Origin of the sequence: Ammoniphilus sp. YIM 78166 (genome assembly GCF_004522215.1) — a bacterium.
Classification (GTDB): domain Bacteria; phylum Bacillota; class Bacilli; order Aneurinibacillales; family RAOX-1; genus YIM-78166.
Map to the genome: position 1 here is coordinate 1 of NZ_SDLR01000016.1, position 56,126 is coordinate 56,126.

A 56,126-nucleotide genomic window follows, 5' to 3' on the forward strand; every position below is an offset into this window, starting at 1 on the left:
TGCTTTTACCCTACTCCTTAGCTTGATGGGCATGGGGTAAGTCCGAGATAAGTCCAAAAACGTCATGATAAATGTAAATAAATGTAAAGTGACTGTGTTCAGAAAGATACAGCTTACTGAACATCTTAAACCGGCAAGGGAGATTAATGAAATCTCTCTTTTTTAATGTTCAAAAACAGTGTAAAGTTATCTATGTACAGATTGATAGTTTGTATTAAGTTATCTTACATAATGGAGAAAGGCTGATAGAGTATGAAAGTAGGTTATGCCCGTGTTTCCACGGTTGACCAAAATCTGGATCTCCAACTCGATGCGCTGAGAGCATATGGGTGTGAACAGATTTTCCAGGATAAAGTCAGTGGAGTCACAGACAAACGGAAAGGATTGGATGAAGCTATCCAATATGTCCGTTCCGGCGACACTTTGGTCGTGTGGCGTTTGGATCGACTAGGGCGCACCATGCACCATCTTATTAAATTTGTTAATGACTTGAATTCCCGTGGTGTGAGCTTTCATAGTCTCCAAGAAAATATTACGATGGATCTTTCTAATGCGACAGGACAATTAATGTTTCACCTGTTTGCGTCCTTTGCAGAATTTGAGAGAAACCTAATCCGTGAACGTACTGAAGCGGGGCGGGCAGCAGCTCGGGCTAGAGGGCGGTTAGGTGGTCGGCCTGAAAAGTTTAGCAAAAAAGAAGAAGAGATGATTAAAACACTTGCTTCCAACGGCACTCCTATTAAGGACATTGCTCAGATGATGGAGATTTCTCGTACTACGGTTTACCGCTATTTACATAAGTAAACGTTCCTATAAAAATCAAAGGGAGTTCGTTATGGCATCCATTGAGAGAACAGCATATCCCCGATTTAAGCGCAATCTGACGAAAAAAGAACTACATCGTATTTATACTCCAACATTAGAAGAAACCCAGTTTGTTCATTCTTTTGCTCGAGGGCCGGAATTTTTATTGAAAGCTGTGGTGTTATTTAAAACATTTCAGAAATTAGGTTACTTCCCAAAGGGAGGCTCCATTCCCAAAGAGGTCATTGAACATATTAGGGATTGCCTAAACTTATCTCCAGATACCCCACTGGATATCCAGCCATCCCGGGTTACCCGTAAATATCAGCAAAAGATCCGGGAGTATTTTCATGTCATACCAAACGGAAACGAAACACGCCCTATCATGATCAGCATTCTAACCGAAGCGGCAAAGGTTAAAGATCATCCCCCTGATCTGATTAATATAGCTATCGAAGAGCTTATTAAGAACCGTTGTGAGCTACCCAGTTTTCGTGTCCTGGATGAGCTGGCGGGACAAATCCGTAGGTCTGTCAATCAGGAACTGTTCCAACAGGTATTCAGCAGGCTGTCCGAGGAACAAATACATATTTTCAATGAACTGCTTATAAGAAGCGCGAACCGACATTACAGCGACTACAACCGATTTAAAACACTTCCCAAAAAACCAACCTTGAAAAATCTAAAGGAGCATATCGATTATTTTATTTGGCTTCAGTCTTACGGTGATATGACACCTTTTTTGGAGGGAATTGCACCAGCTAAGATCAAATACTATGCGGCCGAAGCCAAAACGCTGGATGCCGCTGAATTAAAAGATTACTCCGAGCCGAAGCGGATCACACTTCTTATTTGCTTTATTCATCAGGCTCAGGTAAAGACCAAGGACCACCTGGCCGAAATGTTTCAAAAACGGGTTGGAAACATACACAATTCCAGCAAAGAAGATCACAAGAACATGAAGGAACAGAAGCAGAACGAGTTGGAGGATTTAATTTCCATCTTTAATGACGTTTTGCTTGTCATGGCCAGTGAGAACGGTGACGTAGACAGTCATAAAAAAGTGAAAGAAACGATTGACTCACATGGGAGTGTCCAGACATTACTGGAAAAATGTGAGGCGGTAGCTTCAATGAAAGGAAATAACTATTACCCTTTCATCCAGAAACATTATCAAAAAAGTCGGTCTACTCTTTTCAGGCTTGCTGACTTGCTGGATTTTACATCCACCTCTCAAGATCAATCCTTGATCCATACACTTGAATTTGTGCTTGAAAACAGGAACAAGCGCGTGGATTGGCTGCCAGATGAAGTGGATCTCTCTTTTGCCTCTGAACAATGGCGTAGGATGATTCGCGTAAAACAAAGGGTCGGTGGTTGGCTCATTCATCGCCGGCACTTGGAAGTTTGTGTCTTCTCCTGTATTGCCACAGAACTAAAATCCGGTGATATATGTGTTCCAGGGTCCGAATCGTATGCTGACTATCGGGAACAATTGCTTCCTTGGGAAGAATGCGAGCCTTTGATACCCGAATACTGTCGGGAGTTGGGCTTCCCTGAGAATGAGGTGGACTTTGTAAAAGGACTAAAATCATGGATGATCGATACCTCAAAACAAATTGACAAGGACTTCCCTAAAAATGAGCATGTAAGCATCAACGAAGAAGGTGAACCCGTGTTGAGAAAGGTGCAGAAACGCGAATATAAAAAGTCATTGAAAGAATTAGAGGAGCGTATTAAAGAACGTCTCCCGGAAAGAAATTTGATTGATATCCTGTGCAATATAGAACACTGGATTAACTGGACACGCCATTTCGGGCCATCTTCGGGATCCGATCCAAAGCTAAAAAATCCACGTGAGCGGTACATCTTAACTACTTTTGCTTACGGATGTAATTTAGGACCGGTTCAGGCAGCCAGGCATATGCGGGCGGATGTGACCGGGAGTGCCTTGTCTTATACCAATCAAAGACATATCACAGCGAGAAAGATTGACCAAGCTTTGAAAGATATCATTAACCATTACCATCATGAGTTTGATTTACCTAAGCTATGGGGCAAAGGAGAATCTGCCGCGGCCGATGGAACCAAATACGATATTTATGAAGAAAACCTCCTGGCCGAATATCATATTCGCTATGGGGGCTATGGAGGGATTGCTTACCATCACATAGCAGACAACTACATTGCCCTTTTCAGCCACTTTATCCCCTGCGGGGTATGGGAAGCCGTTTATATCCTTGATGGATTACTAAAAAATGAGTCGGATGTGCAACCAGACACCATTCATGCCGATACACAAGGGCAGTCTACTCCTGTATTTGGTCTGTCTCATCTGCTGGGTATTAAACTGATGCCAAGGATTCGCAATTTCAAGAAGCTCACCTTCTTCCGTCCTGATCCTGACATAAAATATAAGCACATGGATTCTCTTTTTAGCGATTCGATCGACTGGGATTTAATTGAATTGCATTGGAAGGACCTTCTACGTGTGGTCTTGTCCATTAAGTATGGAAAAATTTCTTCCGCTATGTTGTTGAGAAAGCTGGGGAATTACAGTCAGAAAAACAAGCTCTATCAGGCATTCAGAGAACTGGGACGTGTCGTCCGCACGGTTTTCTTACTTCAATACATGGCCGATATCGAGCTCCGTAGAAAAATTACAGCCACCACTAACAAAGTAGAGGCTTACAACGGATTTTCCAAATGGCTGTTCTTTGGTGGAGATGGCATTATTACTGACAACGATCCTGAACAACAGGAAAAGTCCATTAAATATGGAGACTTGGTTGCAAACGCGGTTATTTTTCAAAACGTCGTGGATTTGACTGCCGTGATACGCCAGTTAAGGCGGGAGGGGTATTACGTAGACCCGGAAGATCTGAGTGTACTCAGTCCTTATCTTATGGAACATATCAAACGATTTGGCGATTACGTCATTAATTTAGAAGAACCACCACAACCTTTAAATGGAAAGCTGGAATTAGAGTTGAAAATTGCTTGAAAACAGGGCCTTTGAGCCCTTTTACATTTTTTTCTATCTATCGTGCCACTTTTGGACTTATCTCGGATTTACCCCAATAGCGTCCCACATTTTAGATTGAACGCTCCTCTGTGCTTCTTCAGTAACCGTAATACTACTAGCAACTGCTTTTCCACCGTCGTACAAGTTATATCCTGCAATACCTAATCCTACAACCGCTGCCAATCCCGCAACTACTGTGAACTTTTTTAAGTTTTTTACTTTAACCAATGTACTCACTCCTTTGTGTTTTTAATTTACCAAGATAAGTAAATAGCGTCTGCGCCTGTATTCGTGTTAGTTAAGCCTGAATTGTCTTTCGAACTAACTTTCACTTCAAACCCAGTACTGCTAGAAGGCAAGTCTTTATAACCAATAGCGTTCCATCCACCCGGTGCGTTATACTGATCTTCCCAAGCAGTAAAAACGCCGTTCATATAGTAATAAGCCATACGGTTTGTAAAGTTAAAATTATTTAAATATGCTTCTAGGACATATCGTGCGCTTGTCCATGAACCACTCCACTTCCAATGATAATAATAATTCGAAGTAGGTTTAGAAGCTATACGGGGTAGTACCAGAAAAACGCGGATTTACAACGTTAAGCAATTTTTCTAGCTGAACTACCCCGGAGTTTACAACGTTAACGAAAAATAACTTATTTATTTAAAGGACGAAAAGCAGTAGTGATGTCTTGTTTTGAATCGAAGTGATACTCCCCAAGAAAATTAATATGCTCCCAGCCTAAGGGTGATATATGACCAAGCAACTCCTCTCTCATAAGACCTTTTCCTTTCATATAGTCCGTAGCTTTTGATAGATATAGAGTATTCCATACGCTTATGGCATTGATAATGATATTTAGAGCGCTGGCACGCTGGAGTTGATCTTGAAGTGCACGCTCACGTAATTCCCCATGCTTTCCAAAGAATATTGCTCTAGCTAGCGCATTCATGGCTTCACCTTTATTCAGCCCTCTATGAATTTTTCGTCGTAGAGCTTCACTTGAAATGTAATCTAAGATAAAAATCGTTTTTTCAATCCGCCCCATTTCCCGAAGCGCTGTAGCCAAACTGTTTTGCCTCGCATAAGAACCTAACTTTCCCATAATTAATGAAGCAGATACCGTTCCTTCACGGATGGAGTGGGCAAGTCGTAACACATCGTCATAATTTTCTTGGATAATTTTTGTATTGATACGGCCGCGTAACAATTTCTCCAATTCAGGGAAATCACTGGCTTTACCGATCGTATATAGTTTTGAATCTGCAATATCGCGCAGCCGTGGTGCAAATCGAAAGCCTAGTAAGTGTGTTAATCCAAAAACCTGATCGGTATAACCGGCCGTGTCAGTATAATGTTCTTCAATGTTTAAATCTGTTTCATGATGAAGGAGTCCATCGATGACATGAACGGCATCCCTAGCGTTCGTGTTAATTACTTTCGTATAAAAGCTAGAAAACTGATCACTTACAAATCGATAAATGGTTGCTCCTTTCCCGGTTCCATAATGAGGATTTGCATCAGCATGTAACGCCGAAACACCTATTTGAACGCGCATACCGTCAGATGAAGAAGTACTCCCATTTCCCCAGTAGGATGATAGAGCCAATTGATGCTGATAATTAACAAGAACAGCCTGTGCTTTATTCATAGCATCTTCATACATTCGCCATTGTGCTACATTGGCCATTTGATGATAGGAAATTCCCGGAGTAGCTTCGGCCATTTTGGTTAGCCCAACATTGGTGCCCATAGCCATCAAGGTAGCAAGGAGGATTATTTTTTCTTGTTTGTCCGGTTTTTTACCGGTAGAAGCATGAACAAATTGTTCATGAAAGCCCGTGATATTCGCTACATCCATCAGTATATCGGTTAATTTCACTCGAGGGAGTAATTCGTATAAAGAAATACTAAAATCCCTAGCCTCCTCAGGAGTATCCTTTTCTAATCGATTCAGGTGTATTTTTCCTTTTTCTAAGTTGATACCTTCAAGCTCCTGAATGTTGTCTGATATCCATTTCAAGCGTCTGAACAGGGATTCTGTTCTTTCCTGAATGTAATTTTCTGCTGACAAACTGACTGCGAGTCTGGTCTTATTTGATTTTTCTTGATTCCATTCTTCTTGGGACACCAGATACTCTTCAAAATCTTTATGCTGACGGCTACCAATGATCGATACGTCACCTGATCGCACATGATTTCTTAATTCCGTTAGAACGGCCATTTCATAATAATGTCGGTCGATATTGCCATCATCGTCATACACATGTTTTTGCCATCGATTTGAAATAAAATCCAATGGAGCTCCTTCAGGTACTTTTCGCTTTCCTGTTTCATTCATATCTCGAATAATATCAATGGCTTTCATTAACGGTTCTGCTGACTTTGTGGATCGGAATTGTAGGGATCGTAGCAATGTTGGCGTATATTTTCTCAGGTAGAAGAATCTTTTTTCCAACAAATCCAGATAGTCATAATCGACTGGTCGGGCTAACATTTTCGCCTCTTCTACGGATGTGACGAGCTGATCCCAAGACATCACGGCTTCTAAAGCGGCGAAAGGATCGATCCCCTCGCTCCGAGCCCGAATCAGTGCTGCTCCTAAATCTGCGAAATGAACGACTTTTTCATTGATGGATTTTCCATTTTGTTTTTGTTGCTCCTCTTGTGCTTTTCTTCCCTTAGACAGCAAGGTCATTATCTGTCGGTCATGGATTTCAAATGCCTGATCAATTAAATCCTGACTTAGATTTAAAAGGAAAACAGAGAGGATGGCATACCTTTTGCTTTCTTTAAAATTTCGAAAGGCATAGGGTTCGTAACGTGCCCCCAACCGAGCCAATTGAAGAAGGCGATTGGGGTGAATATCTTTTATATCTACAACCAAGTTTAATTGTCGAATGAATCCCAATCGTTCAATAACTTTCAGGAAAGAATCAGGGGAAGGATGCCCCGGTGTATCTTTTAACCATCCTAGCTTTGTCTTTTTTTGTTCCACTGGCGATTCTATCATTTCTTCTAGCCTGATTTTTTGTTCGGCTGAAATCGAATGGTTAAGGATACTAAATATTTTCTCTTCTGCTTTTTGTCTGGATTCCCATACTACTCTTTCAATCGTTGTCATAGCAGGAAAGATAATTTTCCTTTTACGAAGCTCATCGACAGCTGCTCGTATCAAATGAATCAAGTCTCCATTTTCTAAAGCAGTATTTAATAAACTTTTAAACAAAGTTCTGTACTCCGTAAGGGTAAATGCCTGAAATCCATATTCCTGCCGGATCTCTTTAAGGTGATCCCACAGGGTGTTCTCTCTTTGTGGGTACAACTCCAACGTATCCGGGTCAACGTTAATTTGTTTTGCAATATACTGAAGTGCAGTTTGATCAACTTTTTTTATATCTGTCCAAGACCAGCCCGGATATCGTAGCATACATAGTTGAACAGCAAATCCCAAACGATTCTCATCTCTCCGGTGACGGTTAATAATCTTCAAGTCATGTTGGGAAAAGGTATAATATGTAGCCAATTCCCATTCTTCAGATGCCATTTTCATGAATTCTAATCTCTGCTCTACAGTTAATAATTCTCTCCCTCTTAATGACATTTTCACCTATCCCTTTATCTGCTTCAGCTTTTCTTTAATCTGTTCTCTACTGGCTTGAGTATATCTTATAGTAGTCTGAATAGCGGGCATCCCCTTTTTAGTAACATGACCCAAATAATAGGCTATTTCCTCAAGAGTCCATCCGGCTTCCCGAGCACGATGTGCAAAATCATGCCGCAGGTCATGAAAAGTGATGTCAAGAATCAATTCCCACTCGTCCTTTGTAGCCATACTTTTAAGAGTTCTGAACCAATGATGAATGCCTGCCTCCGTTAGACGGTCTGCGCGCTGAGAAGTAAAAACATACGGACTATCCGGATCACGTCCGCCGTGTTGTATGTATTTATACAGAGGGCTACGGGCCTGATTTAGCAAATCGATGTCTCTCATCTTATTTCCTTTGTATCCTACACTTAGCCAACCGACCTTCGGACCGATGTTGGTATTCTTGATCTGTAGCCAAGAAACGTCGCTTACACGGCAACCAGCCCAATACCCTAACGCAAATAAGGCTTCACTGCGTGGGTTTCCGTCTCGTTCTACCAAACTACGCAAGATATATCGCTGATCGGGGGACAATTGACGTGGAGCTAAAAGTGGCTGTGCCGGGATCTCTACTCCTCGAATAGGATTCCGACGAAGGATTTCTTTTTCTTCCATGAGCCAACGTGCAAAGCTACCAACGGCCGACTTAACCCGAGCTAGATGACTTACACTGTACCCTTCAGACTGTAGTAGGGCTAAATACATTTCTATTGCTGTTTTAGTCAGTTGCTCAGGACGAAACAGTCCGCCATTCCCAGGTCGATCCGCTATCCAAGTAGTAAACTGTCGTAATGCACGCATATAGGCATCCACGGTTTTTTCGGATTTACCGGCAAGAGATTTTTCGTATTCTTCTAAAATTCCTTTCGGTCGTTGATATGGAACAACATTCAAAAGCTTATTCCCCCAATCCAAAATTTCTGTTACGAGTTTTATGGTATCATTTGATTGCTTTTTTAATCATTTTACACCAAATAACACTAAAATTCGTAACAGAAAGTATATTCTGTTACAAGTTTTCTGTAACAAGAAAATAATAAGTCAGTTTAACTATGAAAAAAATTAAATTCTAGTAATTTATTAATATATGAAATTTCAAGAATATGTAAAAACAAATGAGAAATGGAGGTAATGGGATTTATATCCTTATGTAACCGTTCAACCATAGTTTTACATAATTGGGCAATGGTGCTATTATAAATCCTGTTGTTATAATAACCCCGATAAGTGTTCTAAATCGAAAAAGGCAAACCTGTCGAAAGGCAGGGACGCAAAGCCGTTGCGCCTAAGACATTCTGAATGTTATGGTTGGCAGGTTGCCGAGTAAAGGAATAGCCTCCCTTTTATTCGGGAGGCTATTTTTAATTTAGATATTAAAAGTGAGGGAGAGGAAGAAATGAAAAAGTGGAAGAAAGCAATTGCATCAACTATTCTTGGCTGCCTTGCATTGGCGGGCGTTGCTCAAGCGGCGACATTAGGAACCTTAAGTTATTGGTATGACTCCACGTCAAATAATATTTATAGGTGGACATATCAACCCGCATTTTGGTCAACAGAAGCAGATACTTGGTTTAAAGATAATGGTTACAACTTTACTTCTTGGGTCACCAACTCCATGACTCAATGGGGGAGTGTAAGAACGTCCTACGGTGTTGATAATTCCTCTGATGCACAAATCTTAGTTTATGGAGGCACATATAATACACTAAAAAATTATTTTTCGCCACTCAGTTCAAGTGCAGACGGGGCAACCGTATGGAGTCCAAGTCCTGTTTATGAAGGTGAGTGGAATTATAACGGTTCATTAAAGGGCGGTTCGTATCTAAGAGGAGCTAAAGTTTATATTGTAGGAGACAAGTGGTTTAAAACTAATAGTAAATATCATAATACAGTACTTCATGAGTTCGGACATGCAATTGGTTGGGTAGGTCACAGTTCAAGTTCAAGTGACGTTATGTACGATACAAACACCTCAATTACAACTTTAACAACTAGAGACAAAAACCATCTGGTCGGAGTTTATAAATAAGGAGGTTTCATAATTATGAAAAAGAGTAAAAAAATTATCGGGTTTACTGCACTATCTCTTGCTCTATTATCAGGCGCTTTTTATGCAAACAATTTCATAGGTTCTGCTAATACGCAAAGCACGCAAGGGTATGAAAAGGTAGTAGCCGAACAACAAAATAGCCTAAAAACGTTCGATGACATTTTAGGGTTAGCTGATAATATCTTAATCGGTACAGTAGTTAGTCAAGAAGATAATGAAGATGGAGCGTTCAAAAGTACGTTTGCTGTAGAAGGTCAGTTAAAGGGAAGTGCAGAAAATTTAATCGATGTATACGAAGTTCCTGGGCATCTTGAAGTAGGAAAGAAATATATATTGTTCCTTGAATATTGGGAAGGTGAATTTTACCCGAACCCAGTTTTCACTTCAGTTAATAAAGATGCTATAATCGAGATTCAAAATAATAATGAGTTAAAAGGCGCTGAAAAATTCATTAAAGCCAAAAACAAGGATGAACTGGTTAAATATATAAAAAACTCGGATAGTGCAAAATTATTAACCAAAAAACAGTTTAATGTTGTAAATAAATATGCAAGTGATGACCAACTAATTAGTTCGTCTACAACTATCCTTAGTATTATCCCAAAGGAAATTATAGAAGAAAACAAGCATATAAAGGTTGCCAAAATTGAAATTACTGAAAGCTTTAAAGGATCTTTAAAATCAGATACTCTTATGCTTCCTCCTAGTATTGAGGTAGGAAAAGAATACCTAGTCTTCTTAAAAGAAAAGAACGGGACATTAACTATTTCCTCTAGAGAAGGTAGTGTAATTAGTAAGAACAATTCTCAATGGGGTGAGTTAATAAGAAAAATTCAACAATAGTAAAAAGGGTTGGTGATCTATAATCGCCAACCCTCTATTTATAGTGGTGAGTTTTAATTAACGTTGTAAATCCGCGTTTTTCTGGTACTACCCCTATACGGTCGTCGCTGGAATAACTAGATGAGTTTGATTCTTTAATAAATACTTCCGCACCATTTGCGTCTTTATCCGTCCAAGTGGTTCCACTAAAAGCCGGATCATTGTCCATTGTAGATGACCCTGCGGCACTAGCAGCCGATGCAATTCCCATCGTTAAGGATAATGCCAATAATGATTTAACGTCTTACATTATAAATAAAAGTATTAATGAGATTATCATGCATTCGTTGATAACGATGGTAGATAAAACATAATAAATAAACGTAAACGATCCATTCATTCAGTCGTTTAAGCTTGTAGACAGAGTAATAGCCTACTAATGAGGCATAGTATTTGATGCTTTCTTTAGAAATCCCTAACGCCGGTAACAACTTTTGAGCTAGCCTATATAATGATTGTATTTGTTTACCTCGATCCATCTCACGCTTTATTTCACCAGCGCTAAAATCTTTGGGTTCGTGTTTAAGTTGAGTAATTTCATACAGACCTGAAGAATCACTTAGCAGTTGTTTCAAAGCTTCAATATCAGACTGGGTAAGATGATGATGCATCATGGCGATTAATCGATTTTGCTCATGGGTTATTGCCTTTCCTATCATATCTTGCATAAAACTATAGCTAGGAGCAACAATACGGTGTTCATACAAATAATTTATGATTTCTCGGAAGATATAAATGGGCTTACCGCAAAACGTTGCAGCCTTTTGAGCTTTTTCCTCCATCTTACGACGTTCTTCAGCATCACAACTGCGGTAATTGAATAGTTCAAGAATAAGATGCTGCTGTTTTAGCCTAGTAAACTTACCAATTGAACTCAGGTCGGTGATCTCACTACCGTTGCTGTTGAAATATTTTTTCTGAACATACTGAAGATCCTCTTCCACTTCATGAAGGTCAAACGTAAAAAATAAGTGTTTGGCTTTAAAATAGCCGAGTTGCAGGATAAAGTAAGCCTTAGACTTAACAGAACGTAATGTATCTAGCAATTCTTTCTCTGGTTGAGAGAGAGAAAAATACTGACAACGATCTTCATATGTGAAGATTGGTCTGTCATAAATAATCTTTATTTCATCCTCACTAAGAATTTTCAACCGATTTTGGTTCGTTTTGTTTTTTTCAATATACATGTTTTCCCTTTCTTATGATAGAGATCAATAGGTGTATATTCATCATTTGATTCCCTAAAATCCAGAATAAAGGGAACCTTTCAAGTATCCCGATTTTCTTACTCTAGATCGTTCCCTATTTATTCTCCCTAAATCTAAGTCTATAATCAAGATGAAATACACAGAAAAGGGGAAGCCAGATGGGGAAGCTTTACGGATATGCTCGCGTGTCAGCTGCGCATCAAGATTTAGAAATACAGATCGAAGAATTGCAACGATATGGTGTTGATGAGTTATTTTATGAAAAGATGTCAGGCAAGAATATGAATGACCGTACAGAATTTAAGCGGATCCTTGAAGTGGTGCAACCCGGTGATACAGTGGTCGGTTACAAATTGGATCGAATGGGACGATCCATCTCTGACGTGTTGAAAACCTACGAATCATTTACTGAGAGGGGCATTCATCTAGTATGCTTGGCTGATGGGATCGACACACGTCGGAGCAACGATATCATGACCAAAGCAATGGTCACACTTTTAGGATTGTTTGCGGAAATGGAACGTAATTTCATTAGTGAACGAACGATGTCGGGGAAAATCAGAGCGAGGGAAAACGGGATCAAGTTTGGTCGTAAAGGGAAAAACAAGGATCTAGTCGATCATGCCATTGATCTTTGGAAAACGGGTGAGTATACAATCAAGCAGATTGAGAAAAAGACAACTGTAACAAAATCAACGTTATATCGTGAAATTGAGAAGCGTGGGCTAATTAGAGAAGCTTGACTTGGTAGTCTTTTGTTTTAAGGGTGCTTTTTTCTTACTCAATCTTTTCTGTAAGGGGATGATAGGAAAAACACCCTTAATGAACTTTTTCGGGGGATGGGCAAAAACACCCAAGATGGAAGGCAGTATGAGCCGTAAGGGTAACTGCTACGACAACGCTTGTATTGAATCTTTTCATAGCATCATCAAAAAAGAACTTATCTATCTTGAAAAATTTAAAACTCGCGAGGAGGCAAAGAAGCGAATCTATGAGTATATAGAATTTTTTTACAATCGAAAAAGAATTCACTCCTCTATAGGGTACTTCTCGCCTGTTCAATACGAACGTATGTACTACAAATATACTAAAACTGTAGCCTAAAATCTCTATTTTCTGTGTCTACTCTATTGACCTAATACCAGTTTGCTCATCATTGGGGAGACGGAACGACTTCTTCTTCAGATGGGATGAGGGTAGAAATTGGAGTTTCAGCACTCAATGCGGATGCAAATCCACATTATGGACATGGCAAAGGAGCCACACTTTACCGTTTTGTTAGCGATCAAAACACTGCCTTTTACAACACTGTGATTAATACGAATTCAAGAGATGCTTTGCATGTCATTGATGGAATCTATCATCATATCACCGATTTAAGTATTGAGGAACATTATACAGATACAGCAGGCTATACGGATCATGTCTTCGGTTTGAGCCACATATTTGGTTTTCGTTTTGCTCCACGTTTACGTGATTTGGATAGCGCTCGCCTTTTCACGATTGAAAAAGCAGATCAATTTCCTGAATTACAAGCACATCTTCGTCAAAGGATTTCCACAAAAACAATATTAAACAGCTATGACGATGTTTTACGAATTGCCCATTCGATACGTGAGGGAATGGTGTCTGCTTCTTTGATTATGGGAAAAATTAATTCATACAACCGGAAAAATGAAATTTCTAAAGCTCTAGGTGAAATGGGGAAGATTGAAAAAACAATTTTTTTGTTAGACTATGTTTCTGACAAATCCTTTCGCCATCGTATCCAGAGAGGCCTGAATAAAGGTGAATCCACGAATGCTCTTGCAAGGGCGATTTTTTTCGGTAAAAGAGGGATTCTTCGTGAACGAGCATTAAATGATCAACTACAACGGGCCAGTGCGTTAAGTATTATAGTCAACGCTATTTCGATTTGGAATACAGTCTATTTATCTAAAGCATCGGAAGCACTCATGAAGACGAAACCTTTTCCTGAACATCTGTTAAGACATGTTTCCTCATTGGGCTGGAATCATATTAATTTATTAGGTGAATATAAGTTAAACTTCGATGACATCCCAAGTATAAACGAGCTGAGACCTCTTAGATTAAATGCCGAATAGACAAATTAATTTGGCCCCATGACATCAATGGGGCTTAGCGTATTTAAAATAAGCCTTTTTCCGAAGACCAGACTCTTAGCGTAGGATTTTTACAAAAAGCTGTCGGTACCCCCCATAATCATATCAATAGAGTATAATCTTGTGGTAAGATAAAGACAAATATTTTACTACACTAATGCACTAAAGGTGAATAAATGAAGATAAATTTGTATTCCAAAAACATTTTAATTTTAGCCATGCCAGCAATTATCGAAAGTCTTCTTCAAAGTATGGTTGGATTTGTAGATACTTTGTTCATCGCCAAGTTAGGATTGAAAGAAGTGGCAGCAGTAGGTATTTCAAATGCCATTTTACAACTTTATTTTGCTGTATTTCTAGCTATTGGAACGGCTTCGACTGTATTTGTGTCCCGTTCATTTGGCGCAAAAGATAAAGAGGTTGTTAAAAGTATCTCTTCACAATCTATAATCCTCACCATTATAGTTGGTTCAATTTTCGGATTCATTTCTTTTTTCCTAGCAGAGTCATTTTTGAAAGTAATGGGTGCTGAACAAGATGTATTGGAGATAGGTTCTTTGTATTTTAAGATTGTTGCAACACCTTCTATCCTCATGTCCATGATGTTTACCATTGGAGCCATTCTGAGGGGTTCTGGTGATACAAGAACGCCCATGCAAGTGGGGATCTGGATGAATATTGTTCATATCTTACTGGATTATATCTTGATTTTCGGCATATTTTTTGAGGGATTCGGCATTCAAGGAGCTGCAGTGGCAAGTGTCATCGCACGATTATTTGGCGTAATTTTGTTACTTCGTCATTTATTTATTAAAGGGTTCATTTCTCATCATCTAGATGCTTGGAAATTAAAGGTGGAGATGATGATAGACCTAGTGAAATTAGGGCTTCCTGCCTCTTTGGAGCGTCTCTTTATGCGTTTTGGACAAATCATTTATTTTGGCATGATTATCCGAATGGGAACAGAAGTATATGCAGCCCATACCTTGGCAGGTAACTTTACTATTTTTGCATCGGTCATTGGAACAGGGTTTGCCGTAGCCACAACAACGCTCGTCGGAAAAAGCATCGGGGCTGGAAATTTCGAAGATGTAAAGAAGTACAGTTTGGCGTCCATGTTGTTAATGTCTCTCATGATGACCGTGACGCTACTCATTACATATCTGTTTTCCTCCCAAATCAGTCCATTATTTACAACGAATACAGTTGTTATAGCTTTAATTACAACGGTTCTCGTTATTGATGTTATCACTCAACCAGCAACCGCCATTGTTGCTTCTTTAACAGCTACTCTGCAAGCTGGTGGGGACACGAAGTTCCCGATGTATATGACAGCCATAGGAATATGGGGGATTCGGACAGTGGGGGTTTACTTACTTGGGATTTATTTTGGATTAGGACTTGTTGGCGTTTGGATTTCCATTGCGCTAGACAATTATATACGAGCCATTTTTTTAGTGATGCGCTATCGTTCCTTCAGATGGGTTAAAAATTTAAGTTGAGATAAGCAGTTACTTGAATTCCTTAATGGGGATGGTTGCTCAATAAAAAGCACACCAACCCCAAATCAGCTAGTGTGTCTTTCTTTATACTCTCTTTTCCTTAAAAGTAATAACAGTTGGGCAACCATAGCTAATATAGGAAGTTCGAGTAAAGGTCCGATGACTAAGGTTAAGGCAATTAAAGGTTGGTCAGGAAAGGCGGTCATCGCAATCGCTAAGGCTATCGGGGAGTTCCTTGCTAACGTGGTTAAGTTAAAACTCACCTTATCTTCGAAAGAAAATTGACACCGACTACCCACTTTCTGACCAATGATGAAATTGACAACAAAAAACAAAACAATAGGAATCAATATTTTCCATAATAAATCTAAATTACTTAGCAACAATTTCCCTTGCGATGCAAACATAGCTACAATAGCGAGACTTAAAAAGATAATGGGAAAAATGCTGATATTAGATAGCAATTTATCTTCTATCTGTTTACGTTTACTTAATATGGCTTTTGTAATAAAAGCTAGTAGTAACGGAATAATCAACACAATCAAAACACTTTCCACTAGGAAAGAAAACTCAATGGTGCCTTTAGTTCCACCAAATAACAGTAAATATATAGGTAATAGAAGAACTTGGAGAATGAGGTTTAGTGGCAAAATGGTCGTTGATAATGCGACATTACCCTTTGCGATACCCGTAAATATTAAGTACCAATCAGTACACGGGGTTACCATTAACATAATAAATCCAATCCACAGAGCTGGATATTCGGCAAGAAACAGATAGGCTAAGAGCCAAGCAAACAGAGGTGTCCAAACAAAATTCATGATAACAGTAGCATAAGTAAATTTTATATTTTTAAAGGAATCCTTAATATCTTCTATTGGTATTTGTAAAAAGGTTATGTAAAGCATCCCGATTAATAAGGGAACTATAAATAACTCTGCATAATTTGTAGCTATCATAAAGTTACCCAGACCAAGACCTAACACAACAGATAATAGAATGATAAATGAATATAACTTTTCAACCAAATTCACTTGCATCCCTCACTTAATAACTATTAATACAAATCTATCATATCATAAGAACGTTATTGAACCGAGGGAATTAGAAAGTGATATGATTAATTGGAGGCGGGGTAAAATGGTTATCACGAAAGATATGCCTGTATCAGGTATCGCAAACAGTTGGGATAAGACAAAAGAAGTATTCAAAAAATACGATGTTCCTGTTAATTCTAACATGGCATTAAAGGAAATTCTTCAAGGGGAACTATTGGATTTATTGATTTCTGACTTAAATAAAGTCATTGGAAGTTCTAGAACTACTTGTATTGAAGGTGGCTGACGAGTACAGTAAAGGCACTGGATGTGCCTTTTGTTTATTGAGCTAAACGGAGATCTATAGTTCAATAAGGGTGTTTTTGCACATCCCCTCGAAAAGGTGGAATAACGAAATCAGCAACCTTTGTTCTAATCTAACTTAACGAAGGTTGCTGATTTATACTTAATTCATGTTCCTTTACCCTCCTGTAAAAAGTGTTACTCTTCATACCAACTATTTTCATGGCTTCCACAGCCGTTATCTTATTTTGTTTCCAGTCATAATAGGCAGATTTAAATTTTTCGTCAATCTCAAACTTCTTTCTGCCAAATTTGACCCCGTTCCGAATAGCTACTCGAATCCCTTCCTCTTGCCTTTCCCTTATTCTTTTCCTTTCATCTTCTGCCATGTAACTCAATAATTGCAGTATTAAATCGGCGATTAAGGATTCAATACCGTTTATATCTTTGTACGTCATAGTATTAAGGAGCGGCATATCTAAAACCACAATATCAATTTTTTTAACTTTTATTAATTCCTGCCATTCGTCTAAGATCATTTGCTTGTTTCGTCCCAGCCTATCCAGTGACTTAATATATAGAACGTCCCCATTCCTAAACATCCGTTTCATCAATTGATATTCCGGCCGTTTAAAATCTTTACCGCTTGCTTTTTCTATAAATATATACTCTTCATCAATTCCGATTTCTTTAGCGGTAGAAATTTGTCTCTCTAAAGACTGGTCTTTGCTGCTTACTCTTGCATAGAAAAATTTTCTCATGGGCGTCTCCTGTGATTTCTTATTTTCAATAATTAACAATAACGACATGACAAAATTCATGTTGTTATCTGAAATACATGTATATCCATTATAAATTCATTTCAAAATTTATACAACGATAGTGACATGTTTCAAAATTAAATATGTTATAATTATGACATATAAAAATCACGGTTAAATCTATCTTTCAAAAAGTACACGTTTTGAAAGAAGTGATAGATTGCAGAGTGCTATTCTTTCCACGAGAAAGGGAACATATGGATATCAGGCAAAACAAATCTGAACCAAAACGATTGAAAATCCTAAATGAGAATGAATTAGAGAATATTTATGGAAGACCGCGTTTTACCTATGAAGATCGTTGTCATTATTTTTCCCTTTCTCAACCTGAGAAAGAATTGTTGCATTTATTGCGTTCTGTCAAGTCTAAGGCTTATTTTGTCTTACAACTAGGCTACTTTAAAGCCAAGCATCTGTTTTTCACATTTGACCTCTATGAAGTTGAGGAAGACCTACAATACGTTCTGAAGCAACATTTCAACAATAGTGAAATTGCTGACCTGAGTGCGGTTGATAAGTCTACCAGATTAAAACAACAGCAATTGATTCTCGAACTATTTAGCTATCGCAGTTGTGCTTCCGAAGAACGGCGACAGATAGAGAAAAAAGCCCGTAAGGCGGTAACGGTTTATGGTAAACCGATCTTCATCTTCCGTGAAATCATGAATTATTTGTCTGAGCAACGCATTGTTGTTCCGGGTTACAGCTTTATGCAAGAAACGGTCGGAAAGGCCATAACCTACGAACAAAATCGATTAATCGCAATAATGCATAATCATCTTACCCAGTCTGATATCGAAGCTTTGAAACAACTGCTAAGCGATTCTTCAGGGCTGTATGAAATTACTCACCTTAAACACGAACCAAAAGATTTTAGCGCGGGTGAAATAAAGCGTGAAATGGTTCGAGGTAAGCAAATACAATCTTTATATCGGCTTGCCCAAAAGTTGTTACCGGAGTTAGGGATTTCTAATGAAAGCATTAAATACTATGCCTCATTGGTAGGTTATTACTCTGTCTTCAGGCTCAAACGACTGAATTAATGGATCGTTTACGTTTATTTATTATGTTTTGTCTACCATCGTTATCAACGAATGCACGATAATCTCATTAATACCTTCATTTACAACGTGAGACGCTATATAGATGAAGCTAAACTCACGGCTAAAGAGAAAGTATATGAGCGTTATACCGAAAACAGCCAAACCATGAAAAAAGCTGGGCAAGTGTTAAAAATATTAACCGATGACAATATTGCAGCGAACACACCGTTTCGGGATATTCAGGCGAGAGTATTTGCCATTTTGGAACGCCAAAAGCTTGAAGTTATAGCTGATCAGATCGCCACAAATACGAAATCGATGAAACAGCACTCCAATGGGAACACGTGGATAAATTGGCACGCCAGTTTAAACGACATTTGCGGCCCATATTTCTCATGATTGATTTTGTGGCTCCATTGATTCATGATCCGCTGATTGAGGCCATTAATTTTATAAAGTTAGCTTTTGTAAAGAATAGATCACTTGGACAATATCCCTCTGATGATTTCCCAAATCAATTCATATCAGAGAGTGTAAAGCGTTACATGTATAAACAAGATGGCCCTGTTCAAAAAACTCTATGGGTGGATCGTTATGAGTTTTTAGTCTATCGTCTCTTACGCAACCGTTTGGAAGCCGGAGATATTTTTTGTCGCGATAGTATCCGATTTCGAAGTTTTGAAGATGATCTAATCGATGACCTTCAATGGCAACAGAAAGAAAAGTTGATAGCTGATGCTGGTCTAACCATCTTCAGTCAACCTATCCCCAATCATTTCGCAGAGCTTGAACAAAGACTTGAAGCTCGCATTGCAGAGGTCAACCAACGCATTGCGTCAGGAGAGAATGAACATCTCCAAATCAAAAAACGTGGTTTAAACAGCCGTTGGACACTTCCGTATCTTCGTGACACCGAGTCCACAAACCACTCCTTTTTTGATGCATTGAAGCCGATTGATATTGGGAGCGTTTTGTATTATGCTAATCAGCATTGCCAGTTCATAGAAGCGTTTGAACACATCTTGGGACGTTATGCCAAACAGGAGGTTCAGGAAAACCGAACTCTTGTCGCCTGCTTGATTGCTTGGGGAACGAATATGGGACTTGGTAGAATGGGAGAAATCTCTGACATCGGATACTCTTCGCTCGCTTCCACGTCAGATAACTATATTCGATTGGAAACTCTAAAAGAAGCGAATGACCGTATCAGTAATGCTTTAACCAAACTGCCCATCTTTCAGCATTACGATATTGACGAAGTCATACATTCCAGTAGCGATGGTCAAAAATTTGAAACCAGAATTAATACCATCAATTCCCGCCATTCACCCAAATATTTCGGACTAAAAAAAGGAATTGTTTCTTATACAATGGTAGCCAACCATATTCCTGTTAATGCCCGAATTATCGGTGCTAACGAGCACGAAAGCCACTATGTGTTCGATATTCTATACAACAACACAACCGACATTCAGCCTGAGATGCATTCCACCGATACACATGGAACCAATGAAGTTAATTTCGCCATTCTCCATTTTTTCGGTTATCAGTTTGCGCCACGCTATCAAGATATCTACGATAAAGTCAGTAAATCTTTGTACGGATTCAAGCACCCAAGCCAATACGGTGATGTATTGATCAAGCCCGTCCGGAAAATCAACACCGATCTTATTGTAGAAGAGTGGGAGAATATTCAGCGTATCCTATTATCACTTTCTCTTAAAACGACAACGCAGAGTATTATAATCGGAAAACTTAGCGCTTATGCACGTAAGAACAAAACCAAACGTGCTCTGTGGGAGTATGATAATATCATTAAAAGTTTATACTTTCTTGATTATATTGACTCACTATCATTGCGCCGGAATGTGCAGCGAGCACTGAATCGAGGCGAGAGTTATCATAAATTACGCAGAGCGGTATCCTATGCAAACTTTGGTAAACTACGTTTCAAAACAGAACAGGATCAGCAGTTATGGAGTGAGTGTAGCCGTCTGATCGCGAATTGCATCATTTATTACAATGCCAGTATCTTATCTAGGATGCTGACCTACAGGGAAAGCAATGGTCAAGATTCAGATGCGTTGAAACAGATCTCCCCAGTCGCGTGGCAGCATATTAATCTTTATGGTCGCTACGAATTTAATAGAGATCAGGATTTGATTAACATGGATGCAATCATTCAGGAATTAGCTCAATTAAAGGTTATTCCGGAGCTAGTAACCAATGTCTAATTTGAGTAAAAGGGGGATTAATCACCCCCCTCTGAAATTTAAGTCATTTAAAGGAAGGATAGAATATATGAAGAGCAAATCAGAACCAAATTGGCAACCCATCCGAAACCTGCCGCTCATTGCAAAACTAATAGACGGCCAACTAACAGAGGCAAAAAGGCAGTATACAACCCTATTGGAAGCTCGACCAAAACCTTATGTGTTGGATGATTACATGGTACAGCGCGTCATCCGTGCTTACACAGAACAACTGGAATTTCTTTGGGTTTACGAGAAGCAACTCACAAAATGGAAAAAAGAAGAACGTTTAACCTCTAGCCAGCAAAGTGAAATTAGCCGACTTCAAAAACAATTGGAACACTCTCGCAAAATTCTTACCGATATTTTGACTCTGGCAGAAGAATTTAAAAAGGGAACGATTGAAAAAGTCATGGCAAAGAGTGATTTGAAACTTGGAATCGAATTTTTAAGAAGCATCAAAAAACCTGATTGATAGAAATACCTTTGGTTACACCCTTATTCCACCTTTTCGAGGGGATGTGCAAAAATACCCATCATCTAGCTCTCTCAATCGATCCATCAATTTGTAATATTCTTGTTGTAAATCTCTTCTTTCTTCTCTAATCTCTCGCATTCTTTGCTCAATGGCACATCTTTCTGTAAACACAAATATCCCCCCTTCCTCTTCCATCAAGTATTGGCATACTTTAGTTTCAATTGATTCACTTGGGATTCAGTCCATACAGGAGATTTCCCAATATAAGTAGCTGGTTCAATTAAAATACCGCGTCCTAAATAAATATGAACTTTTCTTCGATCCCAACCTAATTCTTCAGCTAATTGTGTTGCACCGTATAGTTTAGGTAATACCTCTTTTTCATCGGCACCCATTTAAAGTTTCACCACACAATTTTTAAACTTTTGGGCAATATAATCATTTTTTCAAGATAACACCTGCTGTTGACAATTGTCAACAATTAATGAGCGTATGGAGATTATATGTTTTTGAACAAAAAGTATATGTGATCAATATCCATAATAAGCTAGAAATAACAACACCCCACAAACACCCTTTTGAAAAGCGAGGAGATTTTCATTGTTGTTCATTATGACTTCTTCTCCCTATTTTCACAAGTTAAATTAATTATAACCTAGCCTATCTGAACAACAAATGAGAAAAAACAAATTTTTATTTTATGCATGTTTAAATGGAATTATTCCTGTCAAAAATACAAATATGGTAGAATCCATCTATTTTTGAAAGGAAGTTTTGAATATGACTTGTTGGGATTGTAAAAAGAAAAAAGCACAAACCAGCAATGGTTTATGCCGCAGCTGCTACCAATTTTATAAATTGCTTAAACCAAGTGTAATGAAAATTGCCAAAGGAAAATAATTAACCTTCCCGGTCAGTTAAATAAAACCCATTTTCACCATTCACAGTTGTAAAAACAATATCTTTGCGTCGGTCCTGATATCGCTTGTACCAATTTTCTAGGAATTTTCTGTCTTTCATCCAATACTCTATAATATCGGCCATCAAATGCGTCTTGGGTATACCACACGCAAAAGCATACTCCTCAAGTGCAACTATAATTTGTTTATCCAATGGAGTATTAATACGACCTTTTTTATCTGAACGTTCTTTACGTAAAGGTTTATTTCCCGAACCCTCTTGTCCTATGATTTTACTACCGATTGTCCCCTTCACCATTTTCAATCCCTCCGACCACAAATTTTATAATTTAAGTCCGGAACTCAGGAAGCAAGGAAGTCAGGAATTCCGGAACCTAGGAACTCAGAAATATTACTATATATGTTCCAAGGGACAAGAATATTCCTGGAATCAGCAAAAAATATATTTCCCAAAAAAGAAGCAGGATTTAAAGTTTGCTAAAAACAGATCTTAAAAAAAGTCAAAAATAGTCAATATTCCTTATTTATAATAAAGCGTTTACATTTTATAATAATATTAAAAGGTTAAGGGGCTGATATCATGCGAAGCAATGCAGACCTACCTACTGGCTTGTTTTGGGGTATCTCCTTAAGCATTCCCTTATGGATTTCTATCATCGGTTGGTTTCAACTCATTAGTCGTCTGATCCCATTGATTAAAGGAATTCGTTTTTAAGAATAAAGTATGAATACTAGAACAGCAACCCATCTAAGGCCGACCCCTTCTTAAAGAAAAGGTATTTTCTTTAAGAAGGGGTCTTTGAATTTTTAAAATGTGTTTAAATAATCCGATCTACTGAAAACTCTTCATCCATAATTGAATGATCTTCAACCTTTGGCGGCCAATATTTTGCTGAAAATAGGGAGTATCCAAAATGATAGACTGACTTTCCAAAAATGCCCGCATTTCTTCCGCTTTTTCCCTGTATTCCTCGGTTTGTGCCGAATTCCAAGGAACAAAATTTTCGTACAGATAATCGAATAACTCTTTAATATATGCTGTCTGTTCGGATACGCTCAAAGCTCTTTCCTCCCTTACCTTATACCCATCATCCGGTTCAACATGAATTTGCAATTTTTCTTTTGTTATTTCAAAAATACTCTCAAACTCCGTGGCTAATTGTTGGTCATGAAAAAATTTCGGATCATTTAACCATTGCCGATACTGCTCCGATAAAATCATCTTTTGATCCTCCTTTAAATCAGTAAGAATTTTTCTTAACATTCCATCGATCTTTATTATATTATAATGTAATTATAATTATATTATAATATAATAAAGAATATTAATATAATATTTTCATTAAATTTTTAATGAGGGCTTGTCATGGCTTGTCACACAGGAATAGGACATAATAGGCAAATCATAAAATCAAGCATGGATATGCTTCGATTCTTATCCATGCTTGATAATTTCAGTATGACACTGGAATGAAAATTCCCTCGGGGGAGGGTCAACGACCCCGAGGGGCGAATCAGGGATTATATCATCCCTGATTCTTTCAATGACTTAAACGTTTCTTCACCAATAATAAGATGATCTAATACCTCAATGTCTAAAAGTTTTCCCGCCTCTACTAATCTTTTCGTTACCTGTAAATCTTCACGACTGGGAGTGTCGTCCCCGGATGGGTGATTATGACCTACGATAATCGATGCTGCATTATGTAGGATAGCTGCCTTGAACACCTCACGCGGGCTTACGATCGCGGAATTTAAAGAACCGACTGATACTTTTTCCGCTCCCGTAATTTTATTTTTGGTATTAAGGAAAATGGCTACAAATACCTCTCTGTCAGATAAGCCAATCAATTCTCTTATGACTTTTTCCGCATCTTGCGGGCATTTAATCGTTTTTTCACCATATACCGTGATATTTCGTTCCTTCACCAACTGTACCGAGTAAAGTGTAATGCGACTTCTTTTTTGTTCCATCTTCGTCCTCTCCTTCATTTCATTTGTCCGAGCGTCCCTTGGGGGGCCGCCTGGCTCAGATTCAACACGGAGACGCGGGGACCCGTTATAGTAGGATCGTGGAATACCGGACCGACGTAAGGAGGGAGGATATGCCGCGAAAGCCTACTGTCACGGGGGCGGCCCGTGTTAAGCTGGGACAAGGCGGCCGAGCCACTTCAGCGAGGACATCAAAAAGAACCGGTGGATCCGGTTCTAACCTTTTCTGGTTTTCGTATTTTTTAGCATCCGTGACTAGGCAGGATAAAAAAGCCTCCTATTCCTCGCCAAATATATTCGCCCTTGAAAACTTTGCAAACTTTGTTTTTGTTGAGTTATAATGTGAACATGGAGGTGAATGACATGATGGAATCCACCGCAAAAGAAATGATTGATGTCAACGAACTGGTCAAAGGACTTGAAAAAGTCTTAGAGAAAGCAAATTCTGATGATGTAGCCGTGATTAAAAAAGCGATTAAAGCAATTGACGTTCTTAACAAAGGAACGAAGGTTCAGGTTGGAGAAAATGAATTAATTATTCTATCCGGAGACCTCTTTCAAGTAAAGAAAAGTAATACGGCTGTATTTCCGTCAGCAACACTAATGAAAGAAAATGAAGAGGATGAAGACCAGGATCATGAGAAATACGTTTCAACCAAAGAGGTGGCCGATTATTATGGAGTAACCACAGAAACAGTCCGTGACTGGATTCAAAATAGAATTCTTCCCGCACACCGCGTTGGTAAACGTGGACGATATAAAATCCCCCGTGAAGCCTTTGAATTTATGAAACAAAAGCGTGATGATGCGCTGGAAGACATGGATGAAATCATGAAGGAAGCTTTGGGAGACGATTATAGCGAAGATTGGGAATTTAACTTTGATGACGAGGGAGAAGTCATGTAATGATCATCTTTTCATTAGATACGAACTTCGTCATCCCTCGCATCATGCACGAAGGGAAAAGAAATACTCAATTCAACCAATTAGATTACATGCTTCTTCTTGAGAAAAAAGGGCTCATTAAAATCTGCCTTCCAGATTCTACACAAGCTGAAATCTATGCTGTTCTAAGAGCAGGCCGCTATCCTATTAAATCGAACGGGAAAAAGATATTCTATCCATTTCCACATGAACAAATTATGCGAAGGGTTCGCCGTTACTCAGAAATTTTCGATATGAAGTTCTTAGAATCATTTAAAGAGATTGATTTTAAGGAAGGCGTTGGATACAAAGAAGTCCTGTTCCGAAATATGAAATACATCCTCGGCATGGATATTCACCAGTCAATAGAATGGATTGAAAATCGGGGTATCGACGTTGAAAATTATAAAGATGATTATGATTTTCACATCATGGTTGCTACACTCCAATGTAACGCCGATTATCTTGTTACGAATAATATCGATGACTTTCCTAATCCACTTGGAAAATGTGAAGTGATTACTTCTAAAGAACTTCCTAAAAAGCTACCTATCTACCCCTAATCCCGTAAGGGATTTTTATTTTTCTATGGAGTGTAAGCCTCATAAGTTGATTAACTGCTGCCTCCCGTAGGAGTCTGGTCCGTGTCTCAGTCCCAGTGTGGCCGGTCACCCTCTCCTCAGGTTGACTCTAACACTTTATTTTTTAAACCACCCCCATTCTAGTCCCCTGAGGGGACGTCGACCAAAGGGGCTTCCCCTTTGGAATCCCACGCTCGGCGCTTGCCAGCCCAGAACCTCAACGGTTCAGGGGATTTTTTAGCGTATCCTATTCTTCTCGTCAAGGTCCGCTCCTTATCCTCCTTCCGTCCCGTAAAAAGCACGGGCCGTCAGTCCGGTACCGCTTTCCCCCTTGACGATGAACAGGGTTCGTCTCGGTTTGAAACGTGAGAATATCATTGATCATACACTCTAACTTGTTTCTTTTAGTTCGTTCATTAATCCCATTTCAATCCACACATTCGTAATTACTTTTAAGGTGGCAAAACAATCCTCTAAAGCTCGATGACTAGTCCACCTATCGGCTGCATCGCTTAGTTTCAACCATCTGTCTGAACCGATATAGTTGGCATATGTACGCATAACACATTCCGTATTCAAATGGATCGGTTGAATTTGATAGTGATGACAGCTATTGGAGATCATCTGGACATCTAATTCATCGTTGTAAATAAGGATCTTTCTATCCTGAAGAATAGATTGGATATCCTCCCAAATACGGTCCCCTGTTGGAGCAATCGCAACCCTATCATTGGTTATCCCGTGAATCTCCATAACTTCGTCAGGAATGGGATAGTTAGGTTTAACCAATGAATCAAACAGGACATGACCCATTCTATCAATGATTGCGATTTCAACGATTTCTGCGCCGTCTAAACCGGTCGTTTCCGTATCTAGAATCACAAAATCTTCATCAAACCACCGCCGAAATACCTCTTCACCTCTTTTTTTCTTTACCTTCATTTGTTCAACATGATGGCACCATTCACAAGCTAGGATACCACCGCTGTTCAAAATAAGGTTCTTTCGTCCAACATCCTCCTTACAGATGGGACAAATATCAAGTTCTTTCTGTTTTTGTCTTGCCTTTTCTAAGGCTGCCAATTGTTTTTCGGTGGGTTTTCTTTTCGGAACAGCTTCATGGATATCGTACAATTCGACCCATATATACGAGTTCCAAACTTTTGCTTTTACGAAGACACCTGGCTTTAACCCCATTGTTTTTAAATCTGTCTTACATTTCAAGTGTTCAGGCACATTAACCTAACCACCTCGAATGAGTTCTATTTCATCGGACATTATAGGACACATCCTTTATTTACTTTTTCTTTTTCAATTCCTCGATCTGATGTTCATATTCCTTCCGGATCTGTTCCATTCGTTCATAAAAGGATTGGATCTTGCTTGTCGATTCTTCGTTTACCTTTTGCAGTTTTTCTTGATACTCGGTCCGAACCTGTAAAAGTTCGCGCTCTTTCTCCATATCCTTTCGTTCAGCAAGCCGATCTAATTCATCGGCATGCTTGGCTTGTAATTGCTTAACCTTTTCTTCTACAGCCGCGATATCTTGATCACGCTGAACAAGCTGAGTAGATTTTTCTTGGACTTGTTGTTGAAAGTTATGGATTGCTTCTTTTAACTGCTGATTCTCTTCTCTATAAGTCTTGTATTCGGCTATAAGTCCGGTCAACGTATCAATTTTCTCTTTATATTAGGTAATAAGATCCCGATTGTTTTGAGCTGCCTCTTCCAATTGTTGAACATGCTTTTCCGCTTCTTCTTTAGCTCGATCGGCATCTTGTGCCTGAAGAGAAAAGACTTCAATTTGTTTTTTCACTTCGGATAGTTCCTGCTGGTAACCGGTAATGATTTCATCTCGGGAGGTTTTGACCGTTTCCATCTGCTGCAAGACAGCTTCCTTCTCATGTGTCGCCCTGGTGACCATGTTACCGACCAGCTGCACAATTCGGTTTGTGTGGATCTCCAATTCACTTAAATCCTTAGCGAAATCCTTAGTTCCTTCCTTCAATTGTTGCATTTCATAAAGAGAAAGGAGCGTTTCAAACCATTCTTTCCCTTTAAGGCCACTCGATTCGATCATGGCAGATACTCTTTCCTTCGTCTCTGGCGAAACTTTGACTCCAAATGTAACGTCCGACATTCTTACCTCCAATTAGTTAACATATTTTTATAGTTAATATTATGTAGTTAACTAGGTTTACTTAAGTTAACCAAATTGTAATGCTAAATGGTTAAAAAAGCAAAAGAAAAAGACAGAATTACTCCTGCCTTCATTAACTCCCACAGTTAATATATAGGTTGTCTACATTATTGTGATTGTGCTTTCGGATAGACACGTCGCTTACACTTTACACAAACATAGGCCCTTTCCAGCGTTTCGGGGTCTACGATCAACCAGCGTCCTTTCATTTCTGTTTTACATTGACATAAGTCAACGGCCGCCAGCTGCTTTGTAATCTTATTGACTTCCCACCACTTTTCCATAAAACCACTCCTAGATATATAAGAGAATGTTTGTTCTCATATTTTAACATAAAAAATTACCCCCAGTAGACTACAAAAGGAAAGAGAGTAGTCTTTAATATTTTGGGGGATTGAAGTCCCCCATACGGTGAGTGATATCTTACCGAACGAAGTAAGGAACAAATGGTTTGTACCAAAACGATTTCAAAAATATTTGTTCTATTTCTTTCGCTTGAATCATATATTAATAGATTTAAGGACTTATCTAAAAAAGTGGTTCTGTCCTCCGCTTTTGACACATATTGATATATCAATTGGTGATGTGCGATAGGTCACCGCGAAAAATACCTAGGGAGGGGTTCATTTGAGTTTGATCAGAGGAGAAGGAATGAAGGTTGGAAAGAAACAACATCAGGATAAGAAAACAAGAGTTTGTCCATATCTTGATTCGCAACTTTATGAATCAATCAGATTGTTAGCTTTTTCCTGTCGTGAATCCGAAGCTAAAATGGCATTAGAAATGATTAAGAGTTGTTTGGCAAGTGAACATTGGGTTGCTATGATTCAAGATAAATATGGTGTAAAAAAAGATTCTCCGGATCGAGTGATTAACACTAGAGTAGATGGAAGACCAGCATTAATTAGAATGAACCCTTAATCTTGGGGAACTAATGATGCCAATATCTTTTCGCAGCGTGTACATAAAGATTTGTTCTTGTCCTTCATTTTCTTTCCGCAATGATCACATTTCATATCTAGCACCTCACTATCCTATTTATTCTCATTATGGACAATAATCAGTAGAGTAAACCCCTTTGACCAATTGAACGCTTGAGAAAATTATTCCCGGTGGGGCATCCTGCCCCACCGGCGATTTTTGCCTTTATTCCAAGTCCGAAAAATCAATACCAAGAATATAGTCAGCAGCCTTCTGAGCTTGAGCAGCCGCTTGCACGATCAGCTTTTTATCATCTTTCAATTTTCGAAGCCAAGAACCAATATAGGCGGCGCTATTTTCAATGGTGCTGTTATCAATCCCGGCCACACTGCACAACATAGCAGCCCCGATTTCCGCTACTAATTCTTCTTTCGAATACGTCTCATTACCAAAAGCGACGGCCTTTTCGATCCCCGGACGGTTTAACCGGCTATAATGCCCCGTACTATGTACCATTTCGTGAAACATTGTGCTGTAATATTCAGCCGGGTTTTTATAATCTTCTAAAGGTGGAATCTGGATCCTATCCAAGCTTGGAACATAGTAGGCTTGTCCTGGTTTAAAAAACATTTTAGGACTGTCCCTATATCCTTCCTTAATTTTTTCTGCTTCGGCAATCGGATCATGCTCAAAGAGTTCAACCTTCCGTTTACTTTTCAGGCCTTCACATTGAGTATTAATTTCAAAAACGTTATAGTAGCGTAAAAAAGGAACCTTTTCTTTTTCTTCTGTCTCTTCATTTTGAACTTCAATCCACTTCCAAAAAACAACCAGATGACTTTTAGCTCCCTTTTTCACCGTCCCACCAGCTTCTTTAATTTGATTAAAAGTTGCGTATTCCCCTGGCTCTAAAAGCATCGTACTAATCCCCCGGTATGGCTTTTGCGTTACCCAATTCACCGCGGCTCCCCTTGTCGTCCATGGCCTTCTCCAAGGAATGACCCCGCGCTCTAAGATCTGAATGATTTTCGTGGTTACCATCTCATATACTTTCGCCATCTTGCTTCCCCTCCAGATTCATTCGTAAGGCCCCGGTGGCCTCCGCCGTGGCTCAAGCGCACCACAGCCTTAAGCGCTAGGAGGCTCCGGCCAACATGATCGTGGAATACCGGACCGACAGGAGGAGGGAGGATATGCCGCGAAAGCGTGTTGGGTGGAGGCGCGGCTGTGGTAAGCTAGAAGACCGGCGGAGAGCCAAAAAAGGGGCCGAGCTTCCGACATCAGAGGAAGCTTTCCTTTTCCATCTTCTTCGATATTCTTTCATCAAGATTTTTAACCACGGCTGCCGGGTACCCAGGGTGGCGATCTTCGCCAATCGGGAACAGGAACCTAGCGTCCGTTAGTGAGGATACGAACTTTACGGACGTTGGTTATCGGTCCCGATACTGGGTGGCAGGGTTTCGTGCCAAAAAAAAATCCCTTCCCTGACATTGGGAAGAGACATCTTAAGAAGAAATGAAAAATATGAAACGGTATAAAAATAACAATGTTTGGAAATGAATGATAATGCAAGAACAAATCGGAAGAATAAGCGCTGTTTGCGCAGCTGGTTAAGTCTTTGGCCAAGATGTATTCAGCTGCATACGTGGAGTTCCGCAACACGAATAATCAGGCATACATAACATCATGAGCGAAAAGCCTGAGAAAATAATCACCATAAGGGTATATACTGTGGTAAACGGGACCCCACCCGTGAAGTATATAGGGTGATAATGCCTGGTCTCTTTGTCGGCCGACAAAGTGGGACTGGGCTATTCGTGCTATGTTAAAACCACTTTACCTAACCTATTGGATTACTTCATATGCTCATTGTGTTGTGATAGCATAAAAAAGGAGCGTCCACTGAGTGGATGCTTCCCTTTTTTATCATTACTTGTATAATCCACTGTTTCCATTGAATTAGTTTTTTATATCATCATTGTGTTTGCATCTGTCGCATCTGCTTCATTTGACTATAAAAATAATCCTGAGGCTTTTTTCGCTGATTATGCCAATCATTTGACAGGTGAACCAAGCGCTGATATTCGTTTTGCATACCAGAAGCAACAGGAAACCCCGGTTGATAAATGGAGCTTAAATCCTGACCCAAATGGCATTGCCGATATCGTTTGGAGCTCCCACATCGACACATCCCATTGGGATTTAATATTGCTGGAAACTGATGGGGTCTTAATGGCTCCCCTTCAGGACCGATCCACATTCCTTTAGATAAGTATTTTCTCGTTTCCAACCATACCATATGTCGCAAAAGCCATATCGAAATAACAGCAAAGGCTTGAATTAATCGATCTTTTGGGTCTTTCACAAGAGTTGCAATATCCTTCATGTAACAGAAGGAATCCGGAATAAAAGCCCTCTGTCTGTTTAAAACAACATAATTTCCAATATTGAGATGGGGATGGTCAGGGTATTTTTCATAGTTGATCACTGGGTCAAGAGCGATTGCCAGGGGTTGATCGGAATAATACTCTCCCATTCCCGGATGTACAGCTACGGTAAAAGTTTGTTCCTTCACAGATCGTACAGCTCTTTGAACTTCTGGAGACAAGGGATGATCGGTGTATGGACAAGTACAATAATGCCGTACTTGTCCCTGAATGACCTCCAATTCCCGATCCTGCTCAATATCAGATACAACTAAAGGGAGTTCCTCCTTAGGAGGAAGAGGATTGATTTCTAAAAGAAACCAACCCTCACTCGGAATATTTCCCATGTTCCCTTCAATCCATTTGGCTGGGCCGAATCGAGTGATAATTTCATCAATATCTTGTTGTCTCATCGGTCTTGTGCATGGGAGGTTCCTGGTCTCGTTACAATCCCCCCAGGATTGCCATTATCCTTATGTCCTTTTTCATCCTTGCCATGATTCGGTTGTGGGTCAACACCATGATGCCCCTGATTTTGCTTATTTTTTTCCATTGTTGCTCTCTCCTTTTTTATCATTGATTAGAATTTCGAGAAAGCGATCCGTTAATTCCAAGAGCCTCCTATCTGGGTCCTTCCACAGCCGAACAGAAACGAACAAATTGTTAATTTATATAAAAACGCTTGCTTTTCGTTTTGTTTTCTTATATCATGGTAACCAGTTGCGCTGAGTACGAAATAATACAAGATAACTCATTCGACGGTGGAAGCTATATTATCTATTCTCTTAATCTTCCACTCTTTATTTTACCAAATTGGTCAAATTAAGTCAAATGTACTATAGATAATTGTTATAAATAAACCTTATTCCCATAGGAATAAGGTTTATTTATATTCAGATAGAGTTTTAGAGAACTCCCCATTTTTACGAACAATATTATTCGTTATCTCCGTCTTCAAGGGTTGGATTAAATTTCTGTATATATTTCATGGGATCGACCGGAACATCATGAGCCCATACTTCAAAATGAAGGTGAGCACCACGTGAATCACCCGTATTTCCAATATATCCAATCGGGGTACCCGCCTGTACTTCACTTCCTTGTTCAATTCCCTTGTCCATCATGTGAGCATAGAGCGTTTTTAATCCGTTGCCATGGTCAATAATGACCGTATTCCCATAACTGCCACGAAATCCACTGTATTCTACGACCCCAGGAGCGAATGCCACAATGATTTTTCCTGTGGAGTCACCGGGAGCTGCAATGTCAATTCCGTTATGGTGCTTTCCCCAGCGTTCTCCAAATCCGGAAGTGATAATCATCGCTACCGGCACCGGCCAGGCAGCTCCTTCTATAATCTTGGCATCCACAGCTACACGAACGACATAACGATCGGCTAATCCTAATACCTGATCCACATAATCTTGGCTATGATTATAAGCAAAGATGGCTTCTCTGTACTTGCCTTCAGCCGCCCCATTCGCCCGTAAGTAGTTCGCCGTACTATAAATAGCATCTTTCAAATTATATGGATCGGCCTTGCCGTCTCCATCTGCATCGACCCCATATCCCCCATATTGTTCAATCATGGCAGGATCGGTGAGTACCGAATCCGGAATGTTGATATCCCCTAATTCCGTACCCCCCGGGTAACTCCATCCAATCCACGTTTTTTTCATAAAGTAGAGTAAGTACCCAGCGCCTTGCCATATTTCTATGGTAGATTTCTAAGCACTCCTCCCCGAACCGTACGTACCCCTCTCGAAGTATACGGCTCTCCGTCTATCAATCTAGCTTTCCTCTGTGTAAGTTGATATGACAAGGTTCACATAGGGCAAGTGTTTTTCGTTTCCTTGCAATCATGTGTTTTTCCCATCGTTTCTTACCTTGGAGGTCCTTCAGCTTTCTAACATGATGAATGTGCATCGGAACATTTTCAGTCCCGCACCATTCACACTTTTCAGCTAGAAGTCTTTCAATCAAACTTGTGCGTTGCATATTCAAGATATTTAACTCTACGTCAATACCGGGGTTGATTTTGTAGGGGTTAAATTCTTGACGCTTAAAACCCTGATTATAAAAGAATCGAATCTTTTGACCTTCTTTTGTTCGGTATCGAACTCCGAATTCGCCATTGATGCTGTATTTTCTTAACATTTTCCTAACCGTTGATTTATATTTATTAGCAAATGTTTTGTACATGCTATACTCCATGATATATTTAAACATATCTAAAGCATGGACATTTACGGCTAGTTTGTAGTAGTTATACAGCCCTCTAATTTCGGAATTATAGGTTTCCAATATTTCAAGGTCATCATTATGAATTAAGAAAGCTCGATGGATTGGTTTCCATTTTCCTGTTTTATCATTCAGTTTCATAACTTTCTTATCCCATAATTTTTTCTCCCATGCATCATGTGGCATGTAGAGCTCACATTTTAAGTTATGCAACCTTTGTACCGTTCCGTCTTTTTTCCAACGGTAACTATTCCCACGGCTAACGGCTATGTCATATCCCAAGAATCGCGCTTTATCCCGACTATTCGTAATCAGTGTTTTTTCTTGAGATAACTCCAACTTTAGAGTATCTCTCAAAAACGCTGAGATATCTCCTTTAACCTGCATAGCATCCTTTTTACTTCCAATAATTCCGATGAGGAAGTCGTCAGCGTATCGAACGTATTGGATTCGCTTATAGTTCGAGTCAATGGATTTATTGTAAGGCGTTGAGAGTAGCTGTTTTTCTAGTTCCTTGATTTCTTTGACCGCTTGTTCTTGCTCATGTTCCGATAGTTGCCATTTCGTTTCTTTGTACCGTTTCCTAGCTTTATATAGTTTATGTTCAATGCTTCGGTACTCTTTATTACGGGTATGTTTCTTGCCTACATCAAATTGTTCTTTGTAGGTATGCATGAATTGATCGAATTCGTTGAGGTAAATATTTGCTAGGATTGGACTGATAATACCACCTTGTGGAGTTCCACTATACGTCTTGTGATATGTCCAGTCCTCTAAAAATCCCGCTTTTAGGAATTTCCATATCAAGTCAATGAAATTTTCATCTTGAATCCTTTTCCGAAGGATATTCACCAATGTATGGTGGTCGATATGATCGAAAAAGCCGGAAATATCACCCTCAACAAACCATTTCACACCCGTAAATCGCCTTTTAATTTGATGTAACGCAGAATGACAACTATGATTCGGTCTGAAACCATGTGAGGAATCTGAGAAACTGGAATCATAAATACTCTCTAAAATCATCCGTACAACTTCTTGGACTAACTTATCGTTGAAAGATGGGATACCTAGCGGTCTTTGTTGGCCGTTTTTCTTGAGAATATAGACTCTTCTCGCTGCTTTAGGTTGATAACTTTGATCCTTTAACGATTCAATGAGAGATTCGATTCTTTTCAGGGACATATCATCAATGGTTTGTCCGTCGGTTCCTTTCGTCATATTTCCTTCTTTGGCGTAAATATTATCATACGCTTGAAGAAAAAAATCAGGGTTGTACAGGTTCCGATATAACCTTTGAAATTTATACTCTGCACAAGTTGATTTAGAAGCTAGAGTGTTTAATACTACTATCGGACTTCTCATAGTGCCTCACGCACCCTTCCAAATTGGTATTAAACGTGATAAACTGTTCCCCTTCGCCATGTAAACGGCTTTCCCGTTCTCGGACTACTATGGGAACTCCGTTGCCATATCGGATATTCAGACACTAAATGTCATAGCCATTGGCGTTCCGACTTAGGCAATCCCCATTTAGACAATCAAGAACATGGCTTGTCATAATATCGGATGCGACTTTCGTCTTTTATCTCTTGCTGAGATTGGGCAGTCACGGGTCGCTATAGTAATGCTATCCAATTACGCATTACTACCTACCGTGGAAACACACAATTCATTTCCTCCGTCTATGACTGTACAGCGTCAACTAACTACCTTTCGCTGTAGGCGGTCCATGATCCCCCTCGGACTATCGTTCAAGCAGTTTAGCTTTCATCCTTGTTTATGACTTTTCGTCTTGCCACTCAGTCGTACCGTGGTAGTTCGGTAACTTATGGCTTTCTCAACATGCTACACTCCCCGTTCAGTTTCCCTCCCGGATAAGTTGAGTGACGACAGGTTATTCATTGCGACCAATTACCTGCACCCTTGCCAACGGGTGATTTCTTAATTGCCCTTATGGGCGCACCTGCGTGTGACCTATCGCCCCGGCCGAGCTGACCGCAACATCCTGTGAAAACGAGGTTTCTACCCGATGGATCGCCGCCAACAAGTTCCAAGGAACCCCGTACTTTGCTTCAGCCTCTTGATAAATGGGGAGAAACTCAGCTGGAATCTCAGCTTCACCAAAAATTGAAATTTGCCCACCGGTGATAAACGAATACCTCGAATCCCCCATATTCAAGACCATCATCGGTAGGATGACCAAGGCCACGAGCATAAGAATCACGAAGATAACCATAGCGATAAAAAGTTTGATGCTCATAGTTGAAGTGGCCGCTGACTTCACGGTTTTTTTAGCCAAATTCTTGACTGCTCGCTGGGCTAACATCCGAGCCAATCCCGGTGAGGGCTCAACCTGGGGAGAAAATTCCTCCATGATCAATCACCCCCACTTTCAATTTTATAGTCTGTCACTTTCCATTCCCCGTTGATTTTGCGTAACGTTACAAAAAACTCTTGGGTTTCCGGATGAGAGGTTCCAGAAGCGGTAACCGCCTCCCCCTCTATCACCACACTCCATATCATTTCATCAGGATCGTCATGATCAACCTGGAGGACTTTAGAGCTTTTCACCCGCGTTTGATTTCGATCCAAGGTCTGCCGCCGAATCATCTTCTTCTCTCGTTCGACCATTCGATCCGACATATAGAGCTTACTTCGCTCAAAATATTGATCAGGTTGTTTCGCATCATAGGTGTAATAGGCTTCAGCAAAAAGCTTGGCAACCTCCCGGGATTTATTTTGTTCGGTCTCTGTGAGTATTGGTATTACTTCCTTTGACGCCGTAGCTGATGTAACCGCAGGGGTGGAAGATGGTAATAAATGTTCTCTCACAGCAGGGTTCGATGACAGAGAAACGGACTCGTCCGGCGGATCATCAAACCCGCCGGATAATAAGACGATAGTCCAGCTAACAATCGAAAAACAGACGAAAATCAAAAGGAATAGCTTGATCCGGTCGGAACGGCGATTATAATCAAAATTCAGCATGGAAATCACCCTTTTTTCTTTCTCCACGGAATCAGGCTCCGACGTGTATTAGTAGGATGACTAGATGGTTGAGGTTCAACGGTTTGCCCAGTATGGTTTTCTTTGGTTTCATTCCTAACTACCGTCCGTTCCACCACCTGATGTAGATTCCGCTGCTCCGTTTGATGGTTGGTCCGATTCCGTTTCACTTCTTGGATAACATGGGATTGCTGCGTAGTATTTTCATTCCGTGTGATCGCCTGATGTTCTGAAATTGTCCGGTTTAGCTTTTCATTCACATGAAGGACATGCGAATCCTGAGATTGAACATGTCGATTGACCATCTGATTCTGCCCATTTGATTCCCTCGTTTGTTCAATCCGGTTGTTTTGTTGCTGAATGGTTTTCGCTTGGGTTACCCGCTCCCCCTGGTGACGATCCACCAACGAGTGTGACTCCTGGTTATGGATATTTCTCTCACTCCCCGTTTGAACGTTTGGCTTCCGGATAGAATCACGATCAACAACTCCATGATTGGCCATGGGGAACGTTCGAGAGGTTTGTGGACGTGGTTCTTTAGCCTCTTTGGCTGCTGAAACTTCATCCCGTGCTTGCTGGTATTCCGCTGACGCGCGAGACCATTTATGCGTCAACGCGGGATGGATATCACGTTCCACATATCCATGATTTTTCTGAGAAGCACCCGAAACCCCATTCCGCATCTTCCCTCGAATCGCTTCTTTTACCCCAAACTTCCCGCTTCGAAGTGCTGCGGCCGCCCCTGGCACACTGTGCATGACTTCCCGCATACGGGAACGATACTCCCGATAACTGTCTAACGATCCTCTTGTCGTGCTGACTACACCCGCTGTTGTGGTGGCCACAAAGGAAAACAGCTCTTTTCGCTTCAGCCAAATCCCAATGTAACAAAGGATCTGCATGCCTAACACGAACAGATACCCGTGAGAATCCATACTGATCGATTTGTACAAGATGGTTGAAATCGTAAAAATAATCGTCATTAATAAAGCAAAGCCCACTTTCATTAACAGGGCATGCAAACACTTCATCGCCCAATTAAACGCGGTTTGCTGCCAACTCGGAACCAAAGCAATTAAAAGCGGAACCGGCGCAAACAGAATGAGGGCAATAAAGACCACTTGATAGAGGATGATGGCCGCCGCCATCAACAGCATCATGAATGAAAGAATAAGGTTGGCAACGAAGACAAGACCAATAAACCATCCCCGGCTTTTCATCCCCTCTTTACTCATCATGGTATTTCCAAATTGCTGTACTTCTTTTTCCGCCTCTTTGTTTCTTTCTTCACTTCCATACTGCAACTTCAGCAGATCATTAATACGTTCCTTTCCTATCTTTGATTCATCACCAGTTCCATATTGAAGAAATAAGTACGGTCTATAGACCATCACATCAAACATTTGGTTATGAATCGCCGCAATCCCTTCATTCTGCGTGTAGTTTGATCCTGGTGAAATGATATTAGAGGAAGCATTCAATATGTTCGTTTGCAAGTCTCTTGACCAACCGTTGAAAAGAGTTAAAATTTTATCCGACTGCGCGAAAAATCCTAAGGATAAAGCGAAAATCAAGATCATAGACAGCAATCCGGAAAAGGCGCGGGACGTTTCTCGTTTGATCATCCCGACATAGGCTGCCCAAGTTCCCACAACCGTAATAATCAGGATTATAAGGGACGGCCAAACTCCATTATCCCGGAACCCTCCTTGATCAAAACCGGCCACGGATTGAAGCGCTGCGGAGATCTCGGTAATGATACTGCTAATAAAATCTAGTTGAAAGGCTTCGGACACCACTTTCATGACAAATTGGAAAAGAACCAAGTGAGCCATCCAGATGCCATTCATAACATGATCATGGTACCAAGCATAAACGGAATCGCTTATTTTCCCTGAAAGATTAAAGGGATTTTGTATTTCATCTAAATACAAGTCCATCTGATACCGCGAATTTTCATACTGGTTATATTTAAGTTGAACTTGCCCTTCATATGCTTTCGTATCCGTCGGAATCAGATTATCTTCGATGGTTTCTGCATGAATCGCACCTACCATCAATACCAAAACCAAAAGCAAGGAACAAAAAAATCCGAGCCAATACCTCATTTGGCATTCAGCTCCCGTAACACTTTTTTGTTTTTCTCTAGTTTGCTAACGATTTCCTCAAAACTAGGCGTATCTCCATACGAATCTTTTTTCCACCCATCTTGAGTCCGAATGACTCTGAAATCTTCCTTGTGAACCAGATTGTCTCGTGGATCGATATATTCTATCAGATAGTAATACGTATCATCATCGAACTTCCATTCAGTTAATTGATAGTTTTGTAACTCTATATTGTTTTTAGGAGGCATTGCATTCGGATAAAATTTAGTTTTTTTTGCTAAAAGATTATTCATTCCATCACCATCATTTTGAATAACATCCTGTGTATATTTCACAGGAATATCACTAGGTTTTAAACCATTAACAGTCTCCCCTTCACTGACGTTGTCACCACCGCAAGCAACAGTAACCAGCGACATGATAAATAACATAATCAAAAGTCCTATCCGTTTCATGAAGACAGCACCTTCTCTCGTTTTTGTACTTTTTTTCTTTCTGGAGGACGAGTATCGAAGGCTTTAAATAGATCGGCAAATAACGCATTGAAGGTAATCACCCCGCAACGTCCATAGATATCCTGCATTAAGCATTGGCCGTTCTGTAGCTCGCTAATGATGTTGCGGTTAAACTCAGTATCCCGCAAATTAAAGAGCTTCAGAACATTTCTAATTTCGTCCGGATCGGTGCTTCGGAACGCAAATTTCATCCCAATACTGTTTTTGATCTTTTCGCTTAACAAGTCATTCGCATTCTGCGTGACAAAGTAAATCCCGGCATTCATCGACCGTCCGGCCCTCACCAAACGAGAAGATAAATTTCTCCCTTGGGATGTGTTCAAAACCGCCCAGGCTTCATCCATGAGGACAATTTTAAACTGGCTGCGGTCACCCTGAATGAACTTGAGAGCAAAGCTGGATATGGGCAGCATCATGGCCACGGACAGCATTTCCGACAGGGTATATTGAGCCGGATCGGTTTCAGGAGCAGGCAGCTCCAAGTCCTGGATTTGCAGGACATTCAATGCAGTATGAAATTGAATGGCTCGGGATCGATCCCCATCCCCAAACAGCAATCGGGCAAACGACAGCTCTTGAAACGCTCGAATGTGTTCTCCCAGCTGCATGCTTTCCGGATCATCACTTAGCAAAAGGACATCCACCACGGCACTTAAAGACGGCCGATCGGATTCGGCCACTTGTTTCACTGCCTTACTCAGTTTGGGAAAACGATTCGAGTCATTCATCTGGACGCCAGTAAAATACGTCAAGATATTGAGTGCTAGAGCTTCCGCATCTTTCACGTCCTCAAAAATCGAAAAGGGATCCAGTTTACCCCGATCGTCCTCCTTCGTGGACAACGTAATGATGTTAATATGACCTTCCAGCGCCTTTAAATCTTGTTTCCAGTTCCCGCGCTATAGTGATAGGTAAGGCTTTGATATGATCTCTACCTTTTCCCCCACTTCACACTGAGCGCGCCTCTTTCAAGGCACTCAGCGTTCCATCGTTTCCAACTGACATGATAAGTTAATTCGATAATACTATCGGTTTATTTCCAGACTCCATTCTAAGGCGGTTGAGTTTTTCTAGTTGTTTTACTGAGAGGCGGAGAGCTTTGATGATGGCGATAATTTTCTTCTTATCTATTAAATGAATCAATTTGTGTACAAGATAATCCATAATGACAAGATTGCTGTATTTATCCGTACCACCATTTTTCAAGGGTTTGATGTGGTGACAGTGTACCCTATCTACTCCAATCCATTCACCCGTGATATAGCATTGACCATACTGCGCGATGTATTTTGAGATCCTATTGTCGTTGTATTCTATACTCCTAGTTTTAGAATAGGTTGACATGACTTGCCTTATACATCTCTTGGTATTGCCCTTAAATTGCTGTGAATTTTATCGCGTCCCTCAGCTGTGTAACTGCAAGTGTCTTGCGAGAAATTCATAGGGCTTTTATGATGAACACCGGTAATAGGAAGTAGAGGTGTATTTTGTACTGCATACACTTTCGTGTAACCCTTGATCCCATCCGCTCTCTTCTGGAATTTCTCAGATGTTTCACTAAACTTCATGACCTTACAATGATTTTTAAGTCTAGATTTAATGGTTTTCAGTAGGATGTAGTTAATATCCGTTAGATCAAGATAAATTTTTGTGGCATACTTGTAATAGTTTTGTATTCCAATTAAGGTAATGTTAAATTTTAGTACATTCTCAGACTTCGGAGATGTTTGAATTTCTTTAATTCGTTTCTTTAAGATTCTTTTCGTTTTATCTATGGCCCAATCCGTCATACTAGATTTAGCGACATATCCATGTTTGGACTTGCCCTGTTGAACGGATTTAATTTTGAATCCTAAGAAAGAGGATGCATTCTTTTTCAAATTAACCACATTAGATTTTTCCTCGTTGACTTCGAGTCCAAGTCTTTTACGCAAGAAGTCAATGGTTGCATGATAGTATCGCTTGGCATCTTGATAAGTTCTACACATGATCTTGAAATCGTCAGCGTATCGGATGATATACCCGTCTTTCAGGTTTGTGTATTTTCTCGCATACTGCAGAAATCCTGTTGATCTCGCATTTCTTGGTTTAAAGGTTTCCCATTGGTTGCTTATCCACCAATCGAGTTCATTAAGAACAATGTTGGACAAAAGTGGAGATATGATCCCACCTTGCGGTGTTCCTTTTGTTGGGATTCCCTCACCCTCGATTTCGGATTTCAGTATTTTAGAGATCACACAGAATAAGGACTTATCTTTTATTCCCAAGGTCCACATTTGCTTAAGTAATTTTCCATGGTTTACATTGTCAAAGAATCCCTTGATATCGATGTCAACGCAGTAATGGTGATTACCTATATTTATGAGGCTAATCATTCGACTTAATGCATGATGGGTACTTCTATTGGGTCTGAATCCATAGCTGTGTTTGTGAAACTTCGCTTCGCATATGGGTTCTAAAACTTGTAATATGCTCTGCTGAACTAATCGATCCCAAATAGTAGGTATCCCTAGTGGACGCATTTTATGGCTTCCTTCTTTAGGAATAAAAACCCTTCTGACAGATTGTGGGTTATACTTTTCCAATCGCTTCCTGACTTCATGGACAATCTGTGTATCATTCAGGTGCCAGATGTCTTTAATGGTTAATCCGTCAACTCCGGCGGTCTTACTACCTTTATTGGTTTTAATATTTCTGTATGCCAGTCTAATGTTTTGTTCTGAACCGATAATATCCATTAACTTATAGAAGTTGTTACCGTTAAGACTTCTAGAATATAATTCATCATACATCGTTTGCATGTCGTAATATTCGCTATGTCTTAACTTGGCTTTCTTCAACATGGGCTGTAGTCTCCTTTCTGGAGAAACTACATCTCTTAGTCTTACTCGAAACCATGTTAACCGTTAGTAACTGTCAATCTTCAACGACTAGTGGCTAACCCTCTGCGTTCATTACACGCTTCATCAGTACTGTGCCACCACTTTCACTACCATAAATCTAGGTTATACAGCTAACTAATCTCATTAGTGCTTTCCCTAGAACCGTTTCATCAGAAGCAAGCCTTCTACGTTGGTAGCTTACCACGTTCCGTCAATCCTATCTGTACATGACACTTTTAGGTTTCTCCTATGAGCCTGCTACTTGGATATCGCCTGTAACGATATATGGGTTTTCATAAAGGAGAGTTTTACTCGCCCACAGTAGCGACACTAGATGTGCCAGCAAGCCTTTCGACTTGCTCCCGATATAGACCCGTACCATCAGAGATTCGTCTGCACAACCATCGGTCGCTCTGGTTCTTTTGTGCATCCTAACCATGAGTGTTTTGTAGACTCCCGGCCTATAGGCTACACCGTCCACCTCTGGACAGCTTTCGTGTCTTATGACTTACGGTAGCTCTCAGCCGACTTCACCGAGCTTCATACAGTTTGATTCTTGCTCATCTTCCTGCATGTCGGAGGATTAGAGGAAGCCCTTCAAGGCGTTACCCTATCATTTGACTTCTCGGAATGACAGTTCACTGTGAACTTTTTGTGCTCAACAGCGCCTAACCTTTTCAGTTAGGAACGTGTCGCGCCCCCCTTCGGATCAATGACCAGTGCCTTGGCTCCAGACAATACACTTAAATAAGTGATCAGGTTGGATGAAAAAGATTTCCCACCGCCTAGGGATCCTAAAAAACAAGCGGAAAGGGCATTGGTTTTAGTCCCCCGTATGCCTTGAGCCGCCCGATTAGGTGTGATGTAAACTGGCTGATTCAAAATCCCGGTAAACCCAATATAAAACCCCTGTCCGTCTCCAATTTGTTTGGTGGCCCCAAACATACCTCCCGCCAAGGTTCCCGGTTCCATGTAATGAATGTAATCGTCAATAAACCGTTTTGATCCCGGAAGAAATTCATTGAACGCCAACCACTGGTCACCGTAAGGCTGCTCCACCTGAATCATCATGTCATGGAATAGATCTTTGACAATATCCGTCCGGCGCTTACATTCATCCTCGGTAGGAGCCGAAACGCATAATACGATTGATGTTAGAAGTAGCGGCATCCGTGTCCGCTGTAAATGAGCCTCTAATTCGTGAGACTCGGCCCGCCCTTCCAGAACGGTCAAGCTCGTATCATGATCCGTCTCCTGGGCATGCCGGTCCTGGTCTTTCAGCTCCATTTGTTTATTGCGAACGGCAACCAAGGCTTTACGATTTTCCATCGTTTCCGTTCGGATCGAGACTTCCACAGGAAAGTCCAAGCTTTGTATGGCATATAACCATTCATCACCGGGATGGATCATTTCATAAGGCACGTTGGAGATCGTCAAGAAAGCGACATGACCCTCCCGGTCTTCCCCATCCAAGACTTGTTTGATTTTCAGGCTTCGCCCAGGGCTCTCATCGATTAAACCTTCCGTTAGCCGTAAGAGATCGCGATAAACAGGACGGCGAACTTGGATATCCCCATCCTCAAATTCTTTTACATGGACGGTATAAGCCGGGCTCCATTGATGCAAAACCGGGGCTTTTCCCATCCCACGATACCAATTTCGACGGATCATCCATTGAATCGTCTCTTCGTCCACCGGTTCGCCATACAATCGGTTTGAGATTTTTGTAAAAACACGTTTTTCATTTTTCCGATGACGTTGAATGTCTTCTTCCAGGATGTCCGGCCCTTCGATCCCCGCGCTTTCATGAACGGTATGGAAAAAGTCCTTGAACGCTTCCTTGATTTCACGAAAGAGATTAAACCTATCCTTCTCTGGCTTCGGCAATTTGACCCCCAAGTAAAATCGGTATTCTGTCCCTTCATGGCCGTGCCGTTGTTCCAACACGGAAACGGAATCTTCTGCATGCTGAATGGCGGCATCCACGACGGGACCGGACAAAGTCTCCTTAAATCGGTCATGCTTTTCCCGGATACTCTGAAAATCCGGGAGAATAAGCAAGTGCAGATCCGCGTTGATCTGCCAGAAAAAACTTTCTAAACGGCGAAATTCCAGATCCTTTTCTTCATCAGATAAAAAATCATAGTTGTATCCGGGGATCTCATAATACACCCATTCCTCATCTTGCGAAAACACCAGATTCCCCTCGTAGTATCGTATAGGAAATTCAATCATGGGATTGACCTCCTTCCGTAACACTCAACTTCCGGTATCCGACTAAGGAACAGTATCGATAAGGATTTTTTGGACGAGACATTTCCTTGTACCGATTATGTTCATGCGGGGATAGCTGAAAAGCGATCCAACGTAGAATGAACCGGTGCGGAGCTTTCCCATCCAACAACTGTTTCGTGAAAAACCACGAGATAAATCCTGGGATGACGAGATATTCCACCAACGGTAAACCAATAAAACTGAAGGGTGGAAATTGATCCAATCCCCACATCAAGCCAACACCGCCAATAAAAAATCCGATCTGTCGATAACTAATAGGCATCGGAAACGCGATATCCTGTATTCCGTATAACATCTTTGGGACTTTCCAAACACTCGTATAGGTGCGCATTCGTCGCATCAAGCTCCCCTCCACTTCCGTGTTTTCTTCCTCATGCCCCGAATACCTTATCAAATACCGATTTCCCTAGGGTTTTTATGGATTCCGGGAAGAAGACAAACACCGAGACCATCAAGGCAAAGACAAAAAAACCAATAAATTTGCTAAATTCTCGTCGGATCAGATACACAATGGCTAAAGCCCCTAAAACCACCATAAACACCGCACCAATCTGCACCGAAAACCAGTTTTGAATGTTTTCTCCAAAGTTCATATCCCTCTTGCCTCCCTATTCCTCATGTTTTAAATCCATCACAAACCAGCGTTCCTTCTCTTTTTGGAGCTTCAACACAAAAGGAGTATGGAATTTCGTTTTCATGCCTTTTTCGGCAAACGTCACTTGAGTATGGATTTCATATACATCACTCTGTTTGGTTGGATAAACCTCCACCTTTTTCACGGTCACGAAATCTAACGTCCCATGTAATCCTTCAATCGTATTGATTTTACTGAAATAGGTAATTTCTTCTGGCTTTCCTGTGGCATAGACTTTGAAAAAGCTGTCTAAAAAATTGGAGATGGCAGTCGTGAGGGTGGAATCGTGGATGATGTCCGCCGATGCTTTTTCTGGCTCCGGTTGGATCTCCGGCTTCTTGGGTGTCGGGACAAAATAGGGAATATCATAGACAACAAAGGATTTTCCATCAGATGTTATCGGAACCACAAAGTATTTGATTTTGTAAGCCGGTTGGTTGTTTTCGGTCAAGGTATATTGGACGCGTAAAGTCACTTTCGCCTGGTTAGGACCGGTTTCTTCGATATCCCATACTTGGCTTTTCATCAGCTTAGAGCTGGAATCCAACCCCTCAATACCTAACCCAGCTTGAGGATCGATGCCTTCCATCAGATATGGGGCTAATCGCTTCTTACGCTCTTCAAGCACTTTAGGGTCCTTATTCCATAGAAAATACTCATAAGCTAAATTATTAGCAAAACTACCCACACCGGGTCCTGTGGCGGGATTCATCGGCTTTTGCTCCTGCACTTGGGCTTGAACCGGGGTGGGTGAAGTAGGACGAATGAGAGCAAACGTAGATGCGATTACGACATACCCGGTCATCGTCCAAAACACTATTTTCACTATGCGCTTTCGTAATACCGTTCTAGGGTATTTGCGTTTTTCCATGCTAGTCACCTCCACTCATTTCATCCATTCCTTCATGGCTTCTCTTTTCTTTTCTTTACGATCCATTTCTTCAATCAAGGCCCAGACAGCGGCGATAATCAGTACGGCAACTCCTAATGTCGGCCAGATCCCATAGGTTACGTAGAAGGGATGGGTGAACCCCCACAGTTCATCGACGGCTTTTTGAAACGGTTCATATCGCGAGTAAGCAAAGATCCCCGTTCCCATAAACACCCCAAAAACAACAAGCACCCACATGACGTTCACCAACAATCTTTGGACCCATCCCGGCATACCTCCACTACGGCCGGAAACGCCCGATTCTTTTCTTTTCACGTCATACCCCATCTCAAGACCTCCTTTCCTTATTGCACGCGGTTGGCAATCATATATAACCGCTGTGGATCACTTGAATTCTTGGCTTTCCAAACGGAACCATACGGGTTGTCCAAAACCTCTTCATAAGTGCTATACATCACCTCGTTCAGATGAGACGTATCGACCTCTTTCGTATGACTGATCAGACGATCCCGCTCGTTCGGTTTATCTGAAACAAACAAAACACGAACAGCATTAATCGGAACATAAACCGCTCGATGCTTGGCATATGCCGCTAGCTTGCCATACTCGTTGTAGCGAACCAGTTTTTCCTTCGAAACTTCCGGCTTTTGACGACTGCGCTCCATCTCTAAAAAATAAAGAAAATGAAATTCCTTATCTTGATTCACCCGGCGAAACAAAAACGCGCCATCTGGGCGTATCACGTTCTTTTTCTCGTTTCCATACTGAAGAAAACCTTCTCTCTCAGAAATAAATTCCATGAACTCTAAACCGTCCGAAGGGGCAGCTAACCGGAAAGCTCCCGTCAGGTGAGCAACACGAAGGGAATGATGAATAAACGTAGGGGTACGCTGTGTCCATCGGCTGTCCCAATTGGCTTCCCCTAAAATCTCGCGGACTTCTTCCACTCCCTTGGTATCCAACGATAAAATAGCCTGTTGTCCCCCTTTCCCGGACTCTTTGGAAGCGGCCACCATCTTGATATAGCCTTCATTCACCAACGCCTTCACATCTCGATAAACATAATTTTTTTGAAAGGGACGGCCATCTTCATGCACGTATAAATACTTCATTAGAAAAGCGTAATCCAAAAAGACAAAATGATACAAATCAATGAGTAACTGTTCTTCCCGCGGTCCTATCGGTTTGGCCATGTCATTCCCCCTTTCTTAAAAAAATCCATCATCATCCTTACTGGTCGATACCGTAGTAACCGGTATCAAAGATTCTTGTTTTTCCTCTACGGGAGGATCAACAATCGGATCGTCTCCTGGATCGTCTCCTGGAGCTTCCGAAAATCCTTGTGAATCCTGTTCTTTTTTCCGGGCTAATGCTTCTTGCTGGACTCGGCGCTTGTCCATTTCCTTCCGAATGGCTTCCTCCTCCGCTGTTTTGGCTTCCGCTAAGGAACGTTGAATGATCGTTTCCATGGCATCCCCGAATTTGGCTTGACCAGGCGGTTTCATCCGAACTAAAAAGGGCGACGTCCGTTCATCCCCTACTTGCATGCGAACATAGGCATGATACGGTTCGATCGAAAGAAAATCTTGCTCGGTTAATAAATCGGAATGCATGGCTTCCTGTACTTGCCTAGCGTCAGCTGGATTCCCCAACCGAAAGGAGATGAATGTTCCAAAGTTTCGGAAAATCGCATCGCTAATGTCAGGGGGAACCTGACCTCTCAATCCCTGCATGCCAAGCACAATGGAGACTTTGAATTTACGCAGCTCCGAAGCAAAGGACTCGATCGCATCGGCCGAATGTTCCATAAATGTCGGTGCTTCATCAACGAAAATCATATGATATGGTAATTGAGAACGATCTGTAGTATCCGATCGGCTTTTTCCTGCCAGCTCCGCGAACGTAAGACACAAGGACCCTACCATCTTCTTTTCGTCATTCGTTAGGCCGCTTAAATCTACCAGGTTGATCTGCCCTTCATCCATGCTTTTCCGCCACGGAATCCCGTTTGTACACGCCCCGAGCATCGGCCCAAGGGTTCCGGATAACGTCATTTTTCGTAGTTTGTTTAGGGTAGAATTGGTTTTTTGCTGATGATCCCGTTCACTCAGTTCATCCAAATGGGTAAAATAACGTCGTAAAACCGATTCAGACGGATCATCTGGATTTAACCGATCCACCACCGTTTTCCGGTACACTGGATCTTCCAACAACCGTTGTAAGTTAGATAGACTAGCCTCCCCGACCCGTTGTAGAGCAATCCCTCCATTTAGGAAATTATCATCGATGTTTGGGCCCCAAAAGTCCTTCCACGTGCGCTTTAGGACATCTGCCACGTTCTGTGCGATTTTATCCTCCGTAGCATGAAAATCAATATCGTACACATTAAAGGGAAACTCCCCCTCCGAAAACTTCACATATCGCACCAAATATTGTTTATCTGGAGGAATTCGGGCGGCAATATCTTTACAAAGATCGCCATGTGGATCAATCACCGTAAATCCAATACGCTGCTCTTCCGTCCAAAGATGGACAATATCCTCACCCAAGTTATAAAGAGCGGTAGATTTTCCCATCCCGGAAGACCCGATGATGGCTGCATGATAACGCAAAGTCTCCAAATCAAGCGGGACATCCGTTTCCTCCCCGTGATAAATATGTTTACCAAGTGTAACCGAAAGGGGCTTCCGATCCTCCAAAACCTGCTTCACTTCTCGGGGCAAAGGGGTTCGACGCATTTTGATTCGTTGCAGCTTGTTTTGGGTGACTCTCCCGGAAGGAAGCCGCATCATTGCCGCCATCTCTTCCGAACCTAAAATCACATAGCGTTTCATTCGCTCCATGGAATAAATCCGGTGCTTAAACTCGTATCGAAAGACCGGACGGATCGTCCGAAACCACCACCACTCTCGCCCTTTTAAACCATTCAATCGACCGGATGAAAAAGTACCCAAAGAAGTACCACAAGCTTTCGCTAACTGCTTGGCTTCTTTTTCCGTATCAGCAAAAGCCACGGCCTTGATCGACAATCGGGATAATTGACGCGTCTTTTTCCCTTGAATAGCGGAAACATAGAGCTTGTTGTCTTCCTCTAAAGATGGATCATCTTCTAATTCCCGTTCAAACTGACGTAAGATCCCGCGAAAATCCCTTTCCGTTTGATACGCCGGCTGAACCAAAAACTGCAGGCGTATTTCTTGCCTCCCTTTCAACGTAGAAAGAAACTCTATGATTTCTGATTGGGTATCTACCACTTCGTTATGATAGGTTTTAATCGGTACCGTCCAGTGAGATTCCGTAAGCAGCTTCATCCCTGCATGAGGACGACTAAAATCTACATCCGAAGGAGCATAATCAAAAATTTCAATCTCCGGCTGCTCTGAGTAAAACTTGGTCTTAAAGGCACGCTCAATCTCCGAATCCGGTACCCATACCACATAACGAATAGCTTCGGCCGTCGCGTGGATCTCCCAGCTCACCCAAGGTTGATAAATGATCCGACGATACCACGGTCGCTGTAAAGAGATCAATAAGTTCGCCCAAGCAGTCTCATCCTTGAAATACAAAATTTTCGCATCTAGGGTGTTTCTCAACTCCAAATACTTTCCAGGACTCGGAATCAAAAACCGCAACAAATGATACCGCACATCCTCTTCCTCCATTCCATAGCCAGCTTACTTATCCAACATCCTTTTCAAATCTACCCTCGCTCTGCCCCCCCATACACCTTCCAACTCTTCGAATTTACCCTCACTCTCTCATCCTTAAATCTACTCTCACCTCTTTTCTATTTCTCCCCTCCCTTACCCCCCACACTCACACACCCCATAACCTACTCACTTACTAACAAACAAAAAATAAATACTAACTAACTTAGTCTGTTGTTTAGATCGTAGGTCGATTATGTAACTAAGGTCCTGCACCAAAGGGTCACGGAAAACGTCCCACCTGCCGTGACCCTTTGGTGCAGGACCGGCTCTACCTTCCCCTCCATCTTCAAGTGCAGTTAAATGTGATATCATAAGTCACAAAATACAAAAGAATCAATCATCTATTAAACTATACGTTTAGCTACACTCATTTAAGGGGGTTAAAATACCAATATAGGTAAATTTATCCTTTTAAATCATATTGTTTTTGGTTATTCAGTTGGTTAATGAAAAATAAAATAGATATAAAATGTCATAGTGATTTAATTTAAAATAAAAATTCAATTATTAAATGCCATTTTTAAAAACCATTAGGATGATGATCGAGCTAGTTTTAATCCAAGTGTGGCAAAGGTTCTTGAGTTTGTCATGAAAGAATCCATAGGGCCTAAAATAGAATGCACAAGCACGTTTCTAGTAATCACTTCGATAATTCTATAATCCACAATTGTATATTTTAATTTCCACAGATTTTAGGGGGAAAAGGACATAAAAAAAGTGAAGAAAACATGATTTTCATGTCTTCTTCACGGTGAAATTCAACCGATAAGCTTTGAAATCGAATAGAAGGGATGAGTAATTGTTTTTTGGCAGCACCAATAGACCGTTCACTAGATCATTTTTAAAAAAGTGACGGTCTTACACGTTTTCCAACCAATTATAAAAGACAAAGGGGATGTTCTCCTCGCAAGGGGGATCTATCTTAGATTTGATCTTCTGAATCGCCTGGGTTATAATCTGCTTTTGTTTTTCAAAACGTTTGATCCATAGGGATGCGCCGGAAACAAGCGTATCTTCCATGGTTTGAATGGCTTTTGTCACATAGAAGACCTGTTTGTGTAAGGTGGGCAGTATCTTTTGCTCTAAGTCTACCAAAATGGATCGAAGGTATTTTCCTATTTCCCCTTGCATATCCAATTCATATAGCTTGTGCACGGAAAGAAGTTTCTTCAGCGCATGGGTAAATAACTCCAAGCCTACGGATTGTAGGGAAGAAAGATAATGCTTCTTTAATTTTAAGATGTCTTCACGGGATGTAGCGGACACCAGCTCGTCCACACCATGATCCAAAAGAATTTCCTGAAGAAGCTTTTGTTCTCCTTCATTGGCCAAAGCTTCTTGATAGGCATACTGATCCTGTAGACCAGTAACTCGTACCATTTCTCTATTCTTTTCAGTTACAATTTCTAGTTTAAGAAATTGCTGCACCTCATCAAGGACTAAGTAAATAGGTTCCCGATAATAAAGGTTCAGTACTCCGTTTCTTTCCTCTTTTGAATGATATAAAGTAGACAGATCACGCTTTAACGGTCTGCCGGTATGAACCCCGGCCCAAAGGGTATACAGAACAAACCGTTGGCCGTGTACACTCATGGAGCGGAATTCAGCAGATTCTAGGAATGGATAATGCTTAATATATCCCTGGGAGAACTCATCTACCTTTTTGTTGAGATAGAGTCGATCCCCTTCTAAACGCAGCATGTCATCTTGAATCCCTTTTTTGATGAACTTGCGTATGGATTGGTTATCACAACGAAGCTTCTCGGCCATTTCAGAAAGGGTGAGCGGAATGAACCCATCCCAACAGACATAGCGAGATAGCAAGAAATTAAATTGCATTCTTAAGGAACTAAAGGATTTGGTCATATTAGGATTACATAAGTCACGATGGATCATTCTACTCACCTCCCGAAAATAAAAGTAAATATATCAGTAGTAATTATTGATAATAGTTAGGATTAAAAGTATAATTATCTAAAGAAGGCAATATTTAAGACGACCCCAGGTTTTCATTTTTTGAAAACAGGGCTTGTAGTTTTTATTTATTGTGATGAGATTAACGGCCACCAACCAAAATCTCAAATTAAAACTTAATGCTCGAGTCAAGTGTTACCAGCACTTCACTCAAACGATTATCTCCAAGTTACCAGCTTGGAGATTTATTCTTTTATAAAAAATAAAAAAACGTCTATCGAAAATCGACACACGTAAGGAAATAAAGGATGATTATACACTTGTCCCGTAAAAGGACACATGGGTATACCATGCCTCTTCCTTATGCGCTAATTAAACTATACAATACTTAAGAAAATTTATCCAGATGTATTTTAAAAATCACTAGTCAAAATTTGAAATTAATGCTATGATATAGATAACTTAATATGCCTTGTGCGCTGCGAAAACCACTCCTTCGGGAGTGGTTTTTTGCATTGATAAAACTGCATTATCTTGTCCATATCGGGATATAAGGAACAGATACAATCTATACGATCCTTCTCTAAGGGTCTTAATTTAATAGATTCATCAATGGCATTGATGCTGCCTGTCCACCGGAGTCTAAAGTATTTTCATCCATGGAGCAGGAAAAATAAAAGCAGGCTTTCACTCGCAATCAATTTTCAGTTACAGTTGTGCTTAAGACTGTCTTATAACGCTTAATGAGTCTTTATACAGCATAATACATCCTGAATGACAACAATCATCGTCTGTTTTTCATTGGAAAAGTAAATGCGGGCTTTCGCCCGCAAAAAAATTCATTATCTACATTTTACCTATTTATGATTAGTTGAATTATATCGTTTAATTGTCTTTATACAGTATAATGCATCATAAAGCGTAACTCCTGTGTAAATTCAACTTTAGTTCCTTTTCATTTTAAATGGATTTTTGACTTCGTTAGACGATGCTGCCGCGATTTCCTTTTTTACTGCAAAAGGATTTACCGGTGCATCACTGTTGGTTACCATTCTGGATCTCGCTCCTGTTTTCTTAAACGGGTTCACATTGAGATCTCCGTCAATATTAAATCCTGAGGATTTTTCTTCTCGTTCCCGTTGCTTGCGGATTAATTCTTCAGATTCTTCTCTTAGATACTTCGCACGCTCTGGTAATCCTCGTAAGCTAACAATCGTATAAACCAAAGCATGTTTTGAATCCCAGGTAGAACGTCCATAATATATGGGCACCTCTAATTCTTCTTGTAAACGTCGATTAATCTTTTCAAGAGTATTCGCATTTAGAATATCTTCTTTATTTTTAGGCATAACGACATGAAGTCCGAATGCAATCGCATCCTGTTCATAGTTAAATCCATTGGCTAAGACGTTTTTCCCTCGATACGTAGAGACAATTTCATGAATTAAGTCCGCTTCACTCTTGAGATTGGTTTCTTGAAGATTAATTTTCTTTTTGGCAAAAGTCAGAAGTCCACCTGTTAAAAGTAACTTGTTTTTAAAATCCTCTGCATCCAATGTTTTATCGGATTCTAGAGTCGTTACAACGTTCCACTCGTGAAGAATCGAAGCCACTTTATAGTTGGAATATCGATCCCAAGCAAGATGAGTCGCTTCCTCTTCCCCTTGATCTTTGGCTTCCAGATGATCTTCAATAATTTTCTTATTGTCAAGGATAATGAGATTTTCCAGAACACGATACTGACTGCCTTGACCGTCTTCACGAATCTCTTCCAGTTTAGCAGTTAGTTCTTTTAGTGCATTAAAAGCATTGATGTTTTCATCAATATGTGGATTCGGAAGACTCACGATGGCCATCACTGGTTTTCCTATGTAATCGGCACACACATCAATAAGCATATTGATGGATCCGGTTCCTGTTCCCCCACCCAAGGAAGCGACAATGACGATGACTTCGGCATCTTTCATAACACGTTGAACAGCTCCAAATACGGACTCACCATTGGTCTCTATCGCAGCGCGACCTTTTTCCGGATCCATACCGGCCCCTTTTTCAAATTCTTTCCCCTTCAAGGCTAACCGATTATTTTTATCTACATTTTTTAAACTATCAATATCTCCCTGGTTGGTATTGATACAAAGAACAGGATAACAAGGTTCCTGATTCACCGGGTTTCGGATTCCCGCAAAAGCATCTACGATCTTTCCTCCACCTTGCCCTAATCCGATAAAACCAAACTGTGTTCCTAAAGATGCTCCACGTTGCTTCACAAAACTCTCCAATTCCCAAACGTTATCAATTGTAATTTTGCTCACCTATATTCCCTCCCTCTTTATATGAAAATCAAATCGCTGCATTCTTCATCACAGCGGAAACAATCTTGCTGGTTTTTAAAAGGTCCGGTTTTTCTTGAATAAGTCTTCCCATCAGTTCTGCAGCAACTTCCCCATTTTTTGTTAAAAAGTATTTATCCGCTGTTCCATCTTTAAAAAAATCGATAAACGTCGTACCAATAAGTGTGGCTACAGCTTCATCTACCGTATATCGGAATTTTCGAGAAGATAGATCAATCCCTAAAGAAGATTGGTACTCCCGAAGAATATCAATCTTAGAGATTCCTCCATCCTTCGTTGATATTAAATAAAATACATCTAAAACGGAATCTTTGAGTACCCGATCACAGATGTAATACACGATTTCCTCTGTAAACAAATCCAAGGCCCTTCTCCCTTCCTTCCTTGCTTTAAGATAGGATTACTTTAGGAAACATAATCACGCATTATCAAAACTTATAAATTATTAGGCTGTATTATGCGACATATTTAAAATATACCATGGTAATCCAACTGTGTGAAGGAGATAATTGGTAAAATCACCTTTCTAGGAGCAATATTTAACTGAAAGATCTAACCAGCCAGTTTTGAAATAAAGCATCTTCCTTGTAGAAATCAGATAATTTATAAAAGGTTACAGTTCGATTGTATTGAGGTTACAAATCAATTGTATAGGGGTTACAAAATGAAAAAAATGGTGTGTATAAGATGTTTACAAAAATATTAGAAAAGGATTTATATGATATTAAAAAAGAAATTATAATTCTATACGAATGGAAATGAATTTAATTGTAGTTTTATATATTTATTAAAAATGCTAGAATTTTTATATACAACTGTCTTGTAGGTGGGTTACAAATGAGGAGGGGGTTATGAGAGTTGAAAAAATCTATTCAATATCTCAAGTAGCAGAAGAAATTGATGTGTCTACGGGTACAATACGTCACTGGGAAAAGGAAATGGACGGATTAATTATTGTACGTAGAGATGAGCAAAATAATCGCTATTACACGAGGGAAGATATTGAACAGTACCAAAAAATTAATAGATTAAGAGAAGAGGGTTTTTCACTTGCTAATATAAAGAAAATCTTTGAAATGATGTCATCAGATAGCCCTTTAAACGGAGAGGACTCAGGACAACTGACTTATATAAGTCCAACTAACCCCAATAATCTCCCCAATGAGATGAAATCGGTCAATCAATTGGCTGAATCATTTCAGCATTTGCTTCAACACATTGGTGAATTAAATAAAAAAGTAGATGACCTTGCAGTTTCTAATCAAGCAACAAAAATTTTAGAAAAATTGAATGAATATCAAAGTCAGTTGCCGAAAAGTGTTGATCACGTGGCTGAAAGACAAAGGCGAATCACAGATCACATTACACAAAAGAGAGTGGAGTCCAAGCTTGAAGAAGAAGCATTAAGTATATGGTTGCAAAAGCCCTTATCAGAGCGAGTGAAGAAAGTTGGGTGGTTTAGAAAAGAAGAAGATTTGGATGCTCGTAATCGATTTGTAAAACAATATATTTATCAGAATTATGAGGAGCGATTAAAACAAGAATACGATATAAGTGAATAAAAGAGGAAAAATGGAAGAGTATTTCGGTTGATTGTTATAGGGGTACGACCGCATGCCCATCAAGCTAAGCATAACTCGTACCCCCAAAGAGGAAAAAATAGGATATTCTTTCTATAAATCTATTTATTTGTAGAAAGGATGGTCTTTTCTATGGAACCGATGCCCTCCCTTTCCATCAACGAAGAAGTACAACTTATGGTTCAAGAATTACGGCAATATTTTTCTTTTACTCAATTGGAAGACCTAGCTCGACAAACTGGGTTTATTCAGCGTAAGGGAAAACTGGCAGCTCAAGATTTCGTCTTCTTATGTTCTTTCTCAAATCAAGATCTTTCTACCGATTCGTTAACATCCTTATGTAGTCAACTGGATGCTTCCAGAAGCGTTTCCCTGAGTTCAGAGGGCCTTAACCAAAAATTTAATGAATCAGGAGTAGATTTTCTAAGGAAAATCTTTTCCATGCTTCTTCGTAAAAAATTAGCCTCTTCTTCACCCATCCCTTGCGATCTAGACCGCTATTTCAAACGGATTCGGATTCTAGATGCGACGGTTTTTCAGCTACCAGACCTCTATGCTCACCGTTATCCCGGATCCGGAGGGAGGGCTCATACATCTGGTGTGAAAATTCAATTGGAATACGACCTTAAGACCGGCGATTTTTTACATGTAGACGTAGGAAGTGGCAGCACGAGTGATGGTTTATATGGTGCCAAGCTGGCGAAAACGGTGGAGAAACAAGACCTCTGTATTCGAGATTTAGGTTACTTCTGTCTAGAGGATTTTGAACAAATCGAGCAACGTGGTGCTTATTATATTTCACGTTTAAAAATAAACGTTCGAATTTACCGTAAAAACGAGAAAATCGAGCG

At 40.4% G+C, this 56,126-nt stretch carries 51 protein-coding genes, 6 pseudogenes and 1 riboswitch; of the genes and pseudogenes, 19 read left to right on the top strand and 38 right to left on the bottom strand.

The features are described 5' to 3' along the window. Positions 1 to 252: 252 nt before the first annotated feature. Both EIZ58_RS31015 and EIZ58_RS31020 read left to right on the top strand, forming a co-directional pair. Positions 253 to 804, top strand: a complete 552-nt coding sequence (locus EIZ58_RS31015) for a recombinase family protein (RefSeq protein ID WP_134704911.1) — start codon at positions 253 to 255, stop codon at positions 802 to 804. 31 nt (positions 805 to 835) lie between these two features. Next, the gene (locus EIZ58_RS31020) at positions 836 to 3,808 is read left to right on the top strand and encodes a Tn3 family transposase (RefSeq protein ID WP_134704912.1); all 2,973 of its coding nucleotides are present in this window, start codon (positions 836 to 838) and stop codon (positions 3,806 to 3,808) included. A 57-nt stretch (positions 3,809 to 3,865) separates the two neighbouring features. Here EIZ58_RS31020 and EIZ58_RS31025 read toward each other — a convergent pair whose 3' ends face one another. From EIZ58_RS31025 to EIZ58_RS31035, 3 genes are all read right to left on the bottom strand, one after another. Further along, the gene (locus EIZ58_RS31025; protein ID WP_134704913.1) at positions 3,866 to 4,057 is read right to left on the bottom strand and encodes a hypothetical protein; all 192 of its coding nucleotides are present in this window, start codon (positions 4,055 to 4,057) and stop codon (positions 3,866 to 3,868) included. A 427-nt stretch (positions 4,058 to 4,484) separates the two neighbouring features. After that, positions 4,485 to 7,433, bottom strand: a complete 2,949-nt coding sequence (locus tag EIZ58_RS31030; RefSeq protein ID WP_134704957.1) for a Tn3 family transposase — start codon at positions 7,431 to 7,433, stop codon at positions 4,485 to 4,487. A gap of 6 nt (positions 7,434 to 7,439) precedes the next feature. Continuing rightward, positions 7,440 to 8,372, bottom strand: a complete 933-nt coding sequence (locus EIZ58_RS31035; protein WP_205672434.1) for a tyrosine-type recombinase/integrase — start codon at positions 8,370 to 8,372, stop codon at positions 7,440 to 7,442. A 341-nt stretch (positions 8,373 to 8,713) separates the two neighbouring features. Continuing rightward, a riboswitch (cyclic di-GMP riboswitch) is annotated at positions 8,714 to 8,802 on the top strand. Between the two features lie 72 nt (positions 8,803 to 8,874). Here EIZ58_RS31035 and EIZ58_RS31040 point away from each other — a divergent pair. After that, positions 8,875 to 9,507: a matrixin family metalloprotease gene (locus tag EIZ58_RS31040; protein WP_134704914.1), complete on the top strand. Its 633-nt coding sequence runs from the start codon at positions 8,875 to 8,877 to the stop codon at positions 9,505 to 9,507. A gap of 15 nt (positions 9,508 to 9,522) precedes the next feature. After that, positions 9,523 to 10,371 carry a hypothetical protein gene (locus EIZ58_RS31045; RefSeq protein ID WP_134704915.1) on the top strand — a complete coding sequence of 283 codons (849 nt, stop codon included), beginning with the start codon at positions 9,523 to 9,525 and terminating at the stop codon, positions 10,369 to 10,371. A 34-nt stretch (positions 10,372 to 10,405) separates the two neighbouring features. Here EIZ58_RS31045 and EIZ58_RS34015 read toward each other — a convergent pair whose 3' ends face one another. Then, positions 10,406 to 10,621: a hypothetical protein gene (locus EIZ58_RS34015; RefSeq protein ID WP_167578075.1), complete on the bottom strand. Its 216-nt coding sequence runs from the start codon at positions 10,619 to 10,621 to the stop codon at positions 10,406 to 10,408. 28 nt (positions 10,622 to 10,649) lie between these two features. After that, positions 10,650 to 11,597 (bottom strand): annotated as a pseudogene (locus tag EIZ58_RS31050) (DUF4158 domain-containing protein); the annotation flags it as partial. A 179-nt stretch (positions 11,598 to 11,776) separates the two neighbouring features. On the opposite strand from EIZ58_RS31050, the gene EIZ58_RS31055 reads away from it, so the two are divergent. The 4 genes and pseudogenes from EIZ58_RS31055 (at position 11,777) to EIZ58_RS31070 (ending at position 15,243) form a co-directional block, all read left to right on the top strand. Beyond that, on the top strand, positions 11,777 to 12,361 hold the full coding sequence (locus EIZ58_RS31055; RefSeq protein ID WP_134704916.1) for a recombinase family protein: 585 nt from the start codon (positions 11,777 to 11,779) through the stop codon (positions 12,359 to 12,361). 124 nt (positions 12,362 to 12,485) lie between these two features. After that, positions 12,486 to 12,722: pseudogene (locus EIZ58_RS31060) on the top strand (transposase); the annotation flags it as partial. A gap of 44 nt (positions 12,723 to 12,766) precedes the next feature. After that, a pseudogene (locus EIZ58_RS31065) lies at positions 12,767 to 13,723 on the top strand (transposase); the annotation flags it as partial. A 236-nt stretch (positions 13,724 to 13,959) separates the two neighbouring features. Further along, positions 13,960 to 15,243: an MATE family efflux transporter gene (locus tag EIZ58_RS31070; RefSeq protein ID WP_240689476.1), complete on the top strand. Its 1,284-nt coding sequence runs from the start codon at positions 13,960 to 13,962 to the stop codon at positions 15,241 to 15,243. Between the two features lie 65 nt (positions 15,244 to 15,308). Here the strand turns inward: EIZ58_RS31070 and EIZ58_RS31075 are convergent, their stop codons facing one another. Then, positions 15,309 to 16,277: an arsenic resistance protein gene (locus EIZ58_RS31075; protein ID WP_134704919.1), complete on the bottom strand. Its 969-nt coding sequence runs from the start codon at positions 16,275 to 16,277 to the stop codon at positions 15,309 to 15,311. A 106-nt stretch (positions 16,278 to 16,383) separates the two neighbouring features. Here EIZ58_RS31075 and EIZ58_RS31080 point away from each other — a divergent pair, with 106 nt between their 5' ends. Further along, the gene (locus tag EIZ58_RS31080) at positions 16,384 to 16,587 is read left to right on the top strand and encodes a hypothetical protein (protein ID WP_134704920.1); all 204 of its coding nucleotides are present in this window, start codon (positions 16,384 to 16,386) and stop codon (positions 16,585 to 16,587) included. A gap of 130 nt (positions 16,588 to 16,717) precedes the next feature. Here the strand turns inward: EIZ58_RS31080 and EIZ58_RS31085 are convergent, their stop codons facing one another. Further along, complete coding sequence (locus tag EIZ58_RS31085; protein WP_134704921.1) at positions 16,718 to 17,344, bottom strand: recombinase family protein; 627 nt, start codon at positions 17,342 to 17,344, stop codon at positions 16,718 to 16,720. Between the two features lie 257 nt (positions 17,345 to 17,601). On the opposite strand from EIZ58_RS31085, the pseudogene EIZ58_RS31090 reads away from it, so the two are divergent. Together EIZ58_RS31090 and EIZ58_RS31095 are read left to right on the top strand one after the other, a co-directional pair. Next, positions 17,602 to 20,681 (top strand): annotated as a pseudogene (locus EIZ58_RS31090) (Tn3 family transposase). 67 nt (positions 20,682 to 20,748) lie between these two features. Then, positions 20,749 to 21,174, top strand: a complete 426-nt coding sequence (locus tag EIZ58_RS31095) for a hypothetical protein (RefSeq protein WP_134704922.1) — start codon at positions 20,749 to 20,751, stop codon at positions 21,172 to 21,174. Between the two features lie 15 nt (positions 21,175 to 21,189). Here the strand turns inward: EIZ58_RS31095 and EIZ58_RS34020 are convergent, their stop codons facing one another. The 3 genes from EIZ58_RS34020 to EIZ58_RS31105 form a co-directional block, all read right to left on the bottom strand. Next, positions 21,190 to 21,348 (bottom strand): hypothetical protein, encoded by a 159-nt coding sequence (locus tag EIZ58_RS34020; protein ID WP_167578076.1) that lies wholly within the window; start codon positions 21,346 to 21,348, stop codon positions 21,190 to 21,192. 23 nt (positions 21,349 to 21,371) lie between these two features. Beyond that, positions 21,372 to 21,572 (bottom strand): hypothetical protein, encoded by a 201-nt coding sequence (locus tag EIZ58_RS31100; protein ID WP_134704923.1) that lies wholly within the window; start codon positions 21,570 to 21,572, stop codon positions 21,372 to 21,374. Between the two features lie 505 nt (positions 21,573 to 22,077). Further along, complete coding sequence (locus EIZ58_RS31105) at positions 22,078 to 22,395, bottom strand: hypothetical protein (RefSeq protein WP_134704924.1); 318 nt, start codon at positions 22,393 to 22,395, stop codon at positions 22,078 to 22,080. A gap of 282 nt (positions 22,396 to 22,677) precedes the next feature. Here EIZ58_RS31105 and EIZ58_RS35000 point away from each other — a divergent pair, with 282 nt between their 5' ends. Then, positions 22,678 to 22,812 carry a hypothetical protein gene (locus tag EIZ58_RS35000; RefSeq protein WP_255438478.1) on the top strand — a complete coding sequence of 45 codons (135 nt, stop codon included), beginning with the start codon at positions 22,678 to 22,680 and terminating at the stop codon, positions 22,810 to 22,812. Between the two features lie 117 nt (positions 22,813 to 22,929). Here the strand turns inward: EIZ58_RS35000 and EIZ58_RS31110 are convergent, their stop codons facing one another. Together EIZ58_RS31110 and EIZ58_RS31115 are read right to left on the bottom strand one after the other, a co-directional pair. Next, positions 22,930 to 23,319 (bottom strand): hypothetical protein, encoded by a 390-nt coding sequence (locus EIZ58_RS31110; protein ID WP_134704925.1) that lies wholly within the window; start codon positions 23,317 to 23,319, stop codon positions 22,930 to 22,932. A gap of 299 nt (positions 23,320 to 23,618) precedes the next feature. Continuing rightward, a complete protein-coding gene (locus EIZ58_RS31115; RefSeq protein ID WP_167578077.1) occupies positions 23,619 to 24,071 on the bottom strand; it encodes a JAB domain-containing protein in 453 nt (150 codons plus the stop codon). A gap of 381 nt (positions 24,072 to 24,452) precedes the next feature. Between EIZ58_RS31115 and EIZ58_RS31120 the strand changes: the two genes are divergently transcribed. From EIZ58_RS31120 to EIZ58_RS31130, 3 genes are all read left to right on the top strand, one after another. Continuing rightward, complete coding sequence (locus EIZ58_RS31120) at positions 24,453 to 24,995, top strand: helix-turn-helix domain-containing protein (RefSeq protein WP_167578078.1); 543 nt, start codon at positions 24,453 to 24,455, stop codon at positions 24,993 to 24,995. After that, on the top strand, positions 24,995 to 25,576 hold the full coding sequence (locus EIZ58_RS31125) for a hypothetical protein (RefSeq protein ID WP_134704928.1): 582 nt from the start codon (positions 24,995 to 24,997) through the stop codon (positions 25,574 to 25,576). The genes EIZ58_RS31120 and EIZ58_RS31125 overlap by 1 nt, the downstream gene beginning before the upstream one ends. A gap of 198 nt (positions 25,577 to 25,774) precedes the next feature. Then, the gene (locus tag EIZ58_RS31130; protein ID WP_134704929.1) at positions 25,775 to 25,963 is read left to right on the top strand and encodes a hypothetical protein; all 189 of its coding nucleotides are present in this window, start codon (positions 25,775 to 25,777) and stop codon (positions 25,961 to 25,963) included. A 21-nt stretch (positions 25,964 to 25,984) separates the two neighbouring features. On the opposite strand, the gene EIZ58_RS31135 is transcribed toward EIZ58_RS31130, so the two are convergent. The 4 genes from EIZ58_RS31135 to EIZ58_RS34025 form a co-directional block, all read right to left on the bottom strand. Further along, on the bottom strand, positions 25,985 to 26,830 hold the full coding sequence (locus EIZ58_RS31135; protein WP_134704930.1) for a 3'-5' exonuclease: 846 nt from the start codon (positions 26,828 to 26,830) through the stop codon (positions 25,985 to 25,987). A 61-nt stretch (positions 26,831 to 26,891) separates the two neighbouring features. Then, positions 26,892 to 27,263, bottom strand: coding sequence for a hypothetical protein (locus EIZ58_RS31140; protein WP_134704931.1), 372 nt, complete (start codon positions 27,261 to 27,263; stop codon positions 26,892 to 26,894). A gap of 21 nt (positions 27,264 to 27,284) precedes the next feature. Continuing rightward, on the bottom strand, positions 27,285 to 27,734 hold the full coding sequence (locus EIZ58_RS31145; protein WP_134704932.1) for a hypothetical protein: 450 nt from the start codon (positions 27,732 to 27,734) through the stop codon (positions 27,285 to 27,287). Positions 27,735 to 27,901: 167 nt separating this feature from the next. Then, positions 27,902 to 28,078, bottom strand: coding sequence for a hypothetical protein (locus EIZ58_RS34025; protein ID WP_167578079.1), 177 nt, complete (start codon positions 28,076 to 28,078; stop codon positions 27,902 to 27,904). Between the two features lie 343 nt (positions 28,079 to 28,421). Between EIZ58_RS34025 and EIZ58_RS31150 the strand changes: the two genes are divergently transcribed. Then, the gene (locus EIZ58_RS31150) at positions 28,422 to 28,715 is read left to right on the top strand and encodes a hypothetical protein (RefSeq protein ID WP_134704933.1); all 294 of its coding nucleotides are present in this window, start codon (positions 28,422 to 28,424) and stop codon (positions 28,713 to 28,715) included. A gap of 225 nt (positions 28,716 to 28,940) precedes the next feature. Here the strand turns inward: EIZ58_RS31150 and EIZ58_RS31155 are convergent, their stop codons facing one another. Continuing rightward, positions 28,941 to 29,774 (bottom strand): ArdC family protein, encoded by an 834-nt coding sequence (locus tag EIZ58_RS31155; protein WP_134704934.1) that lies wholly within the window; start codon positions 29,772 to 29,774, stop codon positions 28,941 to 28,943. Between the two features lie 134 nt (positions 29,775 to 29,908). Between EIZ58_RS31155 and EIZ58_RS31160 the strand changes: the two genes are divergently transcribed. Then, positions 29,909 to 30,118: a hypothetical protein gene (locus EIZ58_RS31160; protein WP_134704935.1), complete on the top strand. Its 210-nt coding sequence runs from the start codon at positions 29,909 to 29,911 to the stop codon at positions 30,116 to 30,118. A 572-nt stretch (positions 30,119 to 30,690) separates the two neighbouring features. Here EIZ58_RS31160 and EIZ58_RS31165 read toward each other — a convergent pair. The 21 genes and pseudogenes from EIZ58_RS31165 to EIZ58_RS31260 form a co-directional block, all read right to left on the bottom strand. Then, complete coding sequence (locus tag EIZ58_RS31165; RefSeq protein WP_134704936.1) at positions 30,691 to 31,554, bottom strand: hypothetical protein; 864 nt, start codon at positions 31,552 to 31,554, stop codon at positions 30,691 to 30,693. Then, positions 31,551 to 31,694, bottom strand: a complete 144-nt coding sequence (locus EIZ58_RS34030) for a hypothetical protein (RefSeq protein WP_167578080.1) — start codon at positions 31,692 to 31,694, stop codon at positions 31,551 to 31,553. Before EIZ58_RS34030 ends, EIZ58_RS31165 begins: the two co-directional genes overlap by 4 nt. A gap of 382 nt (positions 31,695 to 32,076) precedes the next feature. Next, positions 32,077 to 32,820 carry a M23 family metallopeptidase gene (locus EIZ58_RS31170; RefSeq protein WP_134704937.1) on the bottom strand — a complete coding sequence of 248 codons (744 nt, stop codon included), beginning with the start codon at positions 32,818 to 32,820 and terminating at the stop codon, positions 32,077 to 32,079. Positions 32,821 to 32,926: 106 nt separating this feature from the next. Continuing rightward, positions 32,927 to 34,747, bottom strand: a complete 1,821-nt coding sequence (locus EIZ58_RS31175; protein ID WP_134704938.1) for a reverse transcriptase/maturase family protein — start codon at positions 34,745 to 34,747, stop codon at positions 32,927 to 32,929. Positions 34,748 to 35,336: 589 nt separating this feature from the next. Further along, a complete protein-coding gene (locus EIZ58_RS31180) occupies positions 35,337 to 35,759 on the bottom strand; it encodes a transglycosylase SLT domain-containing protein (RefSeq protein WP_134704939.1) in 423 nt (140 codons plus the stop codon). A gap of 2 nt (positions 35,760 to 35,761) precedes the next feature. After that, complete coding sequence (locus EIZ58_RS31185) at positions 35,762 to 36,373, bottom strand: hypothetical protein (RefSeq protein WP_167578081.1); 612 nt, start codon at positions 36,371 to 36,373, stop codon at positions 35,762 to 35,764. 5 nt (positions 36,374 to 36,378) lie between these two features. After that, positions 36,379 to 38,499, bottom strand: a complete 2,121-nt coding sequence (locus EIZ58_RS31190) for a CD3337/EF1877 family mobilome membrane protein (protein WP_134704941.1) — start codon at positions 38,497 to 38,499, stop codon at positions 36,379 to 36,381. Next, positions 38,496 to 38,954 (bottom strand): hypothetical protein, encoded by a 459-nt coding sequence (locus EIZ58_RS31195; RefSeq protein WP_134704942.1) that lies wholly within the window; start codon positions 38,952 to 38,954, stop codon positions 38,496 to 38,498. The genes EIZ58_RS31190 and EIZ58_RS31195 overlap by 4 nt, the downstream gene beginning before the upstream one ends. Next, positions 38,951 to 39,901: pseudogene (locus EIZ58_RS31200) on the bottom strand (ATP-binding protein); the annotation flags it as partial. The pseudogene EIZ58_RS31200 and the gene EIZ58_RS31195, both read right to left, overlap by 4 nt. A gap of 124 nt (positions 39,902 to 40,025) precedes the next feature. Further along, a pseudogene (ltrA, locus tag EIZ58_RS31205) lies at positions 40,026 to 41,857 on the bottom strand (group II intron reverse transcriptase/maturase). A gap of 286 nt (positions 41,858 to 42,143) precedes the next feature. Continuing rightward, positions 42,144 to 42,326, bottom strand: a complete 183-nt coding sequence (locus EIZ58_RS31210; RefSeq protein ID WP_240689478.1) for a hypothetical protein — start codon at positions 42,324 to 42,326, stop codon at positions 42,144 to 42,146. Positions 42,327 to 42,577: 251 nt separating this feature from the next. Beyond that, a complete protein-coding gene (locus tag EIZ58_RS31215) occupies positions 42,578 to 44,131 on the bottom strand; it encodes an ATP-binding protein (protein ID WP_134704945.1) in 1,554 nt (517 codons plus the stop codon). Continuing rightward, positions 44,124 to 44,531 (bottom strand): conjugal transfer protein, encoded by a 408-nt coding sequence (locus EIZ58_RS31220; RefSeq protein ID WP_134704946.1) that lies wholly within the window; start codon positions 44,529 to 44,531, stop codon positions 44,124 to 44,126. Before EIZ58_RS31220 ends, EIZ58_RS31215 begins: the two co-directional genes overlap by 8 nt. A 31-nt stretch (positions 44,532 to 44,562) precedes the next feature. Beyond that, on the bottom strand, positions 44,563 to 44,784 hold the full coding sequence (locus tag EIZ58_RS31225; protein WP_134704947.1) for a hypothetical protein: 222 nt from the start codon (positions 44,782 to 44,784) through the stop codon (positions 44,563 to 44,565). A 15-nt stretch (positions 44,785 to 44,799) separates the two neighbouring features. Continuing rightward, entirely contained in the window at positions 44,800 to 45,696 is an 897-nt protein-coding gene (locus EIZ58_RS31230) for a conjugal transfer protein (RefSeq protein WP_134704948.1), read from the bottom strand. Between the two features lie 15 nt (positions 45,697 to 45,711). After that, positions 45,712 to 46,044, bottom strand: a complete 333-nt coding sequence (locus EIZ58_RS31235; protein ID WP_134704949.1) for a hypothetical protein — start codon at positions 46,042 to 46,044, stop codon at positions 45,712 to 45,714. A gap of 17 nt (positions 46,045 to 46,061) precedes the next feature. After that, positions 46,062 to 46,910 (bottom strand): replication-relaxation family protein, encoded by an 849-nt coding sequence (locus EIZ58_RS31240; protein ID WP_134704950.1) that lies wholly within the window; start codon positions 46,908 to 46,910, stop codon positions 46,062 to 46,064. 15 nt (positions 46,911 to 46,925) lie between these two features. After that, positions 46,926 to 49,364, bottom strand: a complete 2,439-nt coding sequence (locus tag EIZ58_RS31245; RefSeq protein ID WP_134704951.1) for an ATP-binding protein — start codon at positions 49,362 to 49,364, stop codon at positions 46,926 to 46,928. 921 nt (positions 49,365 to 50,285) lie between these two features. Continuing rightward, a complete protein-coding gene (locus EIZ58_RS31250; protein ID WP_134704952.1) occupies positions 50,286 to 51,323 on the bottom strand; it encodes a hypothetical protein in 1,038 nt (345 codons plus the stop codon). A 962-nt stretch (positions 51,324 to 52,285) separates the two neighbouring features. Continuing rightward, complete coding sequence (locus tag EIZ58_RS31255) at positions 52,286 to 53,656, bottom strand: FtsZ/tubulin family protein (RefSeq protein WP_134704953.1); 1,371 nt, start codon at positions 53,654 to 53,656, stop codon at positions 52,286 to 52,288. A 28-nt stretch (positions 53,657 to 53,684) separates the two neighbouring features. Beyond that, positions 53,685 to 54,059 carry a hypothetical protein gene (locus EIZ58_RS31260; RefSeq protein ID WP_134704954.1) on the bottom strand — a complete coding sequence of 125 codons (375 nt, stop codon included), beginning with the start codon at positions 54,057 to 54,059 and terminating at the stop codon, positions 53,685 to 53,687. Between the two features lie 487 nt (positions 54,060 to 54,546). Here EIZ58_RS31260 and EIZ58_RS31265 point away from each other — a divergent pair, with 487 nt between their 5' ends. Continuing rightward, the gene (locus EIZ58_RS31265) at positions 54,547 to 55,257 is read left to right on the top strand and encodes a MerR family transcriptional regulator (RefSeq protein WP_134704955.1); all 711 of its coding nucleotides are present in this window, start codon (positions 54,547 to 54,549) and stop codon (positions 55,255 to 55,257) included. Between the two features lie 150 nt (positions 55,258 to 55,407). Then, on the top strand, positions 55,408 to 56,126 hold a 719-nt coding region (locus EIZ58_RS31270; RefSeq protein WP_167578082.1), incomplete at its 3' end, for an IS4 family transposase.

Bases quoted from the DNA above. Each gene is read 5' to 3' on its own strand.
- EIZ58_RS31235 (WP_134704949.1), bottom strand. From the start codon at position 46,044: ATGGGGTATGACGTGAAAAGAAAAGAATCGGGCGTTTCCGGCCGTAGT.
- EIZ58_RS34015 (WP_167578075.1), bottom strand. From the start codon at position 10,621: ATGGGAATTGCATCGGCTGCTAGTGCCGCAGGGTCATCTACAATGGAC.
- EIZ58_RS31195 (WP_134704942.1), bottom strand. From the start codon at position 38,954: ATGAAACGGATAGGACTTTTGATTATGTTATTTATCATGTCGCTGGTT.
- EIZ58_RS31080 (WP_134704920.1), top strand. From the start codon at position 16,384: ATGGTTATCACGAAAGATATGCCTGTATCAGGTATCGCAAACAGTTGG.
- EIZ58_RS31040 (WP_134704914.1), top strand. From the start codon at position 8,875: ATGAAAAAGTGGAAGAAAGCAATTGCATCAACTATTCTTGGCTGCCTT.
- EIZ58_RS31160 (WP_134704935.1), top strand. From the start codon at position 29,909: ATGCCGCGAAAGCGTGTTGGGTGGAGGCGCGGCTGTGGTAAGCTAGAA.
- EIZ58_RS31015 (WP_134704911.1), top strand. From the start codon at position 253: ATGAAAGTAGGTTATGCCCGTGTTTCCACGGTTGACCAAAATCTGGAT.
- EIZ58_RS31125 (WP_134704928.1), top strand. From the start codon at position 24,995: ATGATCATCTTTTCATTAGATACGAACTTCGTCATCCCTCGCATCATG.
- EIZ58_RS31145 (WP_134704932.1), bottom strand. From the start codon at position 27,734: ATGTCGGACGTTACATTTGGAGTCAAAGTTTCGCCAGAGACGAAGGAA.
- EIZ58_RS31210 (WP_240689478.1), bottom strand. From the start codon at position 42,326: ATGCACAAAAGAACCAGAGCGACCGATGGTTGTGCAGACGAATCTCTG.
- EIZ58_RS31230 (WP_134704948.1), bottom strand. From the start codon at position 45,696: ATGGAAAAACGCAAATACCCTAGAACGGTATTACGAAAGCGCATAGTG.
- EIZ58_RS31215 (WP_134704945.1), bottom strand. From the start codon at position 44,131: ATGATTGAATTTCCTATACGATACTACGAGGGGAATCTGGTGTTTTCG.
- EIZ58_RS31120 (WP_167578078.1), top strand. From the start codon at position 24,453: ATGATGGAATCCACCGCAAAAGAAATGATTGATGTCAACGAACTGGTC.
- EIZ58_RS31155 (WP_134704934.1), bottom strand. From the start codon at position 29,774: ATGGCGAAAGTATATGAGATGGTAACCACGAAAATCATTCAGATCTTA.
- EIZ58_RS34030 (WP_167578080.1), bottom strand. From the start codon at position 31,694: ATGGAAAAAAATAAGCAAAATCAGGGGCATCATGGTGTTGACCCACAA.
- EIZ58_RS31095 (WP_134704922.1), top strand. From the start codon at position 20,749: ATGAAGAGCAAATCAGAACCAAATTGGCAACCCATCCGAAACCTGCCG.
- EIZ58_RS31265 (WP_134704955.1), top strand. From the start codon at position 54,547: ATGAGAGTTGAAAAAATCTATTCAATATCTCAAGTAGCAGAAGAAATT.
- EIZ58_RS31105 (WP_134704924.1), bottom strand. From the start codon at position 22,395: ATGGTGAAGGGGACAATCGGTAGTAAAATCATAGGACAAGAGGGTTCG.
- EIZ58_RS31165 (WP_134704936.1), bottom strand. From the start codon at position 31,554: ATGAGACAACAAGATATTGATGAAATTATCACTCGATTCGGCCCAGCC.
- EIZ58_RS31240 (WP_134704950.1), bottom strand. From the start codon at position 46,910: ATGGCCAAACCGATAGGACCGCGGGAAGAACAGTTACTCATTGATTTG.
- EIZ58_RS31070 (WP_240689476.1), top strand. From the start codon at position 13,960: ATGCCAGCAATTATCGAAAGTCTTCTTCAAAGTATGGTTGGATTTGTA.
- EIZ58_RS31085 (WP_134704921.1), bottom strand. From the start codon at position 17,344: ATGAGAAAATTTTTCTATGCAAGAGTAAGCAGCAAAGACCAGTCTTTA.
- EIZ58_RS31110 (WP_134704925.1), bottom strand. From the start codon at position 23,319: ATGATTTTATCGGAGCAGTATCGGCAATGGTTAAATGATCCGAAATTT.
- EIZ58_RS31020 (WP_134704912.1), top strand. From the start codon at position 836: ATGGCATCCATTGAGAGAACAGCATATCCCCGATTTAAGCGCAATCTG.
- EIZ58_RS31055 (WP_134704916.1), top strand. From the start codon at position 11,777: ATGGGGAAGCTTTACGGATATGCTCGCGTGTCAGCTGCGCATCAAGAT.
- EIZ58_RS34025 (WP_167578079.1), bottom strand. From the start codon at position 28,078: ATGGAAAAGTGGTGGGAAGTCAATAAGATTACAAAGCAGCTGGCGGCC.
- EIZ58_RS31250 (WP_134704952.1), bottom strand. From the start codon at position 51,323: ATGATCCATCGTGACTTATGTAATCCTAATATGACCAAATCCTTTAGT.
- EIZ58_RS31190 (WP_134704941.1), bottom strand. From the start codon at position 38,499: ATGAGGTATTGGCTCGGATTTTTTTGTTCCTTGCTTTTGGTTTTGGTA.
- EIZ58_RS31220 (WP_134704946.1), bottom strand. From the start codon at position 44,531: ATGCGACGAATGCGCACCTATACGAGTGTTTGGAAAGTCCCAAAGATG.
- EIZ58_RS31115 (WP_167578077.1), bottom strand. From the start codon at position 24,071: ATGGAACAAAAAAGAAGTCGCATTACACTTTACTCGGTACAGTTGGTG.
- EIZ58_RS31045 (WP_134704915.1), top strand. From the start codon at position 9,523: ATGAAAAAGAGTAAAAAAATTATCGGGTTTACTGCACTATCTCTTGCT.
- EIZ58_RS35000 (WP_255438478.1), top strand. From the start codon at position 22,678: ATGCGAAGCAATGCAGACCTACCTACTGGCTTGTTTTGGGGTATCTCC.
- EIZ58_RS31185 (WP_167578081.1), bottom strand. From the start codon at position 36,373: ATGCTGAATTTTGATTATAATCGCCGTTCCGACCGGATCAAGCTATTC.
- EIZ58_RS31170 (WP_134704937.1), bottom strand. From the start codon at position 32,820: ATGAAAAAAACGTGGATTGGATGGAGTTACCCGGGGGGTACGGAATTA.
- EIZ58_RS31175 (WP_134704938.1), bottom strand. From the start codon at position 34,747: ATGAGAAGTCCGATAGTAGTATTAAACACTCTAGCTTCTAAATCAACT.
- EIZ58_RS31225 (WP_134704947.1), bottom strand. From the start codon at position 44,784: ATGAACTTTGGAGAAAACATTCAAAACTGGTTTTCGGTGCAGATTGGT.
- EIZ58_RS31180 (WP_134704939.1), bottom strand. From the start codon at position 35,759: ATGGAGGAATTTTCTCCCCAGGTTGAGCCCTCACCGGGATTGGCTCGG.
- EIZ58_RS31030 (WP_134704957.1), bottom strand. From the start codon at position 7,433: ATGTCATTAAGAGGGAGAGAATTATTAACTGTAGAGCAGAGATTAGAA.
- EIZ58_RS31100 (WP_134704923.1), bottom strand. From the start codon at position 21,572: ATGGGTGCCGATGAAAAAGAGGTATTACCTAAACTATACGGTGCAACA.